General features: G+C 42.0%; 59 protein-coding genes (2 of these 59 running past the window's edge). 9 read left to right on the top strand and 50 right to left on the bottom strand.

What is annotated here, in order from left to right:
- From BDI_RS18200 to BDI_RS18060, 29 genes are all read right to left on the bottom strand, one after another.
- A protein-coding gene (locus tag BDI_RS18200) for a DegT/DnrJ/EryC1/StrS family aminotransferase (protein WP_012056118.1) crosses the window boundary here: on the bottom strand, window positions 1–844 show its 5' portion. The gene continues 401 nt to the left of window position 1, outside the view; 844 of the gene's 1245 nt are visible here — the first part of the coding sequence; its start codon is at window positions 842–844; its stop codon lies beyond the left edge, outside the window.
- Window positions 845–947: 103 nt separating this feature from the next.
- Entirely contained in the window at window positions 948–1172 is a 225-nt protein-coding gene (locus BDI_RS21300; RefSeq protein ID WP_227742549.1) for a HepT-like ribonuclease domain-containing protein, read from the bottom strand.
- A gap of 112 nt (window positions 1173–1284) precedes the next feature.
- Window positions 1285–1596 (bottom strand): nucleotidyltransferase family protein, encoded by a 312-nt coding sequence (locus BDI_RS18190; RefSeq protein WP_012056116.1) that lies wholly within the window; start codon window positions 1594–1596, stop codon window positions 1285–1287.
- Window positions 1597–1926: 330 nt separating this feature from the next.
- Window positions 1927–2151: an acyl carrier protein gene (locus BDI_RS18185; protein WP_012056115.1), complete on the bottom strand. Its 225-nt coding sequence runs from the start codon at window positions 2149–2151 to the stop codon at window positions 1927–1929.
- A 13-nt stretch (window positions 2152–2164) separates the two neighbouring features.
- The gene (locus BDI_RS18180) at window positions 2165–3739 is read right to left on the bottom strand and encodes an HAD-IIIC family phosphatase (RefSeq protein ID WP_012056114.1); all 1575 of its coding nucleotides are present in this window, start codon (window positions 3737–3739) and stop codon (window positions 2165–2167) included.
- A gap of 2 nt (window positions 3740–3741) precedes the next feature.
- Window positions 3742–4161, bottom strand: coding sequence for a VOC family protein (locus tag BDI_RS18175; protein ID WP_012056113.1), 420 nt, complete (start codon window positions 4159–4161; stop codon window positions 3742–3744).
- A 5-nt stretch (window positions 4162–4166) separates the two neighbouring features.
- Window positions 4167–4814 (bottom strand): acetyltransferase, encoded by a 648-nt coding sequence (locus tag BDI_RS18170; RefSeq protein ID WP_012056112.1) that lies wholly within the window; start codon window positions 4812–4814, stop codon window positions 4167–4169.
- Window positions 4815–4823: 9 nt separating this feature from the next.
- Window positions 4824–5438: a sugar transferase gene (locus BDI_RS18165; RefSeq protein ID WP_012056111.1), complete on the bottom strand. Its 615-nt coding sequence runs from the start codon at window positions 5436–5438 to the stop codon at window positions 4824–4826.
- A 38-nt stretch (window positions 5439–5476) separates the two neighbouring features.
- Window positions 5477–6220: a polysaccharide deacetylase family protein gene (locus tag BDI_RS18160; RefSeq protein WP_122135412.1), complete on the bottom strand. Its 744-nt coding sequence runs from the start codon at window positions 6218–6220 to the stop codon at window positions 5477–5479.
- 104 nt (window positions 6221–6324) lie between these two features.
- A complete protein-coding gene (locus BDI_RS18155) occupies window positions 6325–7347 on the bottom strand; it encodes a GNAT family N-acetyltransferase (protein WP_012056109.1) in 1023 nt (340 codons plus the stop codon).
- The gene (locus tag BDI_RS18150; protein ID WP_012056108.1) at window positions 7286–8284 is read right to left on the bottom strand and encodes a 3-oxoacyl-ACP synthase III family protein; all 999 of its coding nucleotides are present in this window, start codon (window positions 8282–8284) and stop codon (window positions 7286–7288) included. Before BDI_RS18150 ends, BDI_RS18155 begins: the two co-directional genes overlap by 62 nt.
- A 9-nt stretch (window positions 8285–8293) precedes the next feature.
- The gene (locus BDI_RS18145; protein ID WP_012056107.1) at window positions 8294–9028 is read right to left on the bottom strand and encodes an SDR family NAD(P)-dependent oxidoreductase; all 735 of its coding nucleotides are present in this window, start codon (window positions 9026–9028) and stop codon (window positions 8294–8296) included.
- 26 nt (window positions 9029–9054) lie between these two features.
- Complete coding sequence (locus BDI_RS18140) at window positions 9055–9285, bottom strand: acyl carrier protein (protein WP_041525627.1); 231 nt, start codon at window positions 9283–9285, stop codon at window positions 9055–9057.
- A gap of 22 nt (window positions 9286–9307) precedes the next feature.
- The gene (locus BDI_RS18135; protein WP_012056105.1) at window positions 9308–9712 is read right to left on the bottom strand and encodes an acyltransferase; all 405 of its coding nucleotides are present in this window, start codon (window positions 9710–9712) and stop codon (window positions 9308–9310) included.
- An 11-nt stretch (window positions 9713–9723) separates the two neighbouring features.
- Window positions 9724–10638 carry a LicD family protein gene (locus BDI_RS18130; RefSeq protein ID WP_012056104.1) on the bottom strand — a complete coding sequence of 305 codons (915 nt, stop codon included), beginning with the start codon at window positions 10636–10638 and terminating at the stop codon, window positions 9724–9726.
- Window positions 10635–11630 (bottom strand): NAD-dependent epimerase/dehydratase family protein, encoded by a 996-nt coding sequence (locus tag BDI_RS18125; protein WP_158303809.1) that lies wholly within the window; start codon window positions 11628–11630, stop codon window positions 10635–10637. Before BDI_RS18125 ends, BDI_RS18130 begins: the two co-directional genes overlap by 4 nt.
- Window positions 11627–12337, bottom strand: coding sequence for an IspD/TarI family cytidylyltransferase (locus BDI_RS18120; RefSeq protein ID WP_012056102.1), 711 nt, complete (start codon window positions 12335–12337; stop codon window positions 11627–11629). Before BDI_RS18120 ends, BDI_RS18125 begins: the two co-directional genes overlap by 4 nt.
- Window positions 12338–12354: 17 nt before the next feature.
- The gene (locus BDI_RS18115; RefSeq protein WP_012056101.1) at window positions 12355–13467 is read right to left on the bottom strand and encodes a glycosyltransferase WbsX family protein; all 1113 of its coding nucleotides are present in this window, start codon (window positions 13465–13467) and stop codon (window positions 12355–12357) included.
- 20 nt (window positions 13468–13487) lie between these two features.
- Window positions 13488–14462, bottom strand: coding sequence for a hypothetical protein (locus tag BDI_RS18110; RefSeq protein WP_127908263.1), 975 nt, complete (start codon window positions 14460–14462; stop codon window positions 13488–13490).
- A gap of 205 nt (window positions 14463–14667) precedes the next feature.
- Window positions 14668–16200, bottom strand: coding sequence for a hypothetical protein (locus tag BDI_RS18105; protein ID WP_012056099.1), 1533 nt, complete (start codon window positions 16198–16200; stop codon window positions 14668–14670).
- A gap of 4 nt (window positions 16201–16204) precedes the next feature.
- Complete coding sequence (locus BDI_RS18100) at window positions 16205–17503, bottom strand: O-antigen translocase (protein ID WP_012056098.1); 1299 nt, start codon at window positions 17501–17503, stop codon at window positions 16205–16207.
- Window positions 17494–18597: a DegT/DnrJ/EryC1/StrS family aminotransferase gene (locus tag BDI_RS18095; RefSeq protein ID WP_012056097.1), complete on the bottom strand. Its 1104-nt coding sequence runs from the start codon at window positions 18595–18597 to the stop codon at window positions 17494–17496. Before BDI_RS18095 ends, BDI_RS18100 begins: the two co-directional genes overlap by 10 nt.
- 33 nt (window positions 18598–18630) lie before the next feature.
- Window positions 18631–19599, bottom strand: a complete 969-nt coding sequence (locus BDI_RS18090; protein WP_012056096.1) for an ATP-grasp domain-containing protein — start codon at window positions 19597–19599, stop codon at window positions 18631–18633.
- Between the two features lie 42 nt (window positions 19600–19641).
- Window positions 19642–20061, bottom strand: a complete 420-nt coding sequence (locus BDI_RS18085) for a sugar 3,4-ketoisomerase (protein ID WP_012056095.1) — start codon at window positions 20059–20061, stop codon at window positions 19642–19644.
- Entirely contained in the window at window positions 20039–20458 is a 420-nt protein-coding gene (locus BDI_RS18080; RefSeq protein ID WP_012056094.1) for a sugar 3,4-ketoisomerase, read from the bottom strand. Before BDI_RS18080 ends, BDI_RS18085 begins: the two co-directional genes overlap by 23 nt.
- 8 nt (window positions 20459–20466) lie before the next feature.
- A complete protein-coding gene (locus tag BDI_RS18075; protein WP_012056093.1) occupies window positions 20467–21609 on the bottom strand; it encodes a dTDP-glucose 4,6-dehydratase in 1143 nt (380 codons plus the stop codon).
- Window positions 21610–21651: 42 nt separating this feature from the next.
- On the bottom strand, window positions 21652–23586 hold the full coding sequence (locus BDI_RS18070; RefSeq protein WP_012056092.1) for a polysaccharide biosynthesis protein: 1935 nt from the start codon (window positions 23584–23586) through the stop codon (window positions 21652–21654).
- A complete protein-coding gene (locus BDI_RS18065; protein ID WP_005859228.1) occupies window positions 23583–23819 on the bottom strand; it encodes a hypothetical protein in 237 nt (78 codons plus the stop codon). The genes BDI_RS18070 and BDI_RS18065 overlap by 4 nt, the downstream gene beginning before the upstream one ends.
- A 131-nt stretch (window positions 23820–23950) precedes the next feature.
- Window positions 23951–24382: a hypothetical protein gene (locus BDI_RS18060; RefSeq protein ID WP_041525622.1), complete on the bottom strand. Its 432-nt coding sequence runs from the start codon at window positions 24380–24382 to the stop codon at window positions 23951–23953.
- 133 nt (window positions 24383–24515) lie between these two features.
- Between BDI_RS18060 and BDI_RS18055 the strand changes: the two genes are divergently transcribed.
- Genes BDI_RS18055 through BDI_RS18050 form a run of 3 tightly spaced genes read left to right on the top strand, consistent with a single transcriptional unit; the run spans window position 24516 to window position 25586 of the window.
- Window positions 24516–25004, top strand: a complete 489-nt coding sequence (locus tag BDI_RS18055) for a hypothetical protein (RefSeq protein ID WP_005859232.1) — start codon at window positions 24516–24518, stop codon at window positions 25002–25004.
- 31 nt (window positions 25005–25035) lie between these two features.
- Entirely contained in the window at window positions 25036–25179 is a 144-nt protein-coding gene (locus BDI_RS20890) for a hypothetical protein (RefSeq protein WP_010182156.1), read from the top strand.
- Entirely contained in the window at window positions 25176–25586 is a 411-nt protein-coding gene (locus tag BDI_RS18050) for an N-acetylmuramoyl-L-alanine amidase (RefSeq protein WP_012056091.1), read from the top strand. The genes BDI_RS20890 and BDI_RS18050 overlap by 4 nt, the downstream gene beginning before the upstream one ends.
- Here BDI_RS18050 and BDI_RS18045 read toward each other — a convergent pair.
- The 4 genes from BDI_RS18045 to secDF all read right to left on the bottom strand — a co-directional run bounded on the left by BDI_RS18045 (window position 25583) and on the right by secDF (window position 31616).
- On the bottom strand, window positions 25583–25972 hold the full coding sequence (locus BDI_RS18045; RefSeq protein WP_008779262.1) for a hypothetical protein: 390 nt from the start codon (window positions 25970–25972) through the stop codon (window positions 25583–25585). The genes BDI_RS18050 and BDI_RS18045 overlap by 4 nt on opposite strands.
- A 13-nt stretch (window positions 25973–25985) precedes the next feature.
- Complete coding sequence (gene nusG, locus BDI_RS18040; protein ID WP_012056090.1) at window positions 25986–27083, bottom strand: transcription termination/antitermination protein NusG; 1098 nt, start codon at window positions 27081–27083, stop codon at window positions 25986–25988.
- A gap of 502 nt (window positions 27084–27585) precedes the next feature.
- Window positions 27586–28518 carry a tyrosine-type recombinase/integrase gene (locus tag BDI_RS18035; protein WP_012056089.1) on the bottom strand — a complete coding sequence of 311 codons (933 nt, stop codon included), beginning with the start codon at window positions 28516–28518 and terminating at the stop codon, window positions 27586–27588.
- 98 nt (window positions 28519–28616) lie between these two features.
- Window positions 28617–31616, bottom strand: a complete 3000-nt coding sequence (secDF, locus tag BDI_RS18030; protein ID WP_012056088.1) for a protein translocase subunit SecDF — start codon at window positions 31614–31616, stop codon at window positions 28617–28619.
- Between the two features lie 172 nt (window positions 31617–31788).
- On the opposite strand from secDF, the gene BDI_RS18025 reads away from it, so the two are divergent.
- Complete coding sequence (locus BDI_RS18025; protein ID WP_009276207.1) at window positions 31789–32763, top strand: DUF4468 domain-containing protein; 975 nt, start codon at window positions 31789–31791, stop codon at window positions 32761–32763.
- 20 nt (window positions 32764–32783) lie between these two features.
- Window positions 32784–33338 carry a DUF4468 domain-containing protein gene (locus BDI_RS18020; RefSeq protein WP_005859247.1) on the top strand — a complete coding sequence of 185 codons (555 nt, stop codon included), beginning with the start codon at window positions 32784–32786 and terminating at the stop codon, window positions 33336–33338.
- Between the two features lie 10 nt (window positions 33339–33348).
- Here the strand turns inward: BDI_RS18020 and BDI_RS18015 are convergent, their stop codons facing one another.
- From BDI_RS18015 to BDI_RS18005, 3 genes are read right to left on the bottom strand one after another with little or no spacing between them, the layout of a single operon-like run.
- Complete coding sequence (locus tag BDI_RS18015; RefSeq protein WP_009276208.1) at window positions 33349–34446, bottom strand: endonuclease/exonuclease/phosphatase family protein; 1098 nt, start codon at window positions 34444–34446, stop codon at window positions 33349–33351.
- Window positions 34447–34455: 9 nt separating this feature from the next.
- Window positions 34456–35334, bottom strand: a complete 879-nt coding sequence (locus BDI_RS18010) for a rhomboid family intramembrane serine protease (protein ID WP_012056087.1) — start codon at window positions 35332–35334, stop codon at window positions 34456–34458.
- The gene (locus BDI_RS18005; protein WP_005859254.1) at window positions 35315–36037 is read right to left on the bottom strand and encodes a rhomboid family intramembrane serine protease; all 723 of its coding nucleotides are present in this window, start codon (window positions 36035–36037) and stop codon (window positions 35315–35317) included. The genes BDI_RS18010 and BDI_RS18005 overlap by 20 nt, the downstream gene beginning before the upstream one ends.
- A 186-nt stretch (window positions 36038–36223) precedes the next feature.
- Here BDI_RS18005 and BDI_RS18000 point away from each other — a divergent pair, with 186 nt between their 5' ends.
- The 3 genes from BDI_RS18000 to BDI_RS17990 all read left to right on the top strand — a co-directional run bounded on the left by BDI_RS18000 (window position 36224) and on the right by BDI_RS17990 (window position 39280).
- Window positions 36224–36496 carry an HU family DNA-binding protein gene (locus BDI_RS18000; RefSeq protein WP_005859256.1) on the top strand — a complete coding sequence of 91 codons (273 nt, stop codon included), beginning with the start codon at window positions 36224–36226 and terminating at the stop codon, window positions 36494–36496.
- A gap of 102 nt (window positions 36497–36598) precedes the next feature.
- Entirely contained in the window at window positions 36599–38392 is a 1794-nt protein-coding gene (argS, locus tag BDI_RS17995) for an arginine--tRNA ligase (protein WP_012056086.1), read from the top strand.
- Window positions 38393–38401: 9 nt separating this feature from the next.
- The gene (locus BDI_RS17990) at window positions 38402–39280 is read left to right on the top strand and encodes a VIT1/CCC1 transporter family protein (protein ID WP_005867660.1); all 879 of its coding nucleotides are present in this window, start codon (window positions 38402–38404) and stop codon (window positions 39278–39280) included.
- 76 nt (window positions 39281–39356) lie between these two features.
- Here BDI_RS17990 and topA read toward each other — a convergent pair whose 3' ends face one another.
- Window positions 39357–41705, bottom strand: coding sequence for a type I DNA topoisomerase (gene topA / locus BDI_RS17985; RefSeq protein WP_012056085.1), 2349 nt, complete (start codon window positions 41703–41705; stop codon window positions 39357–39359).
- Window positions 41706–41866: 161 nt separating this feature from the next.
- Here topA and BDI_RS17980 point away from each other — a divergent pair, with 161 nt between their 5' ends.
- Window positions 41867–42130, top strand: a complete 264-nt coding sequence (locus tag BDI_RS17980; RefSeq protein WP_005859264.1) for a tetratricopeptide repeat protein — start codon at window positions 41867–41869, stop codon at window positions 42128–42130.
- Window positions 42131–42414: 284 nt separating this feature from the next.
- On the opposite strand, the gene BDI_RS17975 is transcribed toward BDI_RS17980, so the two are convergent.
- The 13 genes from BDI_RS17975 to BDI_RS17915 form a co-directional block, all read right to left on the bottom strand.
- Entirely contained in the window at window positions 42415–42792 is a 378-nt protein-coding gene (locus tag BDI_RS17975; RefSeq protein WP_005859266.1) for a hypothetical protein, read from the bottom strand.
- Between the two features lie 37 nt (window positions 42793–42829).
- A complete protein-coding gene (locus BDI_RS17970; RefSeq protein WP_005859268.1) occupies window positions 42830–43993 on the bottom strand; it encodes a PP2C family protein-serine/threonine phosphatase in 1164 nt (387 codons plus the stop codon).
- Between the two features lie 11 nt (window positions 43994–44004).
- Entirely contained in the window at window positions 44005–44856 is an 852-nt protein-coding gene (locus tag BDI_RS17965; protein ID WP_005859269.1) for a sensor histidine kinase, read from the bottom strand.
- 2 nt (window positions 44857–44858) lie between these two features.
- Window positions 44859–45989, bottom strand: a complete 1131-nt coding sequence (locus BDI_RS17960) for a sensor histidine kinase (protein ID WP_008779247.1) — start codon at window positions 45987–45989, stop codon at window positions 44859–44861.
- A gap of 15 nt (window positions 45990–46004) precedes the next feature.
- Entirely contained in the window at window positions 46005–47105 is a 1101-nt protein-coding gene (locus BDI_RS17955) for a sensor histidine kinase (protein WP_008772737.1), read from the bottom strand.
- A 19-nt stretch (window positions 47106–47124) separates the two neighbouring features.
- Complete coding sequence (locus BDI_RS17950) at window positions 47125–48909, bottom strand: TonB-dependent receptor (protein ID WP_012056084.1); 1785 nt, start codon at window positions 48907–48909, stop codon at window positions 47125–47127.
- A 9-nt stretch (window positions 48910–48918) separates the two neighbouring features.
- Entirely contained in the window at window positions 48919–51918 is a 3000-nt protein-coding gene (locus BDI_RS17945; RefSeq protein ID WP_012056083.1) for a tetratricopeptide repeat protein, read from the bottom strand.
- Window positions 51919–52164: 246 nt separating this feature from the next.
- Window positions 52165–52683, bottom strand: coding sequence for an NUDIX domain-containing protein (locus tag BDI_RS17940; RefSeq protein ID WP_012056082.1), 519 nt, complete (start codon window positions 52681–52683; stop codon window positions 52165–52167).
- Window positions 52684–52786: 103 nt separating this feature from the next.
- Window positions 52787–53773, bottom strand: coding sequence for an ROK family protein (locus BDI_RS17935; RefSeq protein ID WP_005859281.1), 987 nt, complete (start codon window positions 53771–53773; stop codon window positions 52787–52789).
- A gap of 168 nt (window positions 53774–53941) precedes the next feature.
- The gene (locus BDI_RS17930) at window positions 53942–54319 is read right to left on the bottom strand and encodes a VOC family protein (RefSeq protein ID WP_005859283.1); all 378 of its coding nucleotides are present in this window, start codon (window positions 54317–54319) and stop codon (window positions 53942–53944) included.
- A 47-nt stretch (window positions 54320–54366) separates the two neighbouring features.
- A complete protein-coding gene (locus tag BDI_RS17925) occupies window positions 54367–55089 on the bottom strand; it encodes an MBL fold metallo-hydrolase (RefSeq protein WP_012056081.1) in 723 nt (240 codons plus the stop codon).
- 126 nt (window positions 55090–55215) lie between these two features.
- A complete protein-coding gene (locus tag BDI_RS17920; RefSeq protein ID WP_012056080.1) occupies window positions 55216–57090 on the bottom strand; it encodes a RagB/SusD family nutrient uptake outer membrane protein in 1875 nt (624 codons plus the stop codon).
- Window positions 57091–57126: 36 nt separating this feature from the next.
- Window positions 57127–57671: the end of a SusC/RagA family TonB-linked outer membrane protein gene (locus BDI_RS17915; RefSeq protein WP_041525703.1), read on the bottom strand. 2839 nt of this gene lie beyond the right edge of the window; the window shows 545 of its 3384 coding nt (coding positions 2840–3384); the start codon falls outside the window, past its right edge; it ends in the stop codon at window positions 57127–57129.

Here is a 57671-nt window from a genome sequence, read left to right as displayed (position 1 = left end):
TCTCATGCAAGGTGATCCCTTTCACATCCTTCAACAGTTCCCGGTATAAATCACACGTATGCTTATGATGAGCCACATGAGCATCAGCCACCATCATCTGACCACGCCCGATACCCGCACAAATATTCGACATCCGGTAATTATACCCGATCCGCTCATGCTGGTAATACGGATAAGCCTCCCGAGCCTGCGTAGCGTAGAACATGATCTCCTGCTTAGCCTCCCCGTCCGGACAAATCAACGCACCCCCGCCACTGGTCGTAATCATCTTATTCCCATTGAACGACAGCACCCCATATTTTCCAAACGTACCCAACATACGTCCATCATAACGAGAGCCAAAACCCTCCGCCGCATCCTCTATGACCGGAATCCCATACCGATCAGCGACAGCCATAATCTCATCCACCTTATAAGGCATCCCATATAAGGCAACGGGAACAATCGCTTTCGGTGTTTTCCCCGTCTTCTCGATACGATCTTTAATAGCCTCTTCCAACAACACAGGATCCATATTCCAAGTATCCACCTCCGAATCCACGAATACAGGCGTAGCCCCCAAATACATGATCGGATGCGAGGAAGCACAGAAGGTAAAGCTCTGTACCAGCACCTCATCCCCCGGCTTCACGCCACAGGCAAGCAACGCCAAATGCACTGCGGCAGTACCGGCAGACAGAGCCACCACATGTTTACCTTCACCCACGAATTCCTCCAGATCTTTCTCAAATCCATTCACGTTCGGACCTAAAGGCACGACCCAGTTCGTATCAAAGGCTTCTTTGATATACATTTGTTCTTTGCCGCTCATGTGAGCAAGGCAAAGATAGATTCGTTTATTCATCACTTTTATTAATGTAGTAGGTATAAAAACCAACCTCACGTGAAAACGCAAGACCGCTTTATATATAAAAATTCATAATTCATGTATGGTCAGAGAGCCATTTCTACAATATTGTCATCTGTCCAAGAAGATAGTCTACTTGTTGTTTAAGTTTTGGTAAGTCCTTACTGATAACACCCCAGATAATCGCATTGTCCACCTTATCATAACCATGTATGACAAAGTTTCTCAGATCAAAGATCCTTCTCCCATTTTCTATTTGTATACCCGAGTCTATATCCAAGAGATGATTGGTGGCTTCCCCTATAATCTTCAGTTCACGCTCCACTGCCCGACGCAACAACTTGTTTCACTCGTAAGCTATAAAATCCCTTTTCTCACCCAAATATTCCTCAATGGATAAAATGGATTACTGGATATCACAGAGATATTTCTGAATACTACAATGCCCCATAGAGTAATTGCTTGCCTTGTTCGATATCTGCGATGAAATAGGGATTGGATAAGGAACGATTGGTCACCAAGTCGATCTTTCTCTTGAATAACTTAACCAATCGGGCTCGTAAGGAAAAACAATTATCCGCATATTCCTCCAAGGAGATGGACGGATCGAATTCTATCAAGAGATCAATATCGCTGTGCTCCGTAAATCTCGGAGTATTCACAGAACCAAAAGAATACAAGCTCCGTACCTTGTAGCGCTTGTATAGCTCCTTTATTGCATCCAGCCGATCTTGCAAAATAGAATTCATATAACACAAGTTTTTCCATTTAAAAGCATCTAAGAGAGGAAGAAACATAATCGAATGGTTGATTCTTAGGTATTCCATCAACCTGTACCTCGACTATTTTATTACGTGTATCCTTATACTACTTTTGGAAGATATTATAAGGAACCTTATTTCTTTTACAAAAAGACAGAACAGACTCTCTACTTGGTAACGATTCTGTTTGATACTGAAAATAAAACCTCTCTAAATCTTCGTTACTATACATAAATCTATAATTTTTTGTTCATAACGAATGTACTACTTCTATCTGTGAGTCCTAAATTGAATACTTACCAAAGAATTTTAGTGTTACTATTCTACACCTTTACTTTTCAATATTCTCACAATATCCTCATAAGATTTCATTGAGCCAATTTCTTCAGGTTCCAATGAAACATCAAAAATATCCTCTAATTCTGCCACTAGGTTCAACTGCCCCATTGAGTCCCATGCCGCACAATTTTCCTGAGAACAACTTTCATCAACTACGTCTAGTTCAAAAACATCTTTTAATATATCCAATACCTTCGTCTCCATAACCAATTATATTTTATTTCACTGTGATATGATAATACTTTTTTACTGAAAAATCCATCGATGATAAATTCAATGCATACTCTTTATTCCCATTTTCTTTTTCCATTATGCAAGAAAATCCCAGCTTATCATAAAAGTCCTTTACTTGCATATTTTTAGTTGTAGGTATATATTGAGCTTTTAATTCCAGCATTCCTTCAGACACCAATATTTTAAATAGTGTTTTAGCAAAAGCAATCTCTATACCTTTTCCCAAAATACGGCAACTTAACAAAAATGTATCTATTTTATTGCCATTAACCATCGCACATCCTGTAATACCACTATTACCAAACTTATCAGCAACACTGATACACCAAATTTTCCAACCATTTGTCATAAAGTTCCGTATATCAGCATCCGTATAACGTTTTGTTGTAAGATTAAACTGATTGGTTTTCTGAGTCATTTGAGCAATGCGTTGGATATTAAATTCATTAACAGCCTCTATTATGATCTGGATATCTAAACTCTCTAAGAATTCGTCAAAATCGGCAAATTTTTTTTGCATTCTTAAACGACTAGCCGCAGCCTTATATTGTTCTGCTTTCTTGCGATCTTCTTCAGTTATACTGTAAACCTTAAAATAATCATTCACTAATTGTTTGAAGAACTCAAGTAACATATAAGGATGCTCCGGAAAATCCGGGACACTTACCATCGGCAACATTTGTTTTACCAATTCTCGCTCTGTCGGATTATCGTCAACAAACACCATACTATCCAACCCTATATTCAATTCGTCTGCTAACTCTCTAATATTTGTTACCTTATCTGTCCAGTTGATACGATAAGCACTAAAATCATCTTTCTTCAATAGAATAAATGGATTTTTATCCCAAGCCTCCAGAACATCCTGTTCATTATTTTTAGAACAAATTGTCAAGATCACACCTGTCTTAGCTAACTGGATCAAAGCTTCTTGCCAATATAAAAAAGCCTTGCCAGGATAATCTCCACCTATCTGGATTCCGTCAGCCCCATCCTCTCCTAGCACTCCACCCCAAAGGGTATTATCCAAATCAAGGACAAGACATTTTTTTCGTTTCAATGCTATACTATCCAATTTACGACTCCACCATGCCTGAAAAGGTTTGTTTAGCTTAGGATTCATACCCATTTGAGAAATAAAATAAAACTTCCAGTCCATCAATTCAGAGACAGGATATTGACGAACAAAATCTCCCAAATCAACAACTTTTAAATTTGTGTGTGAACGTTCAGTTTCAAATAAAGCAGTATTATAATCAGACACAGCTTTAGTCAACAAACTATCGTCATCCGTAAACGGAGCATCATAAAAGGCCTCCATAGTCAAAGCTACAAACATCTTATCAGGATCTATCTGTTGAAGCACGAAATTGAATTTTTGAATATAACCATTAACTTCCTCAGCCAAAACCTGCCGTTCAAACTTTATAGGCACCTGATACCACCACACATAATACTCAAAGCCTGTAGGGATCACACTAATGTCATCATAACCTGAAAAGACATATCCTTTTGAGAAAAAGCGCTCTACTGTATTATTTCTAAAAACGTACCTCATGGTTAAAAAGTTACTTCTGCCGGTTCTTCAACCAGCTCTATTAAACCAATATTCTTATTATATAAAAATGCTACTTTAGAATTATGAATAGCAGGAGCTTCCACCGGCTTAGACACCACTATATATTTCATCTTACGTAAATCCGCTACTGCACCCTCAATATCATTTACCACATAGCAAGTATGATAAGGCGAAACTCCATTTTTCTCCAAGCTTTTACAAACAGGAGATGTCTCATCAACTGGTGCTAAAAGTTCCACTGTTGGCATATTTTCCTTTATCAACCAACAAATATTCACATTCTGAACAGGGTCAAAAATCGTTACAGATTGTTTATACCCCGCATTCACATAAATAGCAGCTGTAAGATCAATAGATCTTACAGCCAACCCTATGTGATGAAAAGTCATTGAATCCAGCATAATTATTACATAAACACCTTTGCAGGATTTCCTAAATAAGTTCTTTCATCCTTCCCGTTTCTCATCATTACAGAGCCTGGAGTTATATTAACATTATTACCTATTTTCTTATATTGAAGAACTGTCGATTTAACTCCAAATAAATTACAATCGCCCACAACAACTCCTCCCGAAATATTCACTGAAGGCATAATTATGTTATAATTTCCAATTTTACTATCATGGCCTAATTGCGTAAAAACATTAAGTAAATTAAAATTCCCTAACGAAGTATTATAGCTCAAAACAGATTTATTACATATAATATTGCCTATTCCGAATTGAACACTTGATTCATCCAGAAAATCAACACTGGGGGCAATAATATTAGGAAATGTAATATTAGGATTTATAATTTTTTCGACTACGCACTTCAATATCTTAGGAGATCCTATTGCCACAGCTATATCCAAAGGCATATCCCAAACATTCAATTCGGATTTGCCCCCAAGAATTTTTCCATATTTATTACTAGCTCCTCTTAACTTTTCATTATCATCAAAAAAACCTATAAAATTCCATCTAGCCTTTCGAAGACTTTCATTAACTAATTTAATTAAGCAAGCGATTTCACATCCAAAACCACCAGCACCATATACCGCAATATCTCTCATTTTATTATATCAATTATTTCCAGTAAAAGGATCCATCGTTGCCCACTCTCCACCTACTTGATTAATGTCTTCCCTGTATAAAACTTTTTTTATGGTTTTAAAAACAATCATTATATCAATAGACAAAGAACAATGATCTACATACCAAACGTCTAATTCAAATTTTTTTGCCCAAGAAATATTATTTCTTCCATTAATTTGTGCCCAACCCGTTATTCCCGGTCGTACCTCGTGCCGGCGAGCTTGCTCTTTACTATATAAAGGAAGATACTGTACCAATAACGGCCTCGGGCCAATCAAGGCCATATCTCCTTTCAAAACATTAATCAATTGGGGCAACTCGTCGATTGAGGTGGAACGGACAAACTTACCGACTTTCGTTAGCCGGTCAGCGTCAGGTAATAAATTCCCATCAGCACCTCGCTCATCCGTCATTGTCTTGAATTTGATGACCTTGAATATCTTACCATTCTTACCCGGACGCTCCTGTAAGAAAAATGCGCCGGCACCCTTGTTGGCAAAATGTAACCATACGGTAATCAGCAATAATATCGGCCAGATCATAGCCAATGCACAGAACACAAGGATGAAATCAATCATCCTCTTAAAGAAGTTTTTATACATAATAACTGAATAATTACAAGGACTCACTACCTACCGAGTTACAAACGAATCGCAGGTAACTCTTCCCAATTAATTTCCGCATCCGCTTCTTTTACACTACAAAAGTCAAAATCGGAAACATATCTCGTAAACTTCTTAAAACAGGAATTTAGGCCTATATAATTCTTAAAATACCTTGTAAGAACAGATTCGCCTTCTAGAGTCGCAAACGTACGGGCCTGCTCTTTATCAAAATCCCTAATATGGAAATAAGTCATAACATAATCAGAATCAACCGTCAAAGCCTTTATCTTAAAATACGGAAATATGCGGAAGTATCCCCCTCCAGAATATACAATTTCACGTCCCCATATTGTAGATGGAGCTATCGGAAACTCTTTGATAGATACCCCATCTATCTCTATTTTACTAGGGAACTTACTTTTATACTCCGGGAAACCACCAAAACTACGACTGGTAGGAAAAATCGAACAATCATATAAAATACCAGCCTCCGCAAGAACAGACAAAATCCAACAATTTTCTCTCGTAATAGAAAACGCAGGCGCACGATAAGCAGTTACCTTCTGGCCGATACAATCTTCTATCGCATTCAACGCTTTATAGGTATCCTCCTTAATTTCTTTTTCCGTTGGTTGTTTCCAAAAAGTATGGGAAAACGAATGACATCCTATATGGTGTCCTCGTTCCGCTATACCTTTAACGACAGCCGGATTTGAGACAGCCACTTCTCCCAAAATAAAGAAAGTCGCTTTGATTCCTCTTCCATCCAATAAATCCAATACTACCCGAAGGTATTTATCCAAACGTGGTTCCCAATCCGACCTATCCCCTAACTTATAATAATCGTACCCCCACCAATCCTCTATATCAAACGTCAGAATTTTCATAATAAATCGTAATTTGACAGATTAGTATCCCAAAGATGTAAATCCCAAATAGCGTTATCAATACTTTTAGAATCCAATATACGCCCCATAAAATTAAATCGTTTAGGCTCAAGCCTTTCAGGTATACGAATAAGACCTGTATATAGAGAAGGTATACTCCCTATATATAAAATCAAGTCAAACTCTTTCCCTTGATGTTTTATCAGATATTGAAGGGCCTTATTGAAATTCCTTGAAGATTTAGGAGACACGTCTATCAAGAAGGCCGTCCAAATATGATCGTATCTCATTATTTTATACACAAACTCACACCCTCTTTCGTTTATTTTACGATAATCCCCATCCTGGCGACTGTAACGCATCCGATTATAACTCTCCTCCTCTTTATGTATCTGATAATCATAAATATCAGGATTCGCAAATAAGCCTAAAAATCCAACCCACAATCGGCTGATACATACGGAAAATAAATTCAAGAATGATAAAGCAGATTTTATCCCCCCAATCCGGTAGGGTAAACAATGAATACTCATTTTTCCGATCTCTCTCATCAATTTCGACTTCAGCAAGACCGGATAGGAGTTATCATTAGGATAACCAAAAACAAAAGAGACTCCATTCTTAGCCATATAGCTATATGCGGCTTTTACCATATCAAAAAAGCTGAAAAAATCTCTGTATTTCTTTGCGACCATAGAAGTCACGCTATTCGCAAACAACATCTTTTCCCCTTTAAACAAATAGTAGGCCGGTACATAAGAATTAAGGCCTACTATTTGATCATCATCTTCTATGATAGCATGAAAAGAATAGCCTAAAACATTTTGGGTATATGCCTCCTTTAAACGTTCAATCGAGTTTTCCCGTTCGAATACGGACTCAAACAACGCCACAATTTGCCTCCATTCGCTAGAAGACAATTCATCCGTCCTTTTACAAACAATACGCATACCCAACTCACGCTTTAAGCACCACTCCAGCCCAAGAATAACCAACCCCAAAGCCGGCAAGAAGAACATTTCCGTTTAATCTATTTTCTCGTTTTGCCTCACAAAGCGCCAACGGAATACTGCTCGAGACCGTGTTTCCCACCTCTGACAGGAAATAATAGAATTTTTCTTCTTCGATTTTCATCTTCTTCCGAAGAAAGTTCAACATATATTTATTGGCCTGATGTAAAACAAACAAATTAATTTCAGGCTGTTCCAGATTATTTTTCAACAATGTATCTTTCACCACTACAGGAACATTCTTTTGAGTGAAAGTGAATATTTCCGCACCATTCATATATAGGTAATCAGATGAAACGGGATTGCCATTCTCATCAAAAGACAAATCATTTTTAGTCTTCTTTTCCCTAGACGCTCCTGTACGGACTATGAGATTATTAGCACCTTTCCCATCCGTTCCCAATGCGAATTCTCCTATTTCCGCAAATCCTTCGGTCGAGATAATCGACGCACTAGCCGCATCTCCGAATATGGTACGGTTCCCCTTGTCTCTCGGATGTAAAAACTTCGAATAAGTCTCTGCCGTCAACAGCAGCACATTCTTCGCAATTCTCCCTATTATCAATCCCTTAGCGATAGCCAATCCATACACATAGCCCGAACAACCCAAGCTATAGTCTATCGCCCCAATATTGGTACGTAACCCCAACTGTTCTTGAATCAAACAAGCAGAAGTAGGCAGGAAATAATCCGGACTTTGTGTACAAAAAAGCACAAAATCAACATCCTCTCGTTTTATGTCCGAATTTATAGCAAACAAATTATTGGCAGCGGCCACCGCCATATCCAAAGCAGTCTCCTGCTCACCTGCCACATGTCGATTGTTCACCCCCACCTTCGAAGCAATCTTATCAACTGTCCATTCAGGAAACTCCTCTACCAACTTTTCATTGGAAAGAATCTTTGGGGGCAAATAATATGATATTCGTTTTATATATGCCTTCATATCTTATGATTATACCAAAGTTAATTCACCTCCACCTGTTATATCTATAGCCGACCCCGTCATCCAAACGGAAGTATCCGAAAGTAGATAAACCGCCAAATAAGCGATATCTTCCGGTTTTCCGTACCGCTGTAAAGGATACGATTTTTGAACTTCATTATAATCAGCCCCCGTCTTAGTTTCATCTTTTCGAGTCAAGTCCGTCCAAACCATAGCCGGACAAATACTATTCACACGAATCTGACGTGACGCCAACTCCAAACCTAGTACCTTGGCATAAGATAAAATCGCACCTTTTGAAGCGGCATAAAGCGCATTACCTACGGTTGGAGCAAAAGCCGCACGGGAAGCTATAAAAACAATAGAAGCTCCTTTGGATATTTTTTTCTTTCGCAACAATGTACGTTGCAATAAAATCGGTGCATTGAAATTAATAGCCATTATGTTTTCTATATCCGAAGATTTAAGCATCTTACACAACATTCGTTCCTGTATTCCCGCACAATGCACGACTCCATCCAACGGAGGTAGCTTATTCACTAAAAGATCAATATCTCCTTCCTCGGATAAATCGGACAGGATCATTTGATGTCCTTCACCTTCCATCTGTGATAAGGTTTTACATAGACGTTCCTCATTGCGAGCAGTAATATACACGCTAGCTCCTAGTCGAGAGCATTCCACCGCAATAGAACGTCCAATACCGGAAGAGGCCCCTGTCACCAGAAACGTTTTATTCTCCAAAGAAAAAGGATTATAACTCAGCCTATTCATCCTTTAGCACACACGATCTCAAACAAATCACCTATCGTTTCAGCTTTCCTTAGGTCATCAGCCTTGATCTCCACACCATATATCTCATCAACCATGGCGATTATGGAGAGGGTTATCAATGAACTCCACTCTTCCAATTCTCGGAACTTTGTCCCGGCCGTAAACAGGTCAGCCTCTGTGTCATCAAATTGATCCGCAAAATTTTGTACAAAATCTTTTATTTCCATATTCAAACTATTAAATCTTTCATTATATATATGTATTCTCTTTGATCCTTTTCGCAGGATTACCAGCGATAATACTATTGTCTGGAAAATCTTTGGTAACAACCGCCCCAGTTCCAACAATGCAATTATTTCCAATATGTACCCCCGGTAATATAATAGACGCAATCCCTATAAAACAATTGGCACCTATATAGACATCACCTTTTATACCACGAGCAGCATCATGTGCCATAATATATACCCCCCTAGTAATCAAAGTATTATCTCCAACATGTATTCCTCTTGGATTTATCGTAAGATCCAAATTAGCTCGCCAAGAGATACGGACATTATGACCAATATCCATCTTATATATATTACGTAAATACCATGGATAGAAATGGACTAATTTTCCAAATAAAAATTTTCGAATTTTATTAATCAACATAAACACATAATTTATTGTCCAACATTTGAGGACTCAACACCCAAGTCAAACTCCGTATAAAAGTGGCGCTCACGTTTTTCTACTGGTGGGATTTGCATATAATCTCCATACAAATTTCTCAAATAAGTATCAGGATCACAGGGCAAATTCACCTCAACACCTTCAAACATCCCCTTAGATACCGGTAAAAAAACATCACAAGGTAGTCTTTCTCCCCAATAAGACTTCCTACCCATAGCAATAGTCATAAATCTGCTTAAATGTATTTTCGATATCAATTTATCATATAATCGATAATAAGATTTCAAAGGAAAAATAGAAAATATAAAACCCATACATTTTGCGATACAATAAATAATTTTTGTCCTCAAAGAACAAAACATCACAGCTTTATAATTGACATCATTCGATTTATAAGATTTTACCGCATACATTATAGACCTCAATATCTGTACTAAGAAATGAATCAATCTAGACAAGTACCTAGAATTAGGAGCATAATCAATTGGTGTTATATCTATTAATACTCCCATTTTTTTCAACTCATTCACCTTCGTAAGAATTGTATCTTTTCTTGATACCTGAACAAAATATTGAAAGTTTCCTTCATTAGAGAAAGGATAAAACAAATCATATTTATTTCCTAATTCTTTATTAAAAACAGAAATAAATTTCATATAATCTTCGCGAGGCATCATCAAATCGATATCATCATCCCAAGGAATAAAGCCCTTGTGTCTTACCGCACCTAAAACAGATCCCCCTCCTAACATAAAACAAAGCCCATATTTACTACAAACTAACGCTATATCCTTATATATGGAGAACAAGCACTTCCTCAATCGTTCCCTTTCTTTATCAGTAAGTTCCCGAAGAACACTTATTTGTGACAAATTAGCATTTATATAATCTCCGACTCGTTTCATTTATGACACATCATACTATTTAAAACTCTATTCAATCCATCCTCTAAAAAGATAAACGGCTTCCAACCCAAAGACTCTAATTTGGAAGAATCCAAGACCGCTCGTTGCACTTTAGAATACCCCTTTACTTCTTGCTCGGAAGGAATATCATATACTATCTTTACCCCAGCCATATTCGCTATCATTTCCGCCAACTCTTTAATGGATAATATCGATTCTCGATTGGCAATATTATAAGCCTCTCCATCCTTTCCTCGTAATAAGATATAGAACAACGCCGAAGCACAATCCATTACATGGCAATAAGAACGAATCTGCTGTCCCTCGCTCTTCAATATAATATCTTCACCCACTTGGGCCTTTCGCAAAAACTGAGCGAATGCTCGATCGTCACGTCCAATATCTGAACCATAAATATGACATGGACGAGCAATTACAATATCTACACCGTATTGCTCTTTATAAGCAATACACAACGTCTCAGAAGCTCGCTTACCAGAAGGGTAACAAGCTCTGAGATTTAAACAATCCACATAGCCACTATAAGTTTCCGTAAAATCCGTTCCATCTCCTTCTCCATAGACTTCACCAGATGAAATATACAAAAGGCGAGCTTGTTTCTCCTTGGCCAAATCCAACGTATTCGCCACGCCCCAAAGATTGGCTTTCATAGTTCCGACCGGATCTGTAGCGTAACGTTTCGGAGAGGCGTTACTCGCTCCATGGATAATATAATCTAGCGGAACATCCAATGAAAGAGGCTTTATAATGTCATGTTGCATAAATGTAAATAACGGATTATTCCAATACTGTTGAAACCTTTTTTGAGCGTAATCCTTATTCCTACTTATTGCATAGATCTTTATACCTAAATTTTCTCGTTCATTATCGCCCATTAATTGATCTATAAAAGCTGAACATATCAAACCAGATGCTCCAGTTATCAAAATAGACTTGCTTTTTAAATCACCTATCAACGTTCCAACATTCACTTCAATCCCTCCTCTTTCCTATAATCTAACAACGAAGTAAAAATCTCTATATCTTCCACTGTCGTTATCTTTAAATTCCGCTCTGATCCTTTCGAAAAATATACAGTCTCCCCCAGTCTACACATCAAATCACAAGAAGCAACCGTATTTGAAATGCCCAATCGATCACTTTCCCTATGTGCCCACAATAATTTTCCTAGCTCATAAGTATGAGGAGTTTGTGTACGAAGTAGTTCATCTCTAGGTATATTTATAGTGGATGATTGACCATCTTTACTTTTAAAGACCACCTCCACACAAGGAATTACTGCAACGGCACTTCCAAACTCTTTTTGTTTGGCCAAACTATCCGATATAATATCCGGACTTATCATCGGTCGATTCCCATCATGTATCATTACAACATCAGAAATGTCACAATGTTTCTCCAATTCTAATAAGCCATTGCGAATCGATTCATGACCAGTGTTTCCACCTGATACCACCCATTTCAATTTAGTTATATTAAATTGCTTCGCATATGCCCATATAATATCAATCCAACGTTCCAACCCTACTACAATAATAGCATCTATACTAGGATGCCGCTCAAAAGCCTCCAATGTATAAATTAAAATAGGTTTATTCTTAACATGAAGAAATTGCTTGGGTATATCTTGATGCATACGAGTGCCGGTTCCTCCGGCGGTTAATAATGCGATATTCATAATGTATTAATTTTAAATCATTTAGCATCCTCTTCCAAGGCTTCTCTCAAAGCCCTAATATATCCTTTTCCCCACTTCAAATCAGGTTCCATATAATTACCCTCAGCCCACTCATTCCATGACTTAAGGAAAATAACCTTATCCTCATCCGGTTTATCTTTTATCCTATTCAATATCATCTTTACATGTTTCTTAAATAATGCAGGTGTAGCTTTATGAAAGATAAATGCTCCGGGCCCACGACGAGGAGAGTTATCCCAACCCGGTATAATATTAGGATACACTCTATCTTCCTCATAATATGGAGTATCAATTTTTTCTATAGCCTTTTTATATGAAATTTTATTCAAAGAATACCCTAAAATACGAGATATATTACGTGTAATACGTATAACAATATTATTCACTTTTTTCCCTTCTATATTCCAAGCCGAATATAACCGACACAGAGAAACAGCTTCAAACTCTCGAATAATGGGATTCTTTATATTGGATATATCTTCTGAATTTGCAATAAAATAAAATCCTGGTAAATCATTTTGACTCGCTAATTCGTTCCATCTCATTTTAAAATATTTGAAATTCGGTATATCCAATGGCGCATATATTAAAAACAAGAGCTTTCCATGAATTCGAAAATAACGCTGATCTCTAAACATTGGCAGCATAGTATAGAAATGACAATCAACATCTTTTTTCCCAGGATACTCTTGCAATATCAAAGGCTTAGGTATAACCGTCTGTTTCTCTCTGTTCCACGATTTATTTAGCCAAGTATGGTTTGCCCATCCTAAACAAAAAGGAAAATCTGGTTCCCCTAACTTAACAACTTCCTGTAACGGATTTTCCAACAGCTGTTTTCCATTACCAAACCAATAATGCCAATAACAAAAAGCTGAAATACCAGCCTCTTTTGCCAAATCAGCTTGTTGTTGACGCACCTGCGGTAAACGTAGATCATAATACCCCAAATCAGCCGGAACTCGAGGTTGATAATGTCCTCTATAATATTTTTTAGCACGCCCTACACTGGTCCATTCTGTGAATCCTTTCCCCCACCATTCATCATTTTCTGGTATAGGATGAAATTGAGGTAAATAAAAAGCTATTACTTTTACTTTACTAGACATTACGAATAAAAATTAAAATATTATCTCTTTAAAACATATATAGGAGATATCAACAAAAACAAATACAAATAACTAAAAATAAATGGTCGTTGATAAATCAAAGAAAAAAGTACAATAGACATAATCAAGAAATTTTTAGACATTGAATGGCTCCTCCAAATAAGATAAAGAAATGAGAACATATAAATAGTAAACATGATAAAACCATGATCCACTATTAGATGTTTATAGGAGGCACCACCCGAATCGACTATTTCTGCCATACCTTTTCCACATCCTATCCAAAAATTCGCTGTGAACAAAAAATTCTTATACCAACTATCAAAGGAAGCTGTTGTACGATTATCTCCAGAAAACTCGCCTCCTGAAAAATCCAAACGAGTTAAAATAAACTTGTTCACTAACTCATCATTTTGCAAATACAGAAACAGGTCTGTCAAAAGCAATAAAACGAGAATCTTATACTGCACCTTTGCATAAAGCAGGAAATATAAAAATTGAAGTAGATAAAAATACAAAGAGAAACTAAAAACCCCACTCAGCAACAAAACCACATTCTTCCAATCCCTCATATTCCATCGGTTTGTAATGAGCATAACCCCTGCAATAGTACCTACTACACCCGGCTCATCATAACAACCACAAAAACGAAAATAAGAAAAATAGTTTTCATCTGGTATTACACAAAAAGGATAAGCTAAATAATTGTATGATTTTAAATTATTCAAAGGTTCTATTATAGAATGAGGTAAATCATATTCAATCCATACCACTAAAAAATAGACAACCAATGAAATCGTTATCGTATATACAAAAAAATCCCGGTACAGAGTATAAACTATCTGTACATCTCTCTTCTTCAAGAAAAAGACAAAAAATGGCAAAAAAGAAAATAATCTGCCTAATAAATTAAGATCTAATACATATAAAGAAGCATACAAATAAAAAACAAGAAACAAGAAGCTAGAAGTAAAACTCTTTTCTTCAACCTTCATACCGGATAGAATCAAAACCGATATTCCACATAGTAACTGTCCACAATTGCCAACTTTTAATCCCCAAAAGAAATACAACTCAGAGGATAATATCAAACCTATCAGAAATATGAATAGAACATATTTTCGTATTTGCATACCAAATAATTCTGTATATAAAGTATCATCATACTTAGGAAACACATTGCACATCCAACTAAATCAATCAGCCTAACACATATTTATTTTTTAAATACCTCCAAATAGTATTCAACACATCATTAAATCTAAATAAAAACAACGGATAAAACAAAAATAAAAAATTCAGCCCATAACTTCGTAACAATGTTGCAAAATAAATACTCTCTCTAGTTTCTTCCGAGTCAGAAAATCTTTTATCCAACACATCATAATCCAATGACAATTTAGAAAACTTAAAATTCAACTCTGAATCACCTAAAATTATCCTCTTAAATTCATCATTGAATTTAAGTTCATCCAACGCACAATCACCCAGCACATTTCCTATAGACTCCCTATACACCCTATCTTCTATTAATTTTTTCGCTTCTTCATGAAATTCTTCCAAATTTGTATATGCAAGTCTATATGTTCGATCGCCAAAATCAACTGGTTTATCATCAATCTTAGAGTAAGATTCAAAACTTTCCTTTAAAACAAAGGATAGAACAGGTTTTCTATTTAACATTGCATACTTTAACATTAAGCCACCAACAGTAGGATAAGTTTGAAGAAAAATATCAATATGTTTAAATACTTGATTTATATCTTTTCTATAACTAAGATTTATCAATCTACCATACAAATTATTTTTTAATATAAATTTACTCACATACTCATTATTGTCTCGCAAAGCAATAAGAACAATCAATGAATTATTATTCTCAATTAGTTTTTTAATAATATTCAAAAAAGTATCGTTCTTATCTTTGATTTTATATGAAGCTCCTCCTGTAAACATTAGAACTGCTCCCTCCTGTAGAGGAAAATCAAATCCTTCAAAACAATGACTATCAAGAACCGGATAAAAAGGTAGTTTAAACATTTTATTCTTAGGAAAACAACGTTTTTCCAAAGATACAGTATAGCCAAAATCATCAAACTCCAGCATAATATCCGTACAATTGATACCAACCCAAGTCAAATGACTACCTAAATTTATTCTATATCTAATAGAAGATGCAATCTTATTTAAAACAACAACGTCAAGGCAAGAAAAAGAATGAATAAAAATCTTCTCAGGTCTATATTCAACTATACTATTATATATCAATTGTATAGATTTTACGAAATCAGTATCCTTACTAATCTTTATAACTGAAGCTTTCTCATATTTATCCAACATAGATTGTATTTCTTCACTAGGGTGATCCGAAAGCTCTGTTTTTATATATAATATATTAACGCCCATATTCATTATTGCACTAAGATATTGTTGAGTCAAACCATGATCATCCCACATCATAGAATCACAGAACACATAATTACCTTGTATGGGGTGAAATAAACATTCTTCTGGAAATAATATATCAGATATTTTTAACAATATAGACTCCAGCTCATCATCTCTATAAATCGAACTGTTTATTTCTATATTAAGAACCGACCGAATCTTTTTTAGTGCCAAGTTTAAATTTCCAGCCTCAACATCTTGATGTATATTTTTCTTTGCTGTCAAACAAATATTATTCCAATCTACCCTATGTTTCATCACTTCAATTACAATTAACTCTACCAAAAGACTATTTTACATACAATATTCTTCTAAAAATAAAAACCATACAAATCAAATACACCACATAATTCACCAAGTACGCCTGATTGATTCCTACTACACCATTCATACGCATAAACAAGAAACCCAATATCACAAAATTCAAAGAAAACAACACTTCTGTTGATACAAATGCTTTTGTCATAGATTTAGCGACCAGTAAGAAAGATAACAGCCAACTACATATCTTAAAAAAATCTCCAGCCAATTGCCAAAAGAACAGATTCTCCATCGGCAAGAACTCCGGTGTGAAAAGAATACGGATCATGACAGTACGCAACAGGTAAACCAAAGTAAAAGCGACCAACAACATCGGAACAATCACTTTGTAAGCCTTCACTATTTCCCGCTTGATCTCAACAGAATCCTTCAATTCCGAAAGGCGTGGCAAATAATAAACAGAAAACGAACTTGTAATCACCATCAGATACATGTGAGAGATCCGGTTCATGCCTTCCCACCAACCTGCTTCTACAGGCGATATCTCTGAAATCACATATCCTCTCAACAACATTTGGGAAACAGGTACCGTAGCCGCTGTAGTAAGCGCCATCAAGGTATAGTGCATATATTTCCTCGACAAGGTACCGTTTATCTTCCGCTTAAAATTACCCCATGTAAACCAAGGTAATTTCCGCATCATCCAAAGCGTAATAAAGAACATAATGCTTTGATAGGTCACGGCACTGATCAAAGCACCGGGCAATCTTAAAACAGAAACAAATGACAATGTGAAAATCAAGCCTATTACGCTATTGGCAATATTAATCCTTACATATCTCTTAAATTCCTTAAACCCGTTAAGAATCGAGATTAACATTAGATTTAAAGCATACAATAAGATTGTAAAACCAAATATGATAAAAACGTAATTATAATCCGGTGATAATAAGATGACCTTGCTTAAATAAGAGTTGAAGAGAATCAAAAAAGTACCAACAAGTAATGAACAGACAGCCGTGATCTGCAACGCAGTCGATAAGCAGTCCTTGATTCTCTCTTTATCCTCTTTATATTCAGCCACGTATTTGGTGATACCGTTATTGATACCTCCACTGGCTAAAGACATCGCAATTGTAGCGAAATTATTCAATTGTCCCACTAAAGCCACTCCAGAAGGACCAATTATTGAGGCTACCACTTTAACGCTAATCAGCCCCGTAAGCATCTTTACCACGGTAGACATGGCTGTAAAGGAAAAGACTTTTACGATGTCCGCCTTTAATGTCCGTTGGCTGAAAGAGAGAATTTTATGAACTATTCCCATTTATTCAATACATTTACCACATAAGTTGCCTCCTCTATTGTCAATACAGGACTTATAGGCAAGCTCAATTCTTGTGAGGCTATTTGTTCTGTTATCGGGAATGCTAGTTCATTCCATTGCTTATAACACTCCTGTTTATGAGGAGGAATCGGATAATGTATAACCGTACCTACTCCATTCTTGGTTAAATAAGCTTGGAGCTCATCCCGCCTTTCGCAAAATACCGGAAAAAGATGAAATACATTTTGCTCTTCAGGAAGCGTATCCGGAAAATTGATATGCGGATTGTTTATATGATCTATATAATATTTTCCGATCATCTTTCTGTGGGCGTTGTCTTCCTTTAAATATTTTAGCTTCACGTCCAACACGGCTGCTTGGATTTCATCCAAACGACTATTACGTCCCGTATATTTAAATACGTATTTCTTTTGGCTTCCATAATTGGCCAACGCTCGGATGGCTACAGCTAATTCCTTATCATTCGTCGTCACCGCACCGCCATCACCCAATGCCCCTAAATTCTTACCCGGATAAAAGCTATGGCCTGCCGCATCCCCCAAGTTGCCAGTCATACGTCCATCTTGATAGAAACAACCATGACTTTGTGCACAATCCTCCACCAATTTCAGATCGTACTTTTTGCATAACGTTCCGATTTTCTCCGTATAAGCTATACGTCCATACAAATGGACAATGGCAATAGCTTTCGTTCTAGGCGTAATGACCTCTTCTATCAAGTCTTCATCAATCTCAAGCGTATTGAGTTTCGGCTCTACTAAAATCGGCTTCAAACCATTTTCTGTTATTGCCAAAATCGTAGCTATATAGGTATTAGCAGGAACAATCACCTCATCACCAGGTTTCATCACGCCCAATTCAATGTACGCTCGGAATATCCATATAAGTGCGTCAAGACCATTTGCACAACCAATACAATACCCTGTTCCTATATATTTGGCATAGTTAGTCTCGAAAGTATCATTTTCCTTACCTTGTAAATACCAACCGCTATCAACCACACGACACACAACTTCGTGAATCTCCTCTGCGTGAAGAGCAGTCAAATCTTTTAATGAAAGAAATGGAATCATATTATTTATACTTTAAGTTGTTCTTATGATTCATTATTTTATCTCATACGTTTCATATCTTTTTGCATAATGAGCTCCTATTTTAATATCCTTAAAAATACAAGCTTCTCCACGAGCTATACGCAAAGCATTAAGCACAACATCCAAACCAGCCATACATGAATATTCAATACCAGCCGGAAGCCTAGGGTTAATTTCTATGATTTTTAGGCCTTTATTGGTTATGAAAAATTCTGCATTTATCACACCATTCAAATTAAAGATATCTGCAATTATACAACAGAGTTGTCGTATTTCAGGAATATCTACAATTTCCACCGCAATACCACACCCATTACTATTGCGGAGTAATTCTAATTTTTGAACAACCTCAAATTGCTCTGTTTTTCTATTACGGACTATGTCAACAGAAACAATTTCACCTGTCACATATTCTTGAGCAATATAATTATCCCAAACACTAGCATACTTCCACAGCTCTTCCATATTTTCAATTTTTCTGCATCCTATACTAGCTCTTCCCTCAACAGGTTTGATAAATATTGGAAAATTATCATTATTAACATCCGTTATATTTTCATATCTCTTTATACAATATTTTGCGATATTTTTTTCCGACCATTCTGCAAATAAATTCTTATTATGACAAGTAATTATAGCATCTATATTTGCGAGACACAATGTAATACCAATAGCATTAAAATCTTCTTTATGTTTTGCAACAACCTCAACTTCTTCATCTACCACACAAAAAAACACCTCTACATTATGTTCCTTACAAAAATTCAGTAGATATTGAACATAACCTTCCCTATCATGTAATACAGAGGGAAATTGAAAAAATTCATCAACTTCATTGGAATTTGCAATACTATATTTTCCATTTATATCAGCTCCAATCACATAAAAAACCTCTTCAGCCTTCTTTAATTCACTTATTATAGTTGTACAATTCATTGTACCTATTGCAGTAATCAAGACTCTTGTTTGATTATTATTCATTATATTAAAATTAGCAGATTTATCACAATGAAAAACAAAATACTAATCTCTCCTAAATTCTAAAAATTTATCATAATCCCTTATATAATCCCCCTCATCATACCCATTCGAAGCCAAAACCAAGCATACAGAACCCGAAGAAAAATCATCCAATGTACGCCATATACCCGGAACGATATAAAGCCCTTGATAAGGACGGTTCAAATGGAAAGTTCGTTTTACATTTCCGTCATCCAATGTAACCGTAAAACTACCACTTGCAGCAATAATCAATTGGCTTAGCTCCTTATGCGCATGGCCACCACGACTCTCACCACCAGGGACATCATACAAATAATAAGCGCGTTTCACATCAAAAGGGACAGTCTTTAGGTTCTCTACTACTGTTAAGTTTCCTTTTCGGTCGCTATGATGTTTATCAAGCTCTATCATTGTACAATCATAAACACTGGATGTTCGCATGAGTATAATTTTTAAATTCTTGATAATCGTATATATAATCATCCACACTATAAGGGATAGACGCTAAAACTAAGGCCAATGAGTTTGTTGAAAAATTGACCATTTCCCTCCAAGCCCCTTTGGGCACATAAAGTCCGTAATAGGATCGATTCAACAGGAATGTCTGTTGTCGTATCCCATCATCAATATGAACCTCAAAACTTCCCGACAATGCGATGATAAACTCTTCATTCTTCTTATAGGCATGACCTCCACGCACTTCCCCTCCCGGCACATCGTATATCCAATAACTACGTGCGATTTTGAATGGAACATGCTGGAATTCCTCTACAAAGGAAAGATTACCCCGCTTATCTAAAAACTTGGGTAGCTCTATTATTACCGGCTTGTTATCCATATATTTTCTCACCTACCGTTGTACATAGAATCATAATACCTCTCACACTCCCCACTCGTGATGTTATCCATCCATTCCTGATTCTCCAAATACCATTTTACGGTCTTTTCAATACCTTCTTCAAATTGATATAAAGGTTCCCAACCTAGTTCTTTCTGCAATTTGGTAGAATCAATGGCATACCGAGCATCATGTCCCAAACGGTCGGTTACATAAGTGATGAGATCCATATCCTCTCCTTCCCTACGTCCCAACAAACGGTCTACGGTACGAATGATCACCTTGATGATATCAATATTCTTCCATTCATTGAAGCCCCCTATATTATAGGTATCCGCAACCTTACCCTGATGAAATATCAAATCAATGGCACGGGCATGATCTTCAACGAACAACCAATCCCGCACATTCTCGCCTCTTCCGTAAACAGGCAGGGGTTTGCGATGACGAATATTATTAATGAATAAGGGAATCAGCTTCTCTGGGAACTGGTAAGGGCCATAATTATTACTACAATTAGTCACAATAGTCGGCATCCCGTAGGTATCGTGGAATGCACGAACAAAATGGTCACTGCTCGCCTTACTTGCGGAGTATGGACTATGTGGGTTATACTTGGTATTCTCATAAAAGAAATCCTTTCCGTAGGCATGGTGATGCCCACCCGAGGAAGCGGTAGTGATAAATGGCGGTTCTATTCCCTCCGGATGACTCATGGTTAACGCACCATAAACCTCATCCGTTGAGATATGGTAAAACATCTTACCTTCATATTTTTCAGGTAGCGATTCCCAATACAATTTGGCCGCTTGTAATAAGGATAGGGTTCCCATCACATTCGTTCGAGCGAAAGTGAACGGATCCTTGATACTCCGATCCACATGGCTTTCTGCTGCTAAATGAATCACACCGTCCACTTCATATTGCACCATTAACTCTTGAATCTTTATAAAATCGCAAATATCAGCCTTTACAAAAGTGTAATTTTGCCTGTTCTCTATGTCCTTAAGATTTGCCAAATTCCCAGCATATGTCAATTTATCCAAGTTAATGATATGACAATCAATATACTTGTTCACAAACAGGCGCACCACATGGCTACCAATAAATCCGGCTCCTCCTGTTATAAGTATATTCCGCTTAAATTCCATCATTCGTTATTTTTAGTCAATTATTTTTACGTTTGTAAGTATTCAATCCAACTCCTCAAACTGAGAATTCTGACTCTTAAACTCGGGGACAAAGGCTTTCATCTCCTTTACCATCGAGAGGATCTGAACACGGAGGGACAATTCCGTTAACACATTGATATGTTCTACCACATCCTTATAGTCATACTCACGAACCGCCGCCACTCGAATCTTCTCGTGAGGGGTCTCTTTCGTGTTCTCCTTGTTGTTCAGTAGCTCTTCATACAATTTCTCACCGGGGCGGAGACCAGTGTACTTGATCTCGATGTCTTTGTCTACCTGTAATCCGGACAGCTCGATCATGCGCTTCGCCAAATCCGCTATCTTCACCGGCTCTCCCATATCGAAGATAAAGATCTCACCACCCTTGCCCATTGTACCGGCCTCTAACACCAGGCGACAAGCCTCCGGGATAGTCATAAAGTAACGGATGATATCGGGATGGGTGACCGTCACTGGACCTCCCTGAGCGATTTGTTCCCGGAAACGGGGGATAACCGAACCGTTGCTACCCAATACGTTTCCAAAGCGGGTCGTAATGAAACGCGTCTCGCCTTTCACCTCTCCTCGCTCGATCGCAAGGCTCAGACTCTGTACATAGATCTCAGCCAAGCGCTTGCTACAGCCCATGATGTTCGTGGGGTTCACCGCCTTATCCGTACTGATCATCACAAATTTCTCCACACCATAGCTTACAGCGGCATCCGCCATCACACGAGTACCGAACACGTTTGTTCGGATCGCCTCGCAGGGATTCTCCTCCATTAAAGGGACATGCTTGTAGGCCGCCGCATGGAACACTACTTGGGGGTGCCAGTTGCGGAACACATAATCCACACGGTCCGGGCTACGGACATCGCCGATCACCGGGACAAAGTTTAGTCCCTTATATTTTTCTTCCAATTCCAGACGGAGATTATGCATCGGAGTCTCGGCGGAGTCGAAGCAAACCAACTTCTTAATCGGGAAATGAGCCAGCTGGCGACAGATCTCGCTACCGATACTGCCGGCGGCTCCCGTGACAAGCACGGTCTTCCCTTCCAACAGATTGCCGATTTCGTCCAGATTAATATGGATCTCCTCACGACCCAGCAAATCCTCGATACGGATCTCTCGGACGGAACGTTTCGCCTCACCTCCACGTAGCTCCTCCATCTCCGGGACTACCAATGTCTTCAAAGAGGCCTGCTCGCAATAACGGATCAAACGGTCACGCTCCTGATGGGCAACCTTTATATTGGGGAAGAGAACGCCATCCAAGCTGTTGCGAGGGATCAAGCGATACAGATCCTCCACGTTCTCGATCTGGTAGACCGGCAACTCCGCAATCCGGATGCTTTTCTTGGAATTACCAAAGGAAAGGAAGCCCATGATGCTATAATTCTGCATGAATACCTGACGGTTCGCCGATGTGGCGATCATCACGCTCTCCTCCTCCGTGCCAAAGACCAGTACCCGCTTGCGTTTCTTACCGAGTTGCAGGAGGACGCTGTTATAGACATTGATCACGAAGACACGCAACGTGACCAACATCACGATCGTCAACGTACTGTCCATGATTCCACCCAACCAATAGATAGAAGGGCTGAAACGGGCTTTCAACAGCCAAAGCAGCAGGAACATCAAGAGCGACTTGCCGATCGCAGCACCACCGATCCGCCACAAGCCACGCAGCGTGGAATGGCGAATAACCCCATGATATGCTTTGAACAGCAAGAACGAAACGATACTGCTCACAAATGAGGAGAGGCCCACTTTCAGCACATCAGACTCTCCAATACGTATATGCAGAATGGAGAACATTCCTAGTACGCCCAGCAACGATACGGAGAGCGAGACGAAAAGGTCCGCACTAAAAATGATCCAACGGTTGATATACCGCAAATTCACCAGACGGCCTAAGGCCAATCGCCATCTGCCCTTATGAAAATCCATCATTTGTATTTTGTTTGTTTTATATTCAGTGCCCTAACTTTTCCCAACGGCGGTGCCTGTGACTCGTGGCGTCCCGAAGCGGCGGGCGTAATACAGCTTTCCGTCCGCAAGATCGTACCATCACCTTGGTGGATGATTTGGATCGCATGGGTTGCATTGGGCACGATCTGCACATTGCAACCGTAGATATGGAAGACGAAACGTGCTTGTTCCGCCCGCTCATGGTTTTCTGTCATATCGTAATTTTTTCAGTAAGGTTATCACTTTTCGTTTCCCTTGGAAAACGAGGTATATATGAATTGCCCTGTGAAGTATATATCAATTGCCTAACACAGTATATATCCTCGGGCACATGCAGTATATCTTCTCAAAAACGGCCAGTTGAGCGGTGTCTGAGACGACTGCTCCACGCATCGTTGATACGGGCACGGATGTTGCTGACGCTTTTACCCTTCGTGATTCGGGGGGTGATGGGTAGAAAGAGGCGGATGAAACGCTCTTTGACCATCTCCTCGGGGGTTATTTTCAGCTCGTTCTCTTGCATGACCAGAATGACTTGGGCCAACTCGGTAACCGTCCGGCACTCGACGATCTGCGCAAGATAGCGTTCCAGATCCTCTTCTTTATTTATATAGGCACGAAAACGGATCGTTTCAGGCATGAGACCGGATCTACCGTCCCCCTCTTCTTGGGAGGTCTCCCCGCAATATTCTCCCACATAGAAGTTCTGGATGGCTTCCGTAGCGTTGGGGAGTATCTGGTTATTGCCGCCGTGTATGGTAATCGTTATATCAGACATAAGGTATATATGAATCGTTTGTCAATGAAAAGTAAACAGTTTGTCAACGGTTATCAACGGATTTGATTTCGCTATCCGGGGGTTGTACTTTCGCATTGTCAACAATAAGTTTAATCTTTTAAAAAAAAGAAGTATGATTAATTATTCAACTTACATGTGGAAAAGTCCACTGGATGAGACCGCAAAGGAACAGGCGTACGCCAAGAACCAAGTGACGAAAGTGATGAGTTTCGATGATTTCGTGAAGCACATCTCAGATCACAACGGTGTTTTCACACGCGGCACGGTAAAAGGCGTGGTAAGCGACACCTGCTCATGTCTAGTGGAACAATTGCTGAACGGCTACAAGGTACAATTCGGCGAACTAGGAATCTTTAGTATCTCCATCACCTGCGAGCCGGCCGCTACACTCAAGGACTTCTCCAGCGATAATATCAAGGCGGTGAACATTCTATTCAATCCGGGTATAGACTTCGAGAACCTACGTTCTAAGGCTGAATTCAACCTAGTAACCAGCCGTGCGATCCAAGCCGCCTCGCTGAAGGCGGTAAAGGAGAATAAAGACACGGTAGACTTGGCTGCGTTGAAGAAAGGAGACTCAGAATCTCCCGATGAGATCTAAATCCTGCCATTGAGAAATACGGCTCTTAACCATGAAGCTTATTTTATTCATTTATTTAAAGACTACAAGTATGAAAAAAACAAATTGGAAGAGCGTCTTGCTCTACATCATCCGCATTGTCGAACTGGTCATCACCGGTGCCGCCGGTGGAGCCACTAGCGGTTGGATCGGATGAGAACCATCACGCTGATTATCGTGCATTGCTCTGCCAATAGGCAGGGCAGCACTTTACGGATGATGGACATCGACCATCTGCATCGCTCTCTCGGCTGGAAAGGCTGCGGATATCACTTTGTCATCCCGACCGATGGTACGATCGAGACCGGTAGGCCCCTTGAACAAGTGGGCGCTCACTGTAAGAACCACAATCGGTACAGTATCGGGGTTTGCTATATCGGAGGACTCGCCAACGATGGAAAGACTCCCATGGATACCCGAACGGAAGCCCAACGAGAAGCCCTACAGGGTTTGCTTCGTGAATTGCATCAGCGATTCCCCAAAGCCCTAATCGTGGGACATCAAGACTTGGACCCGTCGAAATCCTGTCCCTGTTTTAATGTCGTGAACGAGTTTTCCGATTAGTTTAACGCAGGGAGTCCCTTCACCTCCCTCGTATGCCACGCTTGGTAGGCGGGAGCGGAGAGTTCAGGTACAGTCAATAACTTGTAATCCGCCCCGTTCTGCTTAGCTATATGTTTTCGTTCATACAAACGAAGGGAACGATCCGTTACGGAAACCATGACAACCGGAAAAGGATAAGCGTACAGGCGCATCGGCGTGATCTCACTATCCGGAAAGGCACGACGCAATTGATAAGCGGAACGTTCGAACGCGACCCAATAAGATCCCGTACAATATAAATGGATCGAGGTCTGATTCGCACACTCACGATTCATGATCTCTCTCAAATGCCCTTTCAGCAATAGCATCAAACGGATACCGGAGGGAGTTTCGCTTTCCTTTCTCATGACAGTCTACTATTTAATGTTTTAGCCAAATATCGTAATCGTGTAAACGCTGTATCAACAAGGCCTTGCTTCTCTTAGGCGAAGGGTCATCCCGCCAGGGATCTACCAGCTCATGCGCCATACGGTAATACAGGTTGCTATTCGTGCAGCCGTAAAGCGTGACGAGCAGCAAGGCACGAGAATTCACTGCCTTAACCAATGGAAGCATATTGCGTAGGGTGGAATGCAAGCGTTCAAACTCCTCTTCCTGAGCCAACAGCTTATAGGCCGGAAGGAGTAATGAGTAGACCTTGCAACGCATCACGTCGGTCTCCACACGAAGGGAAGCATAGCCCTTCAGCACCTCACGAACCAAAAGTTCGTCTTCCTTTCCCAATTTGCCCGAGAGATAATAACGCCCCAACGCCTTGTGCATACCTTCCGATAAACGATCGTTATCCAAATGGGTATAAACATGCTTGCCTTTCGTATTCAACTCAATCAGCTCATACTCGCCTTGCCTTACCTCAAATAGAGGAACCCACATACAGTCAAGGATACGTACCATGACATCCTTATGACCTCCACCCGGTTGCACCACCACCTCAGCTTCCATCCCCATGAAAGAACCCGAGGTGATACGTACACGGTCACCTTTCAGCAAGCGACCGCTATCCGGTACGTACACCGGAAGCTCATTGGAATAAGATTCTGCCATCCAGCGTAAGGTCTCCATCTCATGATCTGACAGGTAAGGGAAATAAGAGTGTTCGCCCACGGATACCCGAGGAAGAAGATTATATAAGGGCATGATACGTTTCAAACGGAAAATCTCATTCTCCGAAGCATGGATAAACACATAGTTGTATAAAAGAGGCTTCCTCGTATTGACCATCTTGCCTCCCACCTTGCGAGCCTCGACATACGAGGGGGCAAAGTACTCGAACAAGGGTTCCCCACAACGTTTACGACGGGAAAGCTCGGCATCTAATCCTTTTGACGAATAGATATTATCACGTCCCCCTATGGCGGTAGGAAGCGTCAGTGCGTACCAGCGTACAGCCTCCTGACTACGGCGATTGCGTATATGCACCATAGCTCTATCAGAGCTATTACTTGTCATGATATTCATTGAGGAAGATAATTCAGAGCCTTACCAAGATATTCTTGTAATACCCTGATAAATAAACACTTATGTGAAAATAAAAAGGAATTACTGAAAATTTGCATCCCTTCAATACTCATGCTACTTGGCGAGTAGCCAAACTGACTGCTACTTGGCGAGTAGCCTTAACAAGAGGAGTGAAAGGATATTCCTTAGTTGTAGAGACGGAGCGTGTCCCGTTTCATCCCCTTACAATGGTATTTTAGTTACTATCAGGCGGTGGGAGACGGAGCACGCTCCATCTCTACATGATGTTATATGGAGTTTACTTTGGATAACGTGATGATTTCGGGAATAACGAGGCCATTTCGTTTCTATTGCCATGTCTATACATCAGAAATAAGAACGAAGATTTAAAGAGAATTAAGGTTGAAACACAAACAAAGCCTAATATTTGCTTGTGTTATGTTATTTTTTACTACATTTGCGGCATGAAATGAGCGCTACTCGCCAAGTAGCGTACTTTTCTTCACCCTACTTTCGGCGCATAATTATACACACTCTCGAAACAAAGTTTGTTTACGGTCGAGAGCTTTTCTAAAGAGAAACTCTTCAAGTATATTTGCGTAGTCTTGATAGATTTATGCCCTAACAGTTCACTGATCATCTCAATCGGTACGTTTTGCTCCTTCAAGGTCGTGGCGAAAGAGTGACGAATCGTGTATGAGGTAACCCGAGTACGAATACCGATGGATTCCGACAGTGTTTTCAATCTGCGGTTAAAACCTCCTAATACGGTATTATATTCCTTGTAGGCATCCTCACCGGTCTTCATTCCCTCTAAAAATGGAAACAGATAGGGCGAATCCTCGGTTGTATCGGCTGCCAACTCATTCAGCAGCCCTTGTGCCTCCGCTGGGATCTCCACCTGTATAAGGGATCCGCTTTTCTGCCGATAATAAGACAAGATCCCTTCCTTGATATCCTCCTTTCGCAAATGCGCCAAATCTACGAAAGCCATCCCGCAAAACAAAAACATCAGGCAAAAGGCTGATTGAGTCCTCTTCTGTTGCGGATCTGTCACTGGGCTTGTCATCAGCAAGCGCAGGCTTTCCGAAGGCAACGCCTTTTTACGTTTACTCTCAACCCCCGTAAACACATTCTTAAACAAATGAGGGATATAGGCAGCCTCACCCACCTCTACCGCTAAATTATAGATGTGACGAATCCGGCGCATATAAGTAGATACCGTGTTACGAGCACATCCCTTGGCCAACAGCCAAGATTGATAACGCAAAAGTGTATCCCGATTAATATACGCATAAGGAATCTCTTTCCGGCCACAAAAACATTTAAACGACCTCAACGCATCTTGATAACTCTTCGCCGTGGAATAACGCTTTTTCTCACGCAGGCAGGTGATATACGTAAGTACACCCACCACAAAATCATTCTCATTCATACTTTATCTCCTTAAGAATTAATACATAAAAAAATCCTCTATCTCTCCGTTTACACAGGAAAGATAGAGGATCTTCATAAAATCCTTAAAGAAATATATTATTTTCCGGCTTTCTCAGCAGCAGCTTTCTTATTGATCTTCTTCTTCTGCAACTCGTAAGCGATCGGAGTAGCGACGAACAAAGTAGAGTATGTACCGATAATGATACCTAATAAGATAGCGAACGTAAAGCTTCGGATCGTGCTACCGCCCAAGATGAAGATACACAATACAACCACCAACGTAGTCAATGATGTATTAAATGTACGACACAAGGTAGAGTTCAACGCATCATTGATCACTTGATAACGATCACGCTTCGGATACAAAGCGATTGTCTCACGGATACGGTCGAATACAACCACGGTATCATTGATAGAGTAACCGATAATCGTCAAGATAGCTGCGATAAACGTCTGGTCTACCTCCATTGAGAACGGAAGAACCTTCCATAACAAGGTATAGAAAGAAATGATACACAATGTAGTCGTAGCAACAGAGGCGAACGCACCAACAGAGAATGACACATCACGGAAACGAAGCAGGATATAAGCGGCCATACAGATCATGGCGAAAATTACCGCTAAGATAGCGCTATTCTTGATATCGTCTGCCATGCTAGGACCCACCTTCTGCGAACTCTGTATGAAAGTAGTCGTGAACTCATCTAATGTAGTTCCTTCCGGAAGTAAGGATTTCACGCCCTCAAACAATTTATTCTCGATCTCTTGATCTACCGTAGGATCGTTATCATTGATCTTATAGTTGGTAGACACACGTACTTGATCCGCTGTACCGATCTGGATAACACTAACAGAACCGTCTAACTGAGCGTCCAGCATATTACGAACATCGTCAGTCTTCACCTCTTGATTAAAACGAATCACGTAGTTACGTCCACCCGTGAAATCGATACCGTTATTCAAACCGATCGTCATCATGGAAATAGCACCCAATACGATAATAGCGGCCGGAATCAAATAACCGACCTTGCGAGCACCCAAGAAATTGATCTTCGGGTTTGTCAGCAAGTCTTTCGTCAGAGAAGTCGTGAATGTCACGTTCTTCAATTTATCTTTCGCTAACAATGCCTCATAAACGATACGAGTCAAGAACACGGCTGTAAGGAATGAAGCGAACAAACCGATGATCATCGTCGTAGCGAAACCACGGATAGGACCCGTACCGAAATAGAACAATACGATACCGGTAATGATAGATGTCAAGTTTGAGTCGAAGATAGCGGAGAACGCATTGCTGTAACCGTCGGCGATAGCCTTTCCTAAAGACTTACCGGCACGAAGTTCCTCTTTCGTACGCTCATATATCAATACGTTAGCATCGACTGCCATACCTAGCGTCAACACCATACCGGCAATACCCGGCAAGGTAAGAACCGCTTGGAAAGAAGCAAGGATACCCATCGTGAAGAAAATGTTCAATACCAAAGCACCATCGGCGATCAATCCCGGTACCAATCCGTAGAATGCGCACATATAAACCATCAACAGCACCAATGCCAAAACGAAAGAAATCACACCGGCATTGATAGCCTCTTGTCCCAAAGACGGACCAACGACGTCTTCTTGAACGATATGTACGGAAGCAGCCATCTTACCCGATTTCAATACGTTCGCTAAGTCCTTCGCCTCTTCCGGTGTAAAGTGACCGGTGATTTGTGAACGACCTCCCGTGATCTCATCGTTTACGTTCGGAGCGGAATAAACCATCTCATCCAAAACGATAGCGATCTGGCGACCGATATTCTCTTTCGTCAAACGAGCCCAAGCCTTAGAGCCTTCGGCATTCATAACCATGTTAACCATTTGCTCTGAACGACCGGCTTGTTGCATAAAGTCAGCGTTAGCATCTGTTACTACGTCACCACCTAAAGCGGGACTTCCGTCACGGTTCGTTACCTTCAAGGCATATAACTCAAAGAACTGCTCTTTATCATCGATCGCCTTTACACCCCATTTTAAAGCCAAGTTACGAGGCAATACCTCTTTCACTTGTTTCATGTTCAGGTATTCGCTGATCTTCTCCATATCTTTTGCTTGAGCGATACCTACCGTCGAACCCGGAGACAACTGACCGTTGTACTGGCTAATCTGCAATAAAGCAAATAATGGATGTTGCTTAGCGAACTCTTCCATGCTTTGATTAGCTTCCGTATCTTTTTTATCTTGACCAAGCTCAGCCAACAAAGAATCGGCCTCACTTACATTCGCATCAGCGGCATCAGCGATTTTCTCAACATTATCGGTAGCTACAGAATCAGCGGAAGTCTCCTTACTTAGGATAGTAGCCAATACATTATCAGCGGCAACCAATTGTTGATAGATTTCCGGCAACTTATAAGTTTCCCAGAATTCCAAGTTAGCGCTACCTTGAAGCAACTTACGAACACGTTCCGGTTCTTTCACACCCGGCAACTCAACCAAGATACGACCCGCTGTCTCCAAACGTTGGATGTTCGGAGAAACCACACCGAAACGGTCGATACGAGTACGCAATACGTTGAATGAGTTATCAATCGCACTCTGCAACTCTTGTTTCAAAACAGAAACAACCTGAGCGTCAGAGCTCTGGGGCGTGATTTTATCTTTTAACTCGAATGTACTGAAAATAGCGGAAAGACGTGCGCCGCTATCCAACTTCTTATACTCCTCAGCGAAAAGGTCGATGAAATCTTTTTGGCTAGTCGCTTGATGCGCGTAAGCTAAATCCAACGCCTTGTTGAAATTCTCGTCTTGGTTGTTGTTAGACAACGAACGGATTACATCCGCCACGTTCAACTCAAGGACAACGTTCATACCGCCCTTTAAGTCAAGACCTAAACTAATTTCCATTTCACGGCATTGCTTAAGCGTATAGCCTAACCATACCTTCTGAGTAGATAGTGAGTCTAAATAAGCACTCTCTTTCGCAGGATCTCCACCCGCATACTCAGCGGCTTTACTGTTGTAATGTTGCGTCACGAACGAGAACGACAAATAGAACAAACAGACAAGCGTAAGTAACACCGCGAAGACCTTTACAAATCCTTTGTTTTGCATCTGAATCTTAGGTTTATGTTATTACATTATTTATATTCGTTTTTTCACAGGGTGCAAATATAGACTTTTTTTCTTTGATAAAGAGCAATTAGTATAATTATTTGTCACGCTCATAGTTTATTTCAAACGCAAATGTATATCTTTGGGGCTAAAATAATAAGGAAAATATACCATGAAACAGTTATTATTCGCTCTGTTATTTATCCCCGCCCTGCTATTCGCACAAGAGGATCAACACTATCTGGCAGGGGCCGTTCCGGTTGCAGACGGTAAAGTCGTTTTTACCCGAGAGATTAATGCCCCCTCTTTAAGCAAGGCACAAATCTACCAACAACTATTAAAATGGGGACAAGAAAATTTTAACACAAAGGAAAGTAGAGTAGCTTATCAAAATGAGGCAAAAGGCGAGATCGCCATTATCGGAGAAGAATATATAGTATTCTCCAGCACAGCCTTATCCCTCGATCGGGCGATGATGAAATACCGTATTATCATTGAATGTAAGGAACATGCTTGTACCCTGCAACTTGCGGGCATCCGATATGAATATAACGTGTCTTACCAGAACGAGCCGGAGAAATACCTAGCCGAGGAATGGATCACGGACGAGTATGCCTTGAATAAGAGCAAGACGAAATTGAACCGTATCAGCGGTAAGTTCCGTAAGGCCACGATTGACTTCGCGGACAAGACGTTCGATAGCGCAACCAACACATTAGGCGCACAGTTGCTGACAACCGCACCGATAGAACCAGTATCCGCTCCGCAACGGGAAACACGAGCTGTGGCACCGATGGAAGGTTTCGTAGCGTTCCAAGCTGACAAAATACCTAGCACGATCCTCCAAATGTTACCGGACAACGCTTTACAAATCAAAGCCGTAAAAGGAAATACGACCGACGCAAACGTTGAATGGAAAGGCATAGGCAATATGTTCGGTAAAACGATCAGTACAATCTCCATATCCAAAGATAGTCCTGCTTATAAAGCGATTGGCAATAACGATGTATATCGATTATCCTTCTCCAAGCCCGGCACATCTGCCGATGCGCCATGGATTATTATCGAGTGCCGTAAACAAGGCGAGACCTCCGAAGGACAGCAAACGATGTTAATCGGCGAGATTACGAATGTATGGATCAAATAACGAAAAAGAGAGTTGCATTTATGAAAAAGATTCTATTATTAATATATATGATGTTCCCTGTGCTAGTCATGGCGCAGGGGCATAAAGGCGAGGTAGACGAATGCGCCCCCATGAAAAACGGGAAGGTATGCTATAGCGATGATGTAGAGATCGAGAATACCTCTAAACTAGAAATATTCAACGCTATTAACGCATGGGCTAAGAAATCTTATGGAAAAGATGTCTTCTTATCCAACGTAAACTCGAACAAGAACAAAGGGACCATCTTCGTAAGCTCTAAGGTTGAATTATTGTTGAATGATACAGACAAGACTATCATTAAATATAAAATGCGTATCACCTGCTTCGACAACCGGTACACGATCGAGGCGAGCGATATCGTATATCAATATGATCCGCTAAACGATAAAAAGTACAAGACCTATAAAGCGGAAGATGTAATCGCCAATAATGGGGATAGCAATACGATAGCGCTGATCAAAGATCCTAAGCTATTCTGTAACGCTACCTTCTTCTTTGTCGAGAACTTGTTCGCCGACGTATTTGACGCTGCGCAGAACGCAGAATCCGAGTGATGAAACCCTTTTATTCAAGTTTCAGATAACACCATAACGGGTAGTGGTCTGAATAAGCGACCTTATCCACGGAACAATTCATAGAGGTCATGTTCGGGGAATGCAGGATATTATCGATACGGAACCAGAAGAAATTTTGATTATAGGTAATGCCCATTCCCCGGCCAGACTCGGCAAAGGCATCCGTCAAATCCCCTTGGATCGTACGGTGCGCATAAGAAATAGGCGTATCATTAAAGTCACCGCATACTAAGACATAATCTCCTTTCGCGTTCTTAATCTCTTTTGATACCGCTTCCGCTTGCTTAGCCCGAATCCGGAAAGCAGGTCCTAGCTTTTGCTCGAACGCTCCTTTCAAATCGTCCAACCCATCCGAGCTAAAGCTCTTTATAAGGGATGAATAACGGGTCCGATCCTCCATCGTCAGCTTAAAGGATTCCAAATGGTTATTAATCAAGGTCAACTTCTTTCCCTTGATGTTCACTTCATGTACGGAAGAGCCGTTATAATCCGAATCGTATTTCACCATCCGGGAATTCGACAGCGGATATTTGGAGAACACAGCGATGCCGAAACTCTGGAATTTCGTGGAGCTTTGATAAAATACGGAACGATAAGGATACATGCTCAACGCATCATAGATCTTAGAGGCAGTAAGGCTCTTCTCTGATTTAGCCGTGGCATATTCCTGCAAACAAACAATATCTGCGTCCGAGTTAGCGATATATTGGATAATCTTGTTCGGAGCTATCTTCGTATGATTCTTGTACCCAAAAGCCATCACATTATAAGTCAGCACCTTCAGTACCTCTTCCCGAGGGACATCCTTATGCGAGTGAAACGGAAAATAGCGTTTCACGGGACCCCAACATAACAAGAAGGAGAATATGCCGATCAATAAGAACTTCCATTCCCATAAGAACAGCCAATAGATAATAAAGCAAAGATTGACTACACATAAGACTGGAAAGGCTAATCCCAGATAAGATAACGTCATACTCGTCTCAGGAGACACCCGATCCGAGTAAGCCGAGACTATCAACAACACGACAGCCACCACATTCGCTACGACAAATAAGAATTGAAGAAAAATCCGTAGAGTTTTCATAAGTATCTGTTATTTCTTACTGGCGTCGAAAAGTCGCTTTTTCTCTTCAGCGGAAAGGCTCTCATAACCGGAACGTTTCAATTTATCCAGTATAGTATCTAGATCCACCGACTCCTGATGTTTGCGTGCGTTATACTCATAATCCGTTTCGTTACGTTTATAAGTCACACGCATCTTCGGTTTCCGTTTGCCCAAATTCACGAACCAGTCGATCAACCGATTCATTGGAGCGGTCAAGTCCTTTCCATTACGAATACGGGAAGCGAACCACATACCAAACAAAGCCCCGCCGATATGGGCGATATGTCCTCCCGCATTATCAGAAGTCATCGCCAACAAATCGATCACCAGCGTAAAGATAGCCAAATAAATTAATTTGATCCTTCCGATCAAGAATAAATTAATCTCCAAATCCTTCCGGTAAAACGACACGGCGAAAACGATCGCCATAACAGATGCCGAAGCCCCCATCAAATAGCTAAAAGAAGCCACGTTCTGGAAATAAGGGAAAATATTATAAGCAAGGACAAACAATATCGCACCCGCAAGACCTCCCAATATATACAAGCCTCCCAACTGCCGCTCATTGAAGAAATTCAAGAACAATCCCCCGAACCAATACAACCAAAGCATATTGAACAAGATATGCAAGAAGTCAAAATGAGTGAACATATAAGTAAACAACGTCCACGGACGGAAGAGCAAAAGTTCCGGAGAAGCCGGTAACTGCAAATACTGCAAAAAAGGTACCCCTTGCACATTAAAGAGCATAAACAATACGCTGGCCAAACGTATCAAGATAAACAAGCCTACATTTATATATATCAGTTTCGACAGGATATTGCCCGACTGAAACATACGCTTCAAATTAGTAAAAATACCGTCCATTGTCTGCATCTTTCTTTTTCCAATAACGAATTAGGAAATAACCGAATAACATACCCCCCAAATGAGCGAAATGCGCTACCGTATCGCCACCAAAACTAGCCACACCCATAAATAGTTCGGCAAGACCATAAAATATTACGAAATATTTGGCTTTAATCGGGATCGGTATGAACATCAAGTACAAAGGAACATTCGGGAAGATCATCGCGAATGCCAACAAGATTCCGAATACGGCACCCGAAGCGCCAATGGTCACGAAATAATTCAAGAACTCGCTTTTGCTGATAATCTGGGCTCCATTCAAGTTTATCATGTCTTGGCTAGCGAAGATCACATCCCGCAAATTAAAGAACCATACCACTTCTTGTACCAAACCGGCGCCTATACCCGTCACGAAGTAAAAAATCAAGAAACGTTTGGGGCCCCATACGTTCTCCAATACCCGGCCGAACATATAAACGGCGAACATATTAAAAAACACATGCGCAAACGAATGGGTATCGTGCATGAACATATAAGAAACGATCTGATAAGCCTTGAAGTCGGTAGCACCCGGGAAGTGAAGCCCTAATAAATCCACCAAATCGATGCCGACTTTCGGCAGTGCAAGGCTGGCTACCCAAAATAGCAAGTTTATAATGATAAGATTTTTCGTTACCGGCGGGATACTATTCAAGAATCCCGAATTTGTCTGATTCATCATATACTACGTTAATTTAGCGGCAAAGGTAAATATATTTTAGCCGTTTTTGCCCATAATAATACTAAAACATATGTAAATCGGTAAAAAAAGTAGGTTTTTCTTTTGTGATATTTCAAAATAAAACTACATTTGGAGCCGTCTATCGGTTATCATAGTTTTGTTTAATATATTAACAGTCAAACCATCATGAACAAATCAGAATTTATTAGTGCAGTCGCTGAAAAATCAGGTCTCAGCAAAGTGGATGCTAAAAAGGCAGTAGAAGCTTTTGTTGACACAGTTTCTAACGAATTAAAAGAAGGCGGTAAAGTCGCTCTACTTGGCTTCGGTTCATTCTCTGTGTCAGAGAAGGCCGCTCGTAAAGGTGTTAACCCGAAAACTAAAGAAACCATTGAAATCGCAGCTCGCAAGGCCGTGAAGTTCAAGGCTGGTGCTGAATTGAACGAGCTAATCAAATAAGAAACACCATTATTCTCTATAGAAGAAGGATACGATGCAAATTGTATCCTTTTTTTGTGTACCTTCGCGTACAAATAAAATCCGAATTATAGTTAGACGAATATGGTTATCGAACAACAGATTACCGGGGCTATCATAGCCGGCATCAAAGAGCTGTACGGAGCGGATGTCACCGCTAGCCAAGTGCAGTTACAAAAAACGAAAAAAGAATTCAAGGGGCACTTGACCCTAGTCGTATTCCCATTCCTTCGCATGTCGAAGAAATCTCCGGAGCAGACCGCTCAGGAAATCGGTGAGTACTTGTTGAGAAACGAGCCAGCGGTAGCTGAATTCAATGTAATCAAAGGATTCCTTAACCTGACGGTCGCTTGCTCTTGCTGGATCGATTTACTGAACTCGATCAATGAGCAGCCCGCTTACGGTATCATTCCGGTTACCGAGCAGTCACCTTTGGTTATGATCGAATATTCCTCTCCCAATACAAATAAGCCGCTTCACTTGGGCCATGTCCGTAATAACTTATTAGGATACAGCTTATCGAAGATCATAAAAGCGAACGGTAACCAGATCGTAAAGACGAATATCGTAAACGATCGTGGTATCCATATCTGTAAATCCATGTTGGCTTGGCAGAAATGGGGAAATGGAGCTACCCCAGAGTCTACCGGAAAAAAGGGCGACCATCTGATCGGTGACTTTTACGTATTATTCAGCAACAAATTAAAAGAGGAGACCCATGCGTTAGAAGCGAAAGGCCTTACCAAGGAAGAAGCCGAGGCTCAATCCACCTTGATGGCGGAAGCCCGTGAGATGCTTCGTAAATGGGAAGCCGGAGACAAAGAGGTGCGTGCGCTTTGGGAAATGATGAATAATTGGGTATACGCCGGGTTCAACGAGACTTATAAGATGATGGGCGTAGATTTCGATAAGATTTATTACGAGTCTCAAACGTATCTGGAAGGAAAAGGCAAGGTGATGGAAGGCCTAGAGAAAGGGATTTTCTATCGCCGTGAAGACGGCTCCGTATGGGCTGATTTGACGAAAGACGGGCTGGATGAAAAATTATTGCTTCGTGCGGATGGAACTTCCGTCTATATGACGCAGGATATCGGTACCGCCAAGCTGCGCTTCGACGATTACCCGATCAATAAGATGATCTATGTGGTAGGGAACGAGCAGAATTATCACTTCCAAGTATTATCGATCTTATTGGATAAGTTAGGCTTCGAGTTCGGCAAAGGATTGGTCCACTTCTCCTACGGAATGGTAGAGCTACCGGAAGGTAAGATGAAGAGCCGTGAGGGAACGGTCGTAGATGCCGATGATTTGATGGCCGAGATGATCAGTACCGCACGTGAGATTTCCCAAGAATTAGGGAAATTGGACGAGATGACTCCGGAAGAGGCTGAGAATATCGCCCGAATCGTAGGTCTTGGCTCCTTGAAATATTTCATATTAAAGGTAGACCCTCGCAAGAATATGACGTTCAACCCGAAAGAGTCTATCGACTTCAATGGGAATACGGGACCATTCATCCAATATACCTACGCCCGTATCCGTTCCGTATTGCGCAAAGCGGCGGAACAGGGCATCGTATTACCGGAGCAGTTACCGCTTACTTTCGCCATTTCCGAGAAAGAAGAGAACCTGATCCAAATGATCGCCGATTATGCGGAGATCGTGAAAGAGGCAGGTAAGCTATACAGCCCGGCCTGTGTCGCCAACTATATTTATGATCTGGTAAAGGAATACAATCAATTCTATCACGATTTCTCCATCCTTCGCGAAGAGAATCCGGAATTGAAGAACTTCCGTTTAGTCTTATCCGCCAATGTAGCTAAGATCGTGAAATCCGGTATGGATTTATTAGGCATCGAGGTTCCGGAAAGAATGTAACGATAGAAGATGAACATAAACGAGAAAACAAGAAAGGCTCTCCTTCGATTTCAACAAAATGAAATCACGGAGAGCCTTCTCTATACGCAACTCGCCGCTATCGAGAAAGATCCAAGCAACAAGGAAGTATTACTACAGATAGCGAATGACGAGAAAGGACATTATACGATCCTGAAAAAGTATACGGGGCAAGAGATCTCCCCGAATAAATTACGTGTCACCAAATACTACTGGTTGGCACGTATCTTGGGGATTACTTTCGCCATTAAGCTAATGGAAGGTAGCGAGGAAAGCGCCAAGAATGATTACGCCTCTTATGATGAGTATCCGGATTTGCAACAAATCGCACGTGACGAGGATGAGCATGAGCAGAGGTTGATCGCCTTGATCAATGAGGAACGGTTGGAATATATGGGTTCTGTCGTACTGGGGCTAAATGACGCTTTGGTAGAATTTACAGGTGCTTTAGCAGGCTTTACCCTTGCCTTGAGCGACTCTAGATTAATAGCGTTGACCGGAAGCATCACTGGAATAGCCGCCGCATTATCCATGGCTTCCTCCGAATATCTATCTACCAAGTCCGAGAATGGAAATGAAAACGGGAAACATCCTGTTAAGGCATCGATCTATACGGGAATAGCTTATATCTTTACGGTAGTCGCCTTGGTCGCTCCATTTATCTTTATATCAAACGTATTAATGGCTTTAGGGCTTATGCTCATCATAGCGTTGAGTATCATCGCCCTTTTCAACTATTATTATTCCATAGCGAGAAGCGAGAGTTTCCGGAAGCGTTTTACCGAGATGGCAGTACTTAGTTTTAGCGTGGCCGCATTAAGCTTCTTGATCGGATATGCGTTAAAAGAATTTACGGGCATCGATGTCTAAAAAATCATAGTTATGTTTTGAAAAATTCATAGTTATGAGTTTAGTAAATCATAACTATGAATTTTTAGAGCTATAATCAAGCCTTTTTCCGTGTCGTACGTTTCTTCGTCGCAGCAGGTTTTTCTCCCGCCTCGGCGATTATCTTCTGGCATTCCTCCAAGGTCAAGTTCTCTGGTTTCTCTATCGTCTTAGGGATTCTGTAATTCTTTTTCTTATAAGAGATATAAGGGCCGAAGCGACCATTCAAGATCTCCATTTCCGGATCCTCATCGAACTTCTTGATAAATCGTTGCTCATCTTTTTGTTTTTTTGCCTCGATCAACTCGATAGCTTCCTCGGCTGTTATCGACAAAGGATTCAAGCCCTTCGGTATGGATACGAACTTTCCGTCATGACGGATAAACGGGCCAAAACGTCCGACAGCGGCAACCATGACCTTACCTTCATATTCACCAATCGTACGGGGTAGATCAAACAATTTCAAGGCTTCTTCCAAAGTAATCGTCTCGATAGATTGCCCCTTCATCAAGGTTGCGAACTGAGGTTTAGGAGCCTCTTTATCCTCTGGGTGCGCCTGCCCGATCTGTACGACTGGGCCATAACGACCGATCTTCACGAAAACAGGTTTGCCGCTCTTCGGATCGATACCCAATTCACGCTCACCCACTTTATGCTCCGTACGGACAGAGGCTGCCTCTTCCACGATCGGATGGAATAGTTTATAGAATTTATCGATAGCGTCCGTCCATACCATCTCGCCTTCCGCTACGGCATCGAATTCCTTCTCTACGCTCGCCGTGAAGTTATAATCCATAACGCCCGGGAAATACTCCATCAAGAAATCATTCACGACCGTACCGATATCGGTTGGCATCAACTTATTCCGGTCCGCTCCTACGATCTCCGTCTTTTGGACTTCCTTGATCGTATGCCGGTCCAAGGTTATGATATTATAAGTACGCTCCGTTCCTTCCTTATCCCCTTTCACAACATACTCTCGATTCTGGATCGTCTGGATCGTAGGAGCATAGGTAGAAGGACGACCGATTCCCAATTCCTCCAAACGGCGAACCAAACTTGCTTCCGTATAGCGGGGAGGACGTTGCGTGAAACGTTCGGTAGCGACGATATCCTTCATACTCAATACCTCGTTCAAGGTAACCGGAGGAAGAAGGCCGTTTTCCTGTTCCTTCTCATTCTCGTCATCAAAACTCTCGCGGTACACCTGAAGGAAACCGTCAAAAGTAATGACCTCACCGGTAGCCACGAACTTCTCTTTCTTGCCGCCGATGCCTACGGAGATCGTCGTACGCTCCAACTCGGCGTCCGCCATCTGGCAAGCGATCGTACGTTTGCGGATCAATTCGTATAATCTCTTTTCCTGAGCGGTCCCGCTTATCTCATCATTGCTGATATAGGTCGGACGAATCGCCTCGTGCGCTTCTTGCGCTCCCTTGCTCTTGGTATGATATTGACGGAATTTATAATATTTCTCACCGTAGGTATCCAAGATAGCCTCTTTTGCCGTCCCCAAAGCCAAATCACTTAAGTTCACGGAGTCAGTACGCATATACGTGATCAATCCGGACTCATACAGGCGTTGGGCGATCATCATGGTCTGCGAGACCGAATAACCCAACTTACGGGCGGCCTCCTGCTGCAAGGTAGATGTCGTAAAAGGAGGGGCTGGTGTTTTACGCACCGGCTTTTTCGAGATATCATCGATCGTGAAAGAAGCGTCCTTGCAAGATTCAAGGAATGCCTCCACCTCTTCCTTATCTTTCAAACGACGGTTCAGCTCCGCCTTGAGGATTGTCGTACCATCCGGCAAGATAAAGCTAGCGATCACACGGTAGGCGGCCTCCGAGACAAACTCGTTGATCTCTCGCTCCCGCTCTACGATCAGACGTACGGCAACCGATTGCACGCGCCCCGCGGATAAAGCCGGCTTCACCTTACGCCAAAGAATGGGGGATAGCTCGAAACCCACGATACGGTCTAAGATACGACGGGCTTGCTGCGCGTTCACCAAATCGATATTGATATCTCTCGGCGTCTCGATCGCATGTAATATAGCGTTCTTGGTAATTTCATGAAAAACGATACGTTTCGTATTCTCAGGTTTCAATCCTAATACCTCATATAAATGCCAAGAGATGGCCTCTCCCTCCCGGTCCTCATCGGAAGCCAACCAAACCTGCTCGGCTTTCTTGGCTTCGTTCTTCAATTCGGTCACGAGTTTCTTCTTATCAGAGGGAATCACGTATTCCGGGGCATAATTGTGTTCGAGGTCTATACTGAAATCTTTCGTTTTCAAGTCGCGGATATGACCATAGCTAGACATAACCTTATAGTCCTTTCCGAGGAACTTCTCGATGGTTTTTGCCTTGGCGGGTGACTCCACTATTACCAAATTCTTTTGCATATCTATTTTTTGCTGGTTAGAAATCGGGTGCAAACTTACACAAATAATTAACGTACGCAGTATATCGGTCACTAAAAAAGCGTTTTTTCCTATACATTATATATATAGTCATGCGTTTCTATTTACCTTCGCGGGACAAAATCAAAAAGCTATTCAAAAATATGGAAGAGATAAAGCGACTTATTTCAGAGAATAAACTAGAAGAAGCGATCCGGCTCTTGGACGCTTACCTCACGGAGCAACCGAGATCCGACGAGGCTTGGTTTCTCCTCGGAAAAGCTCATTATAAACTAGGCAACGTACGCCTAGCCCTCAACAGCTACCTGCAAGCGATAGAGATCAATCCGGAAAGCCCGGCACAAGCGGCCTACGATATGGCGATCAAGGTGCTGGATTTTTATAATAAGGATATGTACAACCATTAAGAAGACAGAGCACCCGCACCCAAATAAATTCTAGAAGTACAAGTAACTCGACTTTATGCATTTATGAAGTTAGTTGTTATTGATATAGCGTTTATTCGTATAATGCTCATTTACAACCTATAACGTAAGCTCGTCATAATAGGCATCGTTAAAGGCTTACAATGGGCATTATAAAGTGCTTATAATGGGCATTCTTAGCACCTAACATTGCCCATCGTAATTTGTAGAGACGGGGCATGCCCCGTCTCTACAAGATATACAATGAATTTATGTTTCTTTGGCTATCAATCTTCCACCGGAGTAATCGTATAGTTATGCAGACAGAAGAACTCCTCGGTCAGTATAGCCGGAGGGATCTTCCCGTCTTCCAAGGAGTATGCCTCTCCACTGAACCGAACCTCCAATCCCTCTTGCTGATAAGCCTTCGGCATATCTTCCACATAGTAATTACCCACAAAATCGATCGGCTTGGAGCAAACGATGGCCCATAGATTCACCCGATCGTCCCAACGAATACGACCAAACTCATCAACTAGATCCGTCCTTCGCCCATGCTCATGCTTATCCTCATGCTCATGCTCATCATCACCGCAAGCGGTAAAGCCTAGCATGGTAATAGTACACAGGCAAAATGATAAAAATACAGAAAATGCTTTTTTCATATAAGTAAACTTTAAGAAATTACCTTTATCCAGATGATTATCCTTTATAAGTCAGCGCCAACATCGTAATATCATCGCTCTGCGTAGCGCCGTTCACGAATGATTGGACGGATTCGGATATACCTTCGATCATGGATTTGGGGGATTGGTTCTTCACGGAGCTACAAGCCTCTACCAAACGGATATCTCCATATTGCTCATTCCGCAGGTTCATCGCCTCACTGATTCCATCCGTATAGAGGAACAAGCTGTCTCCCGCTTCCAGTTTCAAGGATTGTTCTTTATAAGCTAATCCCGGCACGACTCCCAAGGCCATCCCACCAGTCATCGGCAAAAGAGATACCTTATCGTTCTTACGAATCCAAACCGGACGATTATGCCCCCCATTGCAATAAACCACGTCGCCCGTATGGATATTCAAGATCGCATAAAAAGTAGTGACAAACATCCCATTGACACTCTCACGGCACAATAGATCATTCGATTCCTTCATGCAGACCGCCGGGGAAAGCTGCCTAAGCGCCGTAGCACGGATCACCGTACGGCTGATCGCCATGAAAATAGCGGCGGGAATCCCCTTATCCGACACGTCAGCGATCGTAAAACCCAGATGATTATCGTCCACCAAGAAGAAATCATAGAAATCACCCCCCACGGCCTTCGCCGCGCTCATGGTCGCGTAGAGATCGAATTGCTTATATTGCGGGAACGGAGGGAACTGCTTCGGCAAGATCGATTGCTGTATCTCACGTGCCACGTTCAAGTCGTATTGTATCTCCTCTAGCTGATGATGTTCCTTTTGGGCCTCCTTGATAAAAGAAATCTGCTCGACCGCCTTCTCGATCGTACGTTCCAGATCCTCCATATCGATCGGCTTGGTAGCGAAGTCGAAAGCACCATGGTTCATGGCGGTACGAATATTCTCCATATCCCCATAAGCCGATACGATGATACATTTCAAGGCCGGGTTACGCATCTCGTTAATCTTCGTCAGCAATGTCAAGCCATCCATCTCCGGCATATTGATATCGCTCAATATGATATCAAAGTCCGGATGGTCCAACATCATCCTCAACGCCTCCAAACCATTATGGGCAAAGGAGAACTCATACTCTCCCTTACGGATCTTCCGACGGAAATATTGGGTTAGCAACGCTTCCAGATCCTGTTCGTCGTCTACGCTTAATATCTTGATCGCCATAATTCTTCTGTTTATTTCGTTAATGGAATAAGGAATATGAAACGGGTAAACTCACCCTCTTTCGATTCCACCTCTATCTTCCCGTCATGCTTCTCCTCTATAATGGATCGAGTGATAGATAGCCCCAAGCCAGTTCCCTCTCCCACCGGTTTCGTGGTAAAAAACGCGGAGAATATCTGCTCCCGGATATTCTCCGGCATACCGATACCATTATCCTCGATACTTAATCTTAAAGAATCTCCCTCCTTCCGTAGATCCACGGATATAACCGGCTCATACCCGATCGGCGAGAGCTTGGATTTACTATAGACCGCATAGCAAGCGTTATTCATGACATTCAATACCGCACGGCTCAAATCCTGCGGGATCACTTTCAGCATCGGAAGCCCCTCCTCGTAATGCTCCCGGATCGCAATATTGAAACCTTTATAGTTCGCTCGCATCGAATGATAAGCCAGCCAAACATATTCCTTCACCAGATTCTTGATATCCGTAGGGATGTACTCGTCATCCTTCCCTCTGGAATAAAGCAAGATACCCCGGATGATACTTGTCGCCCGGTTTCCATGTTCCTCGATCTTCTTCAAGTTACCATGCAAATCGTTAACGATCTCGCTAAACTCCTCATGCAAGGCGGTCAGCTTCTCCCAAGATTCCGGAGGCAAGACATCTTTCTCTTCTTCTAATATATCTTCCAAGTCATCCACTAACTTAGAGGACAGCTTACTGAAATTGATGACAAAGTTGAGCGGATTCTGGATCTCATGCGCGATCCCGGCACTCAACATACCTAAAGAAGATAATTTCTCTAAGTTCTTCACTTGCAAACGTAGCCGTTCTATTTCCTTACTCTGGTCTTCCATATCTATTCCTCCTCTTTAGGCGGTGTAATTGTTTTCGGTTGATATACAGGGATCGTAATTAGAAACTGGGTATATTCTCCTTTCTTACTCTCCACCTCGATGGTTCCCCGATGGTTTTGCACGATCTCACGACATAGGTAAAGCCCTACGCCGGCCGCTTCCCCCGTTGTCTTTGTCGTGAAGAAAGGAGCGAATATCTTATCTTTTATATTCTCGTCGATACCGGACCCATTATCCCGGATCGTTATTTCCAGCATATCCTTATTGACTTTCAATCCAAGGAATATCTCCGGACTAAAAGTCACAGTCTCCGATTTCTTCAACAGGGCATACATGGAATTTTTCAATATCCCGGCCAGAACCTTACTGAACTGCTCCACGTTTACCTCCATCATCAAAGACAGCGTCAAATTATCGAAAACAATCCGGATATTCTTCTCTTGAATATCCTGCTCATACGTTTTCTTCAATTTATCCAAGGCAATCCGGCATAATCCGTTTATGTTGGTAAGCGTAAGATTACCTCTTCGGTCTTTCAGCAATTCCTCCATCGCCTTAACGATACGGACCGTATTGAAACCATGCTCGGAGATCTTCTCCAAATTACTGGTCATCATATTCAGCAAATCTACCGAGTCATCATACACATCCGGTTTCAGATGCTCTTTCTGACTATCCAGATTTTCCCGGAGATCCTTGGCCAGCCCCGATGTCAAATTCGCAAAGTTATTGATATAATTCAGAGGGTTCAAAATGCGGTCCACCAAACCTTGAGTCAATTGTCCTACGGTAGCCATCCGTTCCTTACGGACCAGCTCGTCCTGCGCCTCACCCAAGGCTTTCAAAGCGGCCGCCAATTTCTCGGATTCCTCTTGGATCGCGTCTTTCTCCGAACGGATCTCCTGCGTACGCTCCTCTACCTCTTTTACCAAATACTCTTTTTGTTTGAGTTTCCGCTTGAAAACCAACTTAGAGATCTGGCAAAACAGAATCAAGAAAAGCAATCCGATCCATTCTTGATGACCGAACTTCACAGATACACAAATACCGACCAAGCTACCCAGCGTAACCCGCTCGCAAAGTTTAATCCGCCTTTTTAACCGATCGATCTCGGTATGTAAATCCTGTATCATGATGAACCTCCTTTCCTAACTATAAATAGGCAACGTAATCGTAACTTCCGTATATTTATCTTTCTCCGACTCGATAGCGATCGTACCCTTATGGTTCAACACGACCTCCCGACTCAAGTAAAGACCTGTTCCTGCCGCTTCCGCGGTCGGTTTGGTGGTAAAGAACGGAGAAAAGACTTTCGTCTTTATCGTTTCTTCTATACCGACGCCATTATCACGGATAACCACTTGCAACTTATCCGCTTGAATACGCAATACCAACGAGACAGAAGGCTGATATCCCGGCTCTCCGGCCTTTTTCAAGACCGCATATATACTATTATCCAATATCTGCGACAAGGCTTTTCCCATCTGATCGATATTCACCTCGATTGTCAACGGTACGGAAAGCCCGGAGAATGATAGATCTACTTGATTCTTCTCGATCTCCTTCGCATAATTCTTTCGCAAGATATCCAGATTGACCTTACATAAATCATTAATATCCACGCAGGTTCGATTCGCCGAATGATCTTTCAGCAATTCTTCCATCGCTTTTACGATTCGCACCGTGTTATCACCATGCTTGGCGATCTTATCCAGATTGCCGGTCAAAAGAACCAGCAGTTCTTGCGTATCATTATAATTATCGTGTTTACCGGTCTCTTCGTCCTCATCGATATTCTGCTTGATATCTTTCGCTAATGCAGCAGACAAATGAGCGAAGTTATTGATATAATTCAAGGGATTCAAGATACGATCCACCAGACCTTTCGTTAATTGGCCGATCGATGCCAGACGTTCCTTACGAACCAACTCGTCTTGAGCGTCCGCCAAGGCAGAAAGGGCACGGGATAGTTTCTCCGACTCCGCTTGCATCGCATCCCGCTGGAAACGCAATTCCATCGTCCGCTGTTCAACGAGATTAGAGACGAACTGTCTTTTTCGCAGACGGAATTGCGTATAATACTTTAACAGGAATAGAAGGACTACGGCTCCCACCAAATAATAAACCAGTTCTTCCTTCTTCTGGTAAACCGCCAAGGCGATCCACGCCGTCCCGATCACGGTCAGCGTCTCGATCACCCGCATCCTCCAGCGAAGGCTTTCCAGTTGTTTGATATTTATGTCGCCCATCCTTCCTGTCCTCCGGATATCAGAAATTGATATTCACGCCCAACATCGCATTAAAACTCTGCATCGGATAACCGTAATACAGTTCGTACTTCTGGCAAAGAATATTGGTCAACTTGGCATAAACACCAAAGGTATCGTTGAAGGTATAGGTACCTGTTAGGTTTAGCTCGTTGATGTTATCCATCTTAAACTCATTCATTTTATCGTACGTCATACCAGTGTTCCCATTGACACCCCAAGTCCGTACATTCGCATAACGTCCGGTAGCCAAATAATAATCCAAAGCGATAGATAATTTCTCAATCGGGCGGATGGTCAGGTTCGCATTCAGTTCCATTTCCGGCTTCCCCCACGCATGAGGCAACTCGCCTTCATCCGTTTCCGCTTTCCAATTATTATATACACCTTTCAAAGCAATATCGAACCATTGTTGATAACTATACTTCAAGTTGGCTCCCACGAAAAGTTGCTTCGTGTCGATACCCGGCTCCGCAACACTGAAACTGCCGAAATAATTCGCTGACCAAACATCAGACTGAGTAAACAGCACATCATCGCTCGTTATCTTATATCCGGCGAACACATCAAACCAAAAGCCCGGTGCCACGCCGCTCCGGATACCCAAGACAGCGTCCAGCCAATTGCGCGAGGGCAATAGTTCTGCCATCGGGTAGAGGTAGCGGTTCACACGCGACATCTCGTACATGCTGTTGGAGTACATCTTGCCGCCAGCGTTCACGTATAGCTCCGTCTTGTCGGCCACCTCCACATCGGCGGCTACATTCGGAGAGGCCATGAATTTTGTCTCGTCGCCCGTAGCCAGCATCACGTTCGCACCCAGCTTTAAATTCCAATTATCACCCTCTACCTTATAATAAGGCGACAACATCGCCTCGACATGGTTCTTGAACTCATATTCATAACCTCCTACCTCCGGCAAACTGTAATTGAAATATTCGACCAAACCGCCCAAGCCTACTCGCATATTCCCATTGAAACCAGCGTTCAGATCAAACTTTGCCTCTAGAGTATGCTCCGTAGGGCCGTCCATCACCCTACTTAATCCATATTTATGCGAGAAATTAGTATAACCTAAGTCCAACAAATAGCCAACCTCAGCCTCCTCCTTCGACTCGAAACCTATCGTAGCAGCGATCGTCTGGTTCACTTGGTTGGTTTCGCGATCTCTCTGTAACAAATCCTCCGAAGGGGCATAACTGGATGTAGTATCAGACAATGCCGCCCCATAATAATTGAATGCGGAGTAGCCGTACTTCGCTCCGATACTGAATATCGTCTTCTCGAAAGCGTGCTTGTAGTTGATGCCTCCCAAGTTGTCATTGATTTTCGCCTTGACATCATAATCCTTTGGCTTTCCGTTCGTGGAGCGATGCGAATACCATAGATTCAGCTGATCCTTCTCAGTACTCAGGATATGATAGCCCAAGTCTCCGTTGATATTCATGCGCGTACCCATACCAAAGTTAAAATATCCCCGACGCTTGTTGTAATCCATCTGCGTCATGATATTTCCGGAAGGCAACAAACTAATCTCTTTCTGCGGATCGGCGGCGATCGTATAATTCGAGTAATCGATCGGGATCTTACGAACCTCCGGCTCTTTCACCACGGGAAGCGTATTTACCTTGCTAGCGTCCTGCACGGAAGGATCATACTCCCGTTCAAGCGTCATCTCTCGGTTCAGGTTCTTTTCTTTCGTAACATCCTCTTGCGCACTCGCAGCAGCAGCCGAACCCAGCAAAGCTACCACACACAACGCCTTTACATTATATATAGTCTTCATCGCTTTCTTTTATTTCTTTAGTTTACCCAATCTGTCTTCGATCATCGCGGCGATCTCATCATCGCCCTTGTAGTTGTTTTGCAAACTGGTCAGATATTGACGAGCTTGGAAATCATCACCTTGGCGGATATAAATATCAGCCAACAAGATAAAGCCCCGTGCCAACCAATATTGGTGAGGCGTACCGTTCTCGATGAAGTTCATCAAGACAGTCTCGGCATTCTTATCATCCTTATTATCATAATACAATTGAGCCAATAGATATTTAGCCTCCGCCCCGTGTATCGTACGGGTATCCTTGCTGATCTCCTTCAAGTCGGCCAACGCCTTGTTCTCCTGCTTCAAGCTGATATAAGCCTTCGCACGGACATAACGGGCCTCGGACATAATCTCGGGAGATAGCTTCGGTTCCTTCAGCAAATTGTTGGCGGCAAGCAAAGCCTCTTGCGGCTGACCGGTCAACTCGGCGCAACGCATCAAGCCCAATTTAGCGGCCTCCTTATTCTCCGGATTCTCCGCTACCGCCTGTAGATGCTTGAAACTTTCCATAGCGGCGGCGTAATCCTTATCCAGATACTCGATCTCAGCCTTACGAGCCCAAGACTCTTCCCTGAATTTCGTATCACCGCTCTCCAATACCAACGAGAACAGACGTTTCGCCTCCTCCAGATCTTTCTTGGCAAAAGCGATACTTGCCAAATAGAAATTAGCGTTCGAGCTAAACGCTCCCTGCGGGAAGGTTTGCAAATAATTCGTCAAGCTACGACGAGCGCCCTCATTATCGCCTCGCATAAATAACTTCTCGGCCGCCAGATAGGTCAAGGAGTCTTGCTCACTCACCTCGAAACGAACATTTCCACCTAACGAATTCGCATAGGCGGCAAACGAATTGATATCGTTCAGCTCGATATATACGGACTTCAAATCTTGCAAGGCCACTTTCGCCTCCTCGCTACCCGGATAATTGCTAATCACGCTCTTATAAGCATCGGCCGCTTTCTCCGGCTGATTGTCGTTGAAGTAAATCAAACCAAGCTGTACGCCGGCCTTACGAGCCAGACTGCTTTGCGGGAAATCACGCATCAATTGCTCAAAGCTTGCCGCAGCCGCTTGATTGTTATCCAATAACACGTAAGAACGTCCTTTCTCGAACAAGGCATCATCCACATATTGTGATTCCGGGAACTCACGGATCAAGCGATCCATCACGCTGATCTTTCCCTTATAATCTTTCTGCAATCCCAGCAAGAAGCCCTTCTGATACACCGAATAATCTCCGGCGGACGGTTGCAATTGCGCCGCACGGGTATAATTCTCTTCCGCCATAGCGAACTGACGGTTGTGGAATAAACAATCGCCGATACGATTATAAGCGTCCGCATAAGCCGGAGTCTGCTGATTGCTTTCCAAATTCACGTATTGACGGAAGCGGTTCAACGCCTCGCCATACTCTTTCAATTTGAAGTAGCTGTAACCTAAGTTATAATGTGCCAAGGCATACATATCCGTATTACGTTGGCGGGTATTATTCAAATAGGTACGATAATCGGAAATCGCCTTGTTATACTCACCTTGGCGATAATAAGATTCCCCACGCCAGAAATAAGCGTCGTTACGAGATTCCAGATTATAAGCGCCCAACGAGATCGCACGGCTGAAAAGATCGACCGCCTTATCCAATTCCATATTCGTGAACGCCTGCGTTCCCAACTGGAATAAGATATCTTGCTTCGCCTCCAAGATCTTCGTGCTCGGATGCTTGATCTTATCGATAGAGTTCAGAGCCGCTTGATAGTTCTTGGTAGTCAAATAAACCTCCACCAGATAATCGTTTACCTTATCGGCATATTTGGAATTCGGAAAATCATTCAAGAAATCCTCGAAGATTGTCACCGACTCGCCAAAGCCCGTGAAAGCGGTCTCGTGGATCAATAAAGCGTAATTATACATAGCCGCCTCTTTCACTTGCTTATCGAAAGAAGAAGTCGCGGCAGCCTCGAAGGCCATACGGGCGTTATTCTTATCTTTTAATTTCAGATAACTTTGCCCCAGATACAGATAAGCGTTCTGCGAAAGGGCATCGTTCTCACGTACGGTCCGCCCCAAAGCGTTCACGGCGCTACTGTAATTACCCTTATTGTAATAACATACGCCCAAGATATATAAATCGCCCCTCAACGGGCTATCCGTCGAGGATACATATTTACTCAGCATATTAATCGCCTGATCCTCATTTCCCAGATGATAGTAGGCGTTACCCATGATACGGTAAACCTCGCTATTGTTCTCGCTATCCGGATAAGAGGCTAGCAATTCCTTACCTTCGCTGATCACTTTCTCGTATTTATTCTGGATAAAATAAATTTGCGTGATATAGCACAAGGATCGCTCTTTATAATCAGGCAAGTCCTTCAAGCGGGTAAATTCCACCAAGGCATTGTTGTATTTACCGGTTGCGTAATCGATATAAGCGACATAATAGGTAGACGCTTCCCGGTACTTCGTTCCAATCTGCTCGATCCGTGCGAAATAACCACGGGCCTTCTCCATATCCCCGATTTGCAACAAGGAATAAGCCAGACGGAAACAATAAGCCTCCTGTTGTTCCGGACTTAGCATATCAATGTTCGATTCGTTAAACCAAAAGATAGCTTTCTGATATTCTCCCTGTCCGAAATGGGCGGAACCGATCAAGAAGTTCACCTCGTCCGCATGACGGGAAGCCGGGTACACATCCAGATAATCTTTCAATAACTCAACGGCATTGGGACGGCCTTGCTCATAAGCGGAGTAGACCAACATATAATCGGCTTCTTGAATCAAGTCAGCATCCGTGGAATGCTGTTTATACGCCTCCAGCTTATCGATGCAACCTGAATAATTCTTCAAACTAAACAACTCCTTGCCTTCGACAAACAAACGGTTCGGCGCATCAAATTGATACGATCTCTGCCCGCTTGCCATGTGGCTGCCTACTACCAGACACAGCGGAATAAGTATTCTTTTCATCACTCATTTGCTTTTTAATACAAGCACTTACTTCAGTGCCTATTCGTTCTAATTCGCAAATATAAGTAATATGCGCCAAACAGAAGGCAAGTTCTATTAATATTTAGGACAACACGTTCTAAAATTATCTCTATGGAAGATGATACACCTTATAGGGAGAAGATGTATTATCTTACAACGACAAGATGTATCATGTTGCAACGATAAGATATATCATCTTTCATTTTCGTACAATTTTCCTAATTGTTATTTTCTAAGATAGGCTGGTACCGCCTTTCGGATAGAGTCTAAACCGAAGTCTTCCGGATTCACATCCTCCGGGCGAAGGATCACGATCTCGGCGGCATCATCTTCCGCATGCACGTTATTGAAATCATCTACCAAGCACTCATAAAACATATCCAGCGTATGCACCTCAAAGCCGGAATACATATATAAATTAGGCAAGGAAAACAAATAACGGCAATTCTGGATATGCAACCCCGTCTCCTCCCTTACTTCCCGGCGAGCGGCCTCCTCCCCCGACTCAAACATATCGACGAAGCCACCGGGCAAATCCAATGTACCTTTAGCCGGCTCTTTTCCTCGGCGAACCAGCAATAACTCCCCCTTAGCGTTCTTTATGAAACAAGCGACAGCCGATGACGGGTTGAAATAATAAACAAAACCGCACGCCATACATTTTTTCGCTTTCTCGTTATGTTCCACGAAAGCTTTTGCCCCGCAAACCGGGCAAAACTGAAATTGATACAACGGATGTCTCATACTTTATGATTTATAATTCAATTAAAAACAACAAGCCGCACCTAAATATAGATGCGGCTTGCCTTATTTCGCAAATGTCTTTTCGTTATACGTAAAACCGGATTTAGACTTCCAAACCAGCGCTTTGGTCTCTTACTTCCCAACCCAAAGCACTTGCTCCTAATACGGCAGCGTCGCTCTCTTTCAATTGAGAGAATAATAATTTAGTCTTACCTGCGTAAACCTTCAACATATTTTTCTCCATTGAACGTTTAATCGGGTTCATGATCAAATCGCCAGCTTTCGTAAGACCGCCAAACAAAATGATAGCCTCCGGGCTAGAGAATGCTACGAAATCAGCGAAAGCCTCTCCCAACATAGAGCCGGTAGCCTCGAAAATCTCAAGAGCGATCTTATCATTCTTCATAGCTGCGTCGTATACGTCTTTTGAAGTGATTTCATCCGGATCCAAGTCGCGAAGAACACTCTCGTCCTTACGGATTTCCAGATATTCACGAGCCGTACGAGCCACACCGGTAGCTGAAGCATAAGCCTCCAGACATCCTTGACGACCGCAACCACACTGACGACCGTTGTTACGACGCATGATAACATGGCCCAACTCACCGGCAAAACCGTCATGTCCGTATACCAAGTTACCACCTACTACGATACCGCTACCCACGCCGGTACCCAAAGTGATCACGATAAAATCTTTCATACCGCGAGCGGCTCCATAAGTCATCTCACCGATAGCGGCAGCATTGGCGTCGTTTGTTAAAGCAACAGGAATACCATCAATCTGTTCGCTGATCAATTGAGCCAAAGGAATCTTACCTTTCCAAGGCAAGTTCGGAGCGAATTCGATACATCCGTTGAAAAAGTTTCCGTTCGGAGCACCTACACCCACACCTTTAATCTTATCCGGACCACCAGCCTGATCAATAACAGACTTCAGACCTTTAGCTAATTCCGCTACATAGTCATTAACGTCTGCATATTTACCAGTCTTAATTGATCCACTATACAAGATTGTTCCTCTTGCGTCAACTACACCAAAAACAGTGTTGGTACCACCTATATCGATACCTACTACATAAGGCTTCTCCATGATTTTATATTTAGGATTAATAATGATTTTCCTCTTTCTAGGTAGCAAATATAAGAGGTTTAACACAAGTTGCAATACGATTTGAAGAAAATTTTACAGATTCCTGTCATTTTATCTTCTTTTTTCGAAAACTTATGTTAAGCAACATTGTTATATAATAATGGAGAATTATCGCAACGGTAATATCTCGATCCAATAGTCATCCGGATCATTAATAAAATACAATCCCATCTTGGTATTCTCGAAGCAAACCGCTCCCATTTCCTTGTGGTATTTACGTACCTCCTCATAATCGCCGGCTACCCGGAAACAAAGATGGCTCTCATTGTCGCCTAGCTCATAAGGTTCTTTCCGGTCACGCAGCCAAGTCAGCTCCATCAAGAAACCGGTTTGCTCATCCGTTAGATAAACCAAGATAAACGAACCGTCTTCCGCTACCTTACGATGGTGCTCTTTCAATCCCAACGCTTTATTATAAAAAGCGATACTCTTATCCAAATCCAATACATTAATATTGAAATGGTCAAATCTACCTTTAACTTCCATACCTAATAAATTTATGCGTTTAAAATAACCTATACATTAATAATATATTATATATCCGTCCCTTCTCCCGGAACAGACAATACGATATAACGACATCCTTTCGATTCGGCGTAAGGGCCGAAAGCCATAACCTCCGCCGGACGTTCCCAAAAGTGCATCGGGACAAATACGCTTGTTTTTATACGATCGATAAATTGCTGGGCGCCCCTCATGAAATCGGTACTCAAACGAGGATCGACCGGGAACATGACGAGATCCATCACAGAGGTTTCTGTCGCTATTATATCCAGTTCCTTCAAGTAATTACCCTCAGCCTCGGCTACCTCTTGCGGGGTGGACTCGTCTTTCCAATGCCAATTATTCAAGTCGCCGGCATGGAAGATCCGTCTGCCTTCTGTCTCTATCAGGAAAGAGATCCCCACATCCGTGGAACCAAATGCCTTGATGGTCAGAAGTTCATCTTGATAGGCATCCCCCTTCTTCAAATAAATAGCATCATCAGCCTTGGCCCTCCGACGCTTCAATATATCCTTGGAAAAGATATATTTGATATCCGGCTTCTGCTCTTTCCATTTCAATACTTCCGGATTAAAATGATCCGGATGGAAATGCGACGCTAATATATATAATGTGCCCGCACGCTTCAAGAGTTCGCTACGCACGTATCCCTTGGCCGGGTCCGGATCGCTATCCTTGAAATAATCGATCAAGATCGAAAAGCCATCCGCTTCCAAAGCGAATCCGCTATGATAAATATACACCAATCTCATAATGATCCTCATTTATTGTTTATCTTAAGAACACCGAACCTCACCGGGTTGTTGAATTCACGGTACAAATATACAAAAGGCCGGACATATCACATGCCCGGCCCACAATGATTATCAACCTACAATTTATTTCCAGTTCTCATTCTGGACTAATACGCCTTCCATGGTGACAATTTCATCGTTAGGGATCGGAAGTGTCACTAATCTATCCGGATACGTAGCCGATTGGTACTTCAGCAAATATCTCTTTTCATAAGCCAAGAAGCCCGAACCTTTATTACCCAGCTCCTCAGAAGCCGCATTCCAGCGCACAAGATCATACCAATGATGCCCCTCCATCGCCAACTCGATCCTACGCTCGAAACGCAAGGCTTTTATCGCCTTATCCACTGTCCAGCCACTCGCGGGATACAAGCCGATGCGATAATTAGCCGCCGTATTAGCAATGGTATTTCCGCTCACCTTATCCTCCAATACATATGGAGAAGAAGTTAAAGCCATATTGTTATTCGCGTCGGCAGCCATGATACAACTTTGTGCGGCACGTGCGCGAACTTTGTTGATATATTCTCTGGCAGTATTGATATCACCCGTTTCTATACAAGCCTCAGCATAAAGCAGGTAAAGCTCAGCTACACGCATCAAGTGGAAGTTCTTGGCAGTTGAGCCACCGGTTGTAGTCAAGCTCAAGCCTCCCTTATCCGCCTTTTTCGGCAGATTCTTCTTATTCAAGAACGGACCGCCATTCGCCAAATCACGAATCCAGCCATCGATAGTAACCGGTATATCCCAATCCATATAGGGGACATTGAAACGACCCGCAGATACGTCAACCCGAGGATCCGTATAAACCGTCAAATCCGTATGAGGTACATTATCGCCATCAATTGTTGTAACCGAGGTTTTGCTTTGATACGACTTATCGAGATAAGGCAGTCCATATTCATCCACCATATGCGCATTCACCAAGTCATAAGAAGGCTGGTAGAATCCCCAGCCGGAACCAATCTTGCCAGACAATGAGATATGAGAGTTACCATTGATCGCATTGGTATAATACTGCGTACCGGAGATTGCCATCTGGACGTCAAACACAGACTCGCCCGTCCAGTCGCTCTCGCCCGCCGTGTAAAGCGTCTCATAACTCGGGGTCAAGGTATATTTCGTGCCCTTGCTATCCGTACCATTAGCGATAACCGTTTCTAAAATCGATTTAGCCTCCGTCCATTTGTTGGAGGTTCCATTCGTTCCATTATAGGGAGAAGACTGGAATATTCTCAGTTTCGCCAAAAACGCTCCAGCCGCCCATTTGTTGGCACGACCGGGCTCTTCCGGCCATGCGCCGGGAAGATTATCATAAGCATACTGCAAATCTTCAGCCACCTGTTCCCAAATATAAATATAGTTACCGCTCTCATCCACATTCGATATCAGTGGGTTCACGGACGACTCATAATCCTCCAAAGATACATAAGGAATAGCCGCCCCAAAATTCTTGATACCCTCAAACAAATAAAAACCACGCATGAAACGAGCTTGGGCTATGGCCTCGGTATAAAAATCTTTCTCCTGTCCCGGTATAGCGGAAAGCTCATCTTTAATCAAACCGGCCAAATGCATGACATTATTAGCACGAGCCACCGCATCGTATACTGCCACCCATTTACGCTTGATATAGGAATTATCGGTCGTAAAGCTAAAAGTCTCCAACAACGTGAAGTCCGATTGGTCCGCAGCCGTTGACCCCTTATTAGCGTCACCGCCCATCACATCACCATACGTATAGTTTGTCAAGCTTGCCCCAAAATAAGAGTTAGTCGTAGCCGCCGGAATATTTAACGCTGAATACATGCCGGTAAGAAGATAATTAATACCTTCCTGATCCGTTAAATTGGTTTCATTAACCGCACCTACTGGTTCGATCTCCAAGAAATCGGAACAAGATGTGCTGCCTAACGCGAGAACCACCGCCATCGCAAAATATATAAGAACTTTTTTCATAATGAATTCAAATTAATCGTTTATAAAGCACATACGTTAGAATGTCACATTCACACCCATCAAGAACTGACGAGGCATACCATAAGATCCATAATCGATACCTTTATTCATATCGCTTGATACATATTCGTTCTCGAACGAAGTATGCGAACGAACCTCCGGATCCAATCCATCATAACCGGTTATCGTAAACACGTTACTGATCTGGCCGTATACACGTATCTTCTCGAAACCGATCTTCTTCAGCAACTTCTTAGGCAATGAATACCCCAAAGTCAACGTCTGCATCCGAAGATAAGAACCATCTTGCACATAATTGGAGTTCGATTCGTTACCAGCCTCGGGGCCCTCGGTCGAGGTCGTTGTCCACAAAGGATAAATACCGTTCGGATTATTCACCGGATCCCAAGATTTCGCCAAACGATCTTTCGAATAATTAGACTGCAAGTTTCCAAACATCGTATAGTACTCGTAGTGTTTGTACAAATCATTTCCAATCGAGTAATACATGTAAGTACTTAGATCAAAATCTCTCCAAGTCAAAGAGATATTGAAACCTCCGGTCAAATCAGGATGAGGAT

The organism is Parabacteroides distasonis ATCC 8503 (genome assembly GCF_000012845.1).
GTDB classification, from domain to species: domain Bacteria; phylum Bacteroidota; class Bacteroidia; order Bacteroidales; family Tannerellaceae; genus Parabacteroides; species Parabacteroides distasonis.
This window is presented reverse-complemented; position numbering and strand designations above follow the sequence as displayed.

What these genes read in the sequence shown, in the direction of transcription:
- BDI_RS18190 (WP_012056116.1), bottom strand. Translation starts at nt 1,596, where the DNA reads ATGAATTCTATTTTGCAAGATCGGCTGGATGCAATAAAGGAGCTATAC.
- BDI_RS18185 (WP_012056115.1), bottom strand. Translation starts at nt 2,151, where the DNA reads ATGGAGACGAAGGTATTGGATATATTAAAAGATGTTTTTGAACTAGAC.
- BDI_RS18180 (WP_012056114.1), bottom strand. Translation starts at nt 3,739, where the DNA reads ATGAGGTACGTTTTTAGAAATAATACAGTAGAGCGCTTTTTCTCAAAA.
- BDI_RS18175 (WP_012056113.1), bottom strand. Translation starts at nt 4,161, where the DNA reads ATGCTGGATTCAATGACTTTTCATCACATAGGGTTGGCTGTAAGATCT.
- BDI_RS18170 (WP_012056112.1), bottom strand. Translation starts at nt 4,814, where the DNA reads ATGAGAGATATTGCGGTATATGGTGCTGGTGGTTTTGGATGTGAAATC.
- BDI_RS18165 (WP_012056111.1), bottom strand. Translation starts at nt 5,438, where the DNA reads ATGTATAAAAACTTCTTTAAGAGGATGATTGATTTCATCCTTGTGTTC.
- BDI_RS18155 (WP_012056109.1), bottom strand. Translation starts at nt 7,347, where the DNA reads ATGTTCTTCTTGCCGGCTTTGGGGTTGGTTATTCTTGGGCTGGAGTGG.
- BDI_RS18150 (WP_012056108.1), bottom strand. Translation starts at nt 8,284, where the DNA reads ATGAAGGCATATATAAAACGAATATCATATTATTTGCCCCCAAAGATT.
- BDI_RS18140 (WP_041525627.1), bottom strand. Translation starts at nt 9,285, where the DNA reads ATGGAAATAAAAGATTTTGTACAAAATTTTGCGGATCAATTTGATGAC.
- BDI_RS18135 (WP_012056105.1), bottom strand. Translation starts at nt 9,712, where the DNA reads ATGTTGATTAATAAAATTCGAAAATTTTTATTTGGAAAATTAGTCCAT.
- BDI_RS18130 (WP_012056104.1), bottom strand. Translation starts at nt 10,638, where the DNA reads ATGAAACGAGTCGGAGATTATATAAATGCTAATTTGTCACAAATAAGT.
- BDI_RS18120 (WP_012056102.1), bottom strand. Translation starts at nt 12,337, where the DNA reads ATGAATATCGCATTATTAACCGCCGGAGGAACCGGCACTCGTATGCAT.
- BDI_RS18115 (WP_012056101.1), bottom strand. Translation starts at nt 13,467, where the DNA reads ATGTCTAGTAAAGTAAAAGTAATAGCTTTTTATTTACCTCAATTTCAT.
- BDI_RS18110 (WP_127908263.1), bottom strand. Translation starts at nt 14,462, where the DNA reads ATGAAGGTTGAAGAAAAGAGTTTTACTTCTAGCTTCTTGTTTCTTGTT.
- BDI_RS18100 (WP_012056098.1), bottom strand. Translation starts at nt 17,503, where the DNA reads ATGGGAATAGTTCATAAAATTCTCTCTTTCAGCCAACGGACATTAAAG.
- BDI_RS18095 (WP_012056097.1), bottom strand. Translation starts at nt 18,597, where the DNA reads ATGATTCCATTTCTTTCATTAAAAGATTTGACTGCTCTTCACGCAGAG.
- BDI_RS18090 (WP_012056096.1), bottom strand. Translation starts at nt 19,599, where the DNA reads ATGAATAATAATCAAACAAGAGTCTTGATTACTGCAATAGGTACAATG.
- BDI_RS18085 (WP_012056095.1), bottom strand. Translation starts at nt 20,061, where the DNA reads ATGCGAACATCCAGTGTTTATGATTGTACAATGATAGAGCTTGATAAA.
- BDI_RS18080 (WP_012056094.1), bottom strand. Translation starts at nt 20,458, where the DNA reads ATGGATAACAAGCCGGTAATAATAGAGCTACCCAAGTTTTTAGATAAG.
- BDI_RS18075 (WP_012056093.1), bottom strand. Translation starts at nt 21,609, where the DNA reads ATGGAATTTAAGCGGAATATACTTATAACAGGAGGAGCCGGATTTATT.
- BDI_RS18070 (WP_012056092.1), bottom strand. Translation starts at nt 23,586, where the DNA reads ATGATGGATTTTCATAAGGGCAGATGGCGATTGGCCTTAGGCCGTCTG.
- BDI_RS18065 (WP_005859228.1), bottom strand. Translation starts at nt 23,819, where the DNA reads ATGACAGAAAACCATGAGCGGGCGGAACAAGCACGTTTCGTCTTCCAT.
- BDI_RS18060 (WP_041525622.1), bottom strand. Translation starts at nt 24,382, where the DNA reads ATGTCTGATATAACGATTACCATACACGGCGGCAATAACCAGATACTC.
- BDI_RS18055 (WP_005859232.1), top strand. Translation starts at nt 24,516, where the DNA reads ATGATTAATTATTCAACTTACATGTGGAAAAGTCCACTGGATGAGACC.
- BDI_RS20890 (WP_010182156.1), top strand. Translation starts at nt 25,036, where the DNA reads ATGAAGCTTATTTTATTCATTTATTTAAAGACTACAAGTATGAAAAAA.
- BDI_RS18050 (WP_012056091.1), top strand. Translation starts at nt 25,176, where the DNA reads ATGAGAACCATCACGCTGATTATCGTGCATTGCTCTGCCAATAGGCAG.
- BDI_RS18045 (WP_008779262.1), bottom strand. Translation starts at nt 25,972, where the DNA reads ATGAGAAAGGAAAGCGAAACTCCCTCCGGTATCCGTTTGATGCTATTG.
- nusG (WP_012056090.1), bottom strand. Translation starts at nt 27,083, where the DNA reads ATGAATATCATGACAAGTAATAGCTCTGATAGAGCTATGGTGCATATA.
- BDI_RS18035 (WP_012056089.1), bottom strand. Translation starts at nt 28,518, where the DNA reads ATGAATGAGAATGATTTTGTGGTGGGTGTACTTACGTATATCACCTGC.
- secDF (WP_012056088.1), bottom strand. Translation starts at nt 31,616, where the DNA reads ATGCAAAACAAAGGATTTGTAAAGGTCTTCGCGGTGTTACTTACGCTT.
- BDI_RS18025 (WP_009276207.1), top strand. Translation starts at nt 31,789, where the DNA reads ATGAAACAGTTATTATTCGCTCTGTTATTTATCCCCGCCCTGCTATTC.
- BDI_RS18020 (WP_005859247.1), top strand. Translation starts at nt 32,784, where the DNA reads ATGAAAAAGATTCTATTATTAATATATATGATGTTCCCTGTGCTAGTC.
- BDI_RS18015 (WP_009276208.1), bottom strand. Translation starts at nt 34,446, where the DNA reads ATGAAAACTCTACGGATTTTTCTTCAATTCTTATTTGTCGTAGCGAAT.
- BDI_RS18010 (WP_012056087.1), bottom strand. Translation starts at nt 35,334, where the DNA reads ATGGACGGTATTTTTACTAATTTGAAGCGTATGTTTCAGTCGGGCAAT.
- BDI_RS18005 (WP_005859254.1), bottom strand. Translation starts at nt 36,037, where the DNA reads ATGATGAATCAGACAAATTCGGGATTCTTGAATAGTATCCCGCCGGTA.
- BDI_RS18000 (WP_005859256.1), top strand. Translation starts at nt 36,224, where the DNA reads ATGAACAAATCAGAATTTATTAGTGCAGTCGCTGAAAAATCAGGTCTC.
- argS (WP_012056086.1), top strand. Translation starts at nt 36,599, where the DNA reads ATGGTTATCGAACAACAGATTACCGGGGCTATCATAGCCGGCATCAAA.
- BDI_RS17990 (WP_005867660.1), top strand. Translation starts at nt 38,402, where the DNA reads ATGAACATAAACGAGAAAACAAGAAAGGCTCTCCTTCGATTTCAACAA.
- topA (WP_012056085.1), bottom strand. Translation starts at nt 41,705, where the DNA reads ATGCAAAAGAATTTGGTAATAGTGGAGTCACCCGCCAAGGCAAAAACC.
- BDI_RS17980 (WP_005859264.1), top strand. Translation starts at nt 41,867, where the DNA reads ATGGAAGAGATAAAGCGACTTATTTCAGAGAATAAACTAGAAGAAGCG.
- BDI_RS17975 (WP_005859266.1), bottom strand. Translation starts at nt 42,792, where the DNA reads ATGAAAAAAGCATTTTCTGTATTTTTATCATTTTGCCTGTGTACTATT.
- BDI_RS17970 (WP_005859268.1), bottom strand. Translation starts at nt 43,993, where the DNA reads ATGGCGATCAAGATATTAAGCGTAGACGACGAACAGGATCTGGAAGCG.
- BDI_RS17965 (WP_005859269.1), bottom strand. Translation starts at nt 44,856, where the DNA reads ATGGAAGACCAGAGTAAGGAAATAGAACGGCTACGTTTGCAAGTGAAG.
- BDI_RS17960 (WP_008779247.1), bottom strand. Translation starts at nt 45,989, where the DNA reads ATGATACAGGATTTACATACCGAGATCGATCGGTTAAAAAGGCGGATT.
- BDI_RS17955 (WP_008772737.1), bottom strand. Translation starts at nt 47,105, where the DNA reads ATGGGCGACATAAATATCAAACAACTGGAAAGCCTTCGCTGGAGGATG.
- BDI_RS17950 (WP_012056084.1), bottom strand. Translation starts at nt 48,909, where the DNA reads ATGAAGACTATATATAATGTAAAGGCGTTGTGTGTGGTAGCTTTGCTG.
- BDI_RS17945 (WP_012056083.1), bottom strand. Translation starts at nt 51,918, where the DNA reads ATGAAAAGAATACTTATTCCGCTGTGTCTGGTAGTAGGCAGCCACATG.
- BDI_RS17940 (WP_012056082.1), bottom strand. Translation starts at nt 52,683, where the DNA reads ATGAGACATCCGTTGTATCAATTTCAGTTTTGCCCGGTTTGCGGGGCA.
- BDI_RS17935 (WP_005859281.1), bottom strand. Translation starts at nt 53,773, where the DNA reads ATGGAGAAGCCTTATGTAGTAGGTATCGATATAGGTGGTACCAACACT.
- BDI_RS17930 (WP_005859283.1), bottom strand. Translation starts at nt 54,319, where the DNA reads ATGGAAGTTAAAGGTAGATTTGACCATTTCAATATTAATGTATTGGAT.
- BDI_RS17925 (WP_012056081.1), bottom strand. Translation starts at nt 55,089, where the DNA reads ATGAGATTGGTGTATATTTATCATAGCGGATTCGCTTTGGAAGCGGAT.
- BDI_RS17920 (WP_012056080.1), bottom strand. Translation starts at nt 57,090, where the DNA reads ATGAAAAAAGTTCTTATATATTTTGCGATGGCGGTGGTTCTCGCGTTA.